At 60.0% G+C, this 52,405-nt stretch carries 46 protein-coding genes and 3 pseudogenes; 31 read left to right on the top strand and 18 right to left on the bottom strand.

Annotated elements, in window-relative coordinates; all coding sequences use genetic code 11:
- Nucleotides 1-160: 160 nt before the first annotated feature.
- The 3 genes and pseudogenes from QQL85_RS23930 (at nucleotide 161) to QQL85_RS23940 (ending at nucleotide 3,887) form a co-directional block, all read left to right on the top strand.
- Nucleotides 161-934: pseudogene (locus tag QQL85_RS23930) on the top strand (alpha/beta hydrolase).
- A 457-nt stretch (nucleotides 935-1,391) separates the two neighbouring features.
- Nucleotides 1,392-2,477, top strand: coding sequence for a lipase family protein (locus QQL85_RS23935; protein WP_284356859.1), 1,086 nt, complete (start codon nucleotides 1,392-1,394; stop codon nucleotides 2,475-2,477).
- A 621-nt stretch (nucleotides 2,478-3,098) separates the two neighbouring features.
- The gene (locus QQL85_RS23940) at nucleotides 3,099-3,887 is read left to right on the top strand and encodes a hypothetical protein (protein WP_284356858.1); all 789 of its coding nucleotides are present in this window, start codon (nucleotides 3,099-3,101) and stop codon (nucleotides 3,885-3,887) included.
- 142 nt (nucleotides 3,888-4,029) lie between these two features.
- Here QQL85_RS23940 and QQL85_RS23945 read toward each other — a convergent pair whose 3' ends face one another.
- The 3 genes from QQL85_RS23945 to QQL85_RS23955 all read right to left on the bottom strand — a co-directional run bounded on the left by QQL85_RS23945 (nucleotide 4,030) and on the right by QQL85_RS23955 (nucleotide 6,518).
- Entirely contained in the window at nucleotides 4,030-4,638 is a 609-nt protein-coding gene (locus tag QQL85_RS23945) for a pentapeptide repeat-containing protein (RefSeq protein ID WP_284356857.1), read from the bottom strand.
- The gene (locus QQL85_RS23950) at nucleotides 4,605-5,075 is read right to left on the bottom strand and encodes a hypothetical protein (RefSeq protein ID WP_284356856.1); all 471 of its coding nucleotides are present in this window, start codon (nucleotides 5,073-5,075) and stop codon (nucleotides 4,605-4,607) included. Before QQL85_RS23950 ends, QQL85_RS23945 begins: the two co-directional genes overlap by 34 nt.
- An 858-nt stretch (nucleotides 5,076-5,933) precedes the next feature.
- The gene (locus QQL85_RS23955) at nucleotides 5,934-6,518 is read right to left on the bottom strand and encodes a class I SAM-dependent methyltransferase (protein WP_284356855.1); all 585 of its coding nucleotides are present in this window, start codon (nucleotides 6,516-6,518) and stop codon (nucleotides 5,934-5,936) included.
- A 210-nt stretch (nucleotides 6,519-6,728) separates the two neighbouring features.
- Here QQL85_RS23955 and QQL85_RS23960 point away from each other — a divergent pair, with 210 nt between their 5' ends.
- Nucleotides 6,729-6,908, top strand: a complete 180-nt coding sequence (locus tag QQL85_RS23960) for a hypothetical protein (protein WP_284356854.1) — start codon at nucleotides 6,729-6,731, stop codon at nucleotides 6,906-6,908.
- Nucleotides 6,909-7,008: 100 nt separating this feature from the next.
- Nucleotides 7,009-7,422, top strand: coding sequence for an alternative ribosome rescue aminoacyl-tRNA hydrolase ArfB (gene arfB, locus QQL85_RS23965; RefSeq protein ID WP_264233343.1), 414 nt, complete (start codon nucleotides 7,009-7,011; stop codon nucleotides 7,420-7,422).
- Here the strand turns inward: arfB and QQL85_RS23970 are convergent.
- Nucleotides 7,391-7,676 (bottom strand): annotated as a pseudogene (locus QQL85_RS23970) (hypothetical protein); the annotation flags it as partial. The gene arfB and the pseudogene QQL85_RS23970 sit on opposite strands and share 32 nt — an antisense overlap.
- A gap of 107 nt (nucleotides 7,677-7,783) precedes the next feature.
- Here QQL85_RS23970 and QQL85_RS23975 point away from each other — a divergent pair.
- The 4 genes from QQL85_RS23975 (at nucleotide 7,784) to QQL85_RS23985 (ending at nucleotide 10,713) form a co-directional block, all read left to right on the top strand.
- Nucleotides 7,784-8,917, top strand: coding sequence for a hypothetical protein (locus QQL85_RS23975; RefSeq protein WP_284356853.1), 1,134 nt, complete (start codon nucleotides 7,784-7,786; stop codon nucleotides 8,915-8,917).
- Nucleotides 8,880-9,128, top strand: coding sequence for a DUF4113 domain-containing protein (locus QQL85_RS26670; protein WP_349816511.1), 249 nt, complete (start codon nucleotides 8,880-8,882; stop codon nucleotides 9,126-9,128). Before QQL85_RS23975 ends, QQL85_RS26670 begins: the two co-directional genes overlap by 38 nt.
- A gap of 31 nt (nucleotides 9,129-9,159) precedes the next feature.
- Nucleotides 9,160-10,086 carry a hypothetical protein gene (locus tag QQL85_RS23980; protein WP_284356852.1) on the top strand — a complete coding sequence of 309 codons (927 nt, stop codon included), beginning with the start codon at nucleotides 9,160-9,162 and terminating at the stop codon, nucleotides 10,084-10,086.
- Nucleotides 10,087-10,278: 192 nt separating this feature from the next.
- The gene (locus tag QQL85_RS23985) at nucleotides 10,279-10,713 is read left to right on the top strand and encodes a hypothetical protein (RefSeq protein WP_284356851.1); all 435 of its coding nucleotides are present in this window, start codon (nucleotides 10,279-10,281) and stop codon (nucleotides 10,711-10,713) included.
- Nucleotides 10,714-10,847: 134 nt separating this feature from the next.
- On the opposite strand, the pseudogene QQL85_RS23990 reads toward QQL85_RS23985, so the two are convergent.
- From QQL85_RS23990 to QQL85_RS24000, 3 genes and pseudogenes are all read right to left on the bottom strand, one after another.
- Nucleotides 10,848-11,065: pseudogene (locus QQL85_RS23990) on the bottom strand (hypothetical protein); the annotation flags it as partial.
- Nucleotides 11,066-11,556: 491 nt separating this feature from the next.
- The gene (locus QQL85_RS23995; protein WP_284356850.1) at nucleotides 11,557-12,198 is read right to left on the bottom strand and encodes a 3-oxoacid CoA-transferase subunit B; all 642 of its coding nucleotides are present in this window, start codon (nucleotides 12,196-12,198) and stop codon (nucleotides 11,557-11,559) included.
- Nucleotides 12,199-12,206: 8 nt separating this feature from the next.
- On the bottom strand, nucleotides 12,207-12,902 hold the full coding sequence (locus QQL85_RS24000; protein ID WP_026020319.1) for a 3-oxoacid CoA-transferase subunit A: 696 nt from the start codon (nucleotides 12,900-12,902) through the stop codon (nucleotides 12,207-12,209).
- Between the two features lie 1,903 nt (nucleotides 12,903-14,805).
- On the opposite strand from QQL85_RS24000, the gene QQL85_RS26875 reads away from it, so the two are divergent.
- The 3 genes from QQL85_RS26875 (at nucleotide 14,806) to QQL85_RS24015 (ending at nucleotide 16,932) form a co-directional block, all read left to right on the top strand.
- Nucleotides 14,806-15,456: a methyl-accepting chemotaxis protein gene (locus QQL85_RS26875; RefSeq protein WP_434489089.1), complete on the top strand. Its 651-nt coding sequence runs from the start codon at nucleotides 14,806-14,808 to the stop codon at nucleotides 15,454-15,456.
- 37 nt (nucleotides 15,457-15,493) lie between these two features.
- The gene (locus QQL85_RS24010) at nucleotides 15,494-15,943 is read left to right on the top strand and encodes a GNAT family N-acetyltransferase (protein WP_284356848.1); all 450 of its coding nucleotides are present in this window, start codon (nucleotides 15,494-15,496) and stop codon (nucleotides 15,941-15,943) included.
- 110 nt (nucleotides 15,944-16,053) lie between these two features.
- Nucleotides 16,054-16,932, top strand: a complete 879-nt coding sequence (locus QQL85_RS24015; protein ID WP_284356847.1) for a LysR substrate-binding domain-containing protein — start codon at nucleotides 16,054-16,056, stop codon at nucleotides 16,930-16,932.
- A gap of 161 nt (nucleotides 16,933-17,093) precedes the next feature.
- Here QQL85_RS24015 and QQL85_RS24020 read toward each other — a convergent pair whose 3' ends face one another.
- A complete protein-coding gene (locus QQL85_RS24020; protein WP_284356846.1) occupies nucleotides 17,094-18,311 on the bottom strand; it encodes an amidohydrolase family protein in 1,218 nt (405 codons plus the stop codon).
- 284 nt (nucleotides 18,312-18,595) lie between these two features.
- Here QQL85_RS24020 and QQL85_RS24025 point away from each other — a divergent pair, with 284 nt between their 5' ends.
- On the top strand, nucleotides 18,596-19,750 hold the full coding sequence (locus QQL85_RS24025; protein ID WP_284356845.1) for an MFS transporter: 1,155 nt from the start codon (nucleotides 18,596-18,598) through the stop codon (nucleotides 19,748-19,750).
- A 35-nt stretch (nucleotides 19,751-19,785) separates the two neighbouring features.
- Here QQL85_RS24025 and QQL85_RS24030 read toward each other — a convergent pair whose 3' ends face one another.
- From QQL85_RS24030 to QQL85_RS24040, 3 genes are all read right to left on the bottom strand, one after another.
- Complete coding sequence (locus tag QQL85_RS24030) at nucleotides 19,786-20,679, bottom strand: SMP-30/gluconolactonase/LRE family protein (protein ID WP_284356844.1); 894 nt, start codon at nucleotides 20,677-20,679, stop codon at nucleotides 19,786-19,788.
- Nucleotides 20,680-20,705: 26 nt separating this feature from the next.
- Complete coding sequence (locus tag QQL85_RS24035) at nucleotides 20,706-21,524, bottom strand: NAD-dependent epimerase/dehydratase family protein (RefSeq protein WP_284356843.1); 819 nt, start codon at nucleotides 21,522-21,524, stop codon at nucleotides 20,706-20,708.
- 75 nt (nucleotides 21,525-21,599) lie between these two features.
- Nucleotides 21,600-22,325, bottom strand: a complete 726-nt coding sequence (locus tag QQL85_RS24040; protein WP_284356842.1) for an oligogalacturonate-specific porin KdgM family protein — start codon at nucleotides 22,323-22,325, stop codon at nucleotides 21,600-21,602.
- Nucleotides 22,326-22,669: 344 nt separating this feature from the next.
- Between QQL85_RS24040 and QQL85_RS24045 the strand changes: the two genes are divergently transcribed.
- The 8 genes from QQL85_RS24045 (at nucleotide 22,670) to QQL85_RS24080 (ending at nucleotide 32,695) form a co-directional block, all read left to right on the top strand.
- A complete protein-coding gene (locus QQL85_RS24045; protein ID WP_284356841.1) occupies nucleotides 22,670-23,824 on the top strand; it encodes a mandelate racemase family protein in 1,155 nt (384 codons plus the stop codon).
- 69 nt (nucleotides 23,825-23,893) lie between these two features.
- A complete protein-coding gene (locus tag QQL85_RS24050) occupies nucleotides 23,894-25,504 on the top strand; it encodes an ABC transporter substrate-binding protein (protein ID WP_284356840.1) in 1,611 nt (536 codons plus the stop codon).
- A gap of 68 nt (nucleotides 25,505-25,572) precedes the next feature.
- Entirely contained in the window at nucleotides 25,573-26,586 is a 1,014-nt protein-coding gene (locus QQL85_RS24055) for an ABC transporter permease (protein ID WP_434482172.1), read from the top strand.
- A 50-nt stretch (nucleotides 26,587-26,636) separates the two neighbouring features.
- Complete coding sequence (locus tag QQL85_RS24060) at nucleotides 26,637-28,247, top strand: ABC transporter substrate-binding protein (RefSeq protein WP_284356838.1); 1,611 nt, start codon at nucleotides 26,637-26,639, stop codon at nucleotides 28,245-28,247.
- Between the two features lie 64 nt (nucleotides 28,248-28,311).
- Nucleotides 28,312-29,226, top strand: coding sequence for an ABC transporter permease (locus QQL85_RS24065; RefSeq protein WP_284356837.1), 915 nt, complete (start codon nucleotides 28,312-28,314; stop codon nucleotides 29,224-29,226).
- An 11-nt stretch (nucleotides 29,227-29,237) separates the two neighbouring features.
- Nucleotides 29,238-30,077 (top strand): ABC transporter ATP-binding protein, encoded by an 840-nt coding sequence (locus tag QQL85_RS24070; RefSeq protein WP_284356836.1) that lies wholly within the window; start codon nucleotides 29,238-29,240, stop codon nucleotides 30,075-30,077.
- An 11-nt stretch (nucleotides 30,078-30,088) separates the two neighbouring features.
- Nucleotides 30,089-30,865, top strand: a complete 777-nt coding sequence (locus QQL85_RS24075) for an ABC transporter ATP-binding protein (protein ID WP_284356835.1) — start codon at nucleotides 30,089-30,091, stop codon at nucleotides 30,863-30,865.
- A 27-nt stretch (nucleotides 30,866-30,892) separates the two neighbouring features.
- Nucleotides 30,893-32,695, top strand: coding sequence for a glycoside hydrolase family 28 protein (locus QQL85_RS24080; RefSeq protein ID WP_284356834.1), 1,803 nt, complete (start codon nucleotides 30,893-30,895; stop codon nucleotides 32,693-32,695).
- Nucleotides 32,696-32,697: 2 nt separating this feature from the next.
- Here the strand turns inward: QQL85_RS24080 and QQL85_RS24085 are convergent, their stop codons facing one another.
- On the bottom strand, nucleotides 32,698-33,444 hold the full coding sequence (locus QQL85_RS24085) for a FadR/GntR family transcriptional regulator (RefSeq protein WP_284356833.1): 747 nt from the start codon (nucleotides 33,442-33,444) through the stop codon (nucleotides 32,698-32,700).
- Between the two features lie 96 nt (nucleotides 33,445-33,540).
- Here QQL85_RS24085 and QQL85_RS24090 point away from each other — a divergent pair, with 96 nt between their 5' ends.
- A complete protein-coding gene (locus QQL85_RS24090) occupies nucleotides 33,541-34,269 on the top strand; it encodes a FadR/GntR family transcriptional regulator (RefSeq protein WP_284356832.1) in 729 nt (242 codons plus the stop codon).
- On the opposite strand, the gene QQL85_RS24095 is transcribed toward QQL85_RS24090, so the two are convergent.
- A complete protein-coding gene (locus tag QQL85_RS24095) occupies nucleotides 34,229-35,137 on the bottom strand; it encodes a LysR family transcriptional regulator (protein ID WP_284356831.1) in 909 nt (302 codons plus the stop codon). The two genes, QQL85_RS24090 and QQL85_RS24095, sit on opposite strands and share 41 nt — an antisense overlap.
- 237 nt (nucleotides 35,138-35,374) lie before the next feature.
- Between QQL85_RS24095 and QQL85_RS24100 the strand changes: the two genes are divergently transcribed.
- A complete protein-coding gene (locus QQL85_RS24100; RefSeq protein ID WP_284356830.1) occupies nucleotides 35,375-36,712 on the top strand; it encodes an MFS transporter in 1,338 nt (445 codons plus the stop codon).
- Nucleotides 36,713-36,823: 111 nt separating this feature from the next.
- Complete coding sequence (gene salA / locus QQL85_RS24105; RefSeq protein WP_284356829.1) at nucleotides 36,824-38,107, top strand: salicylate 1-monooxygenase; 1,284 nt, start codon at nucleotides 36,824-36,826, stop codon at nucleotides 38,105-38,107.
- A gap of 26 nt (nucleotides 38,108-38,133) precedes the next feature.
- Here salA and QQL85_RS24110 read toward each other — a convergent pair whose 3' ends face one another.
- Nucleotides 38,134-39,096 (bottom strand): XdhC family protein, encoded by a 963-nt coding sequence (locus QQL85_RS24110; RefSeq protein ID WP_284356828.1) that lies wholly within the window; start codon nucleotides 39,094-39,096, stop codon nucleotides 38,134-38,136.
- Nucleotides 39,097-39,201: 105 nt separating this feature from the next.
- On the opposite strand from QQL85_RS24110, the gene QQL85_RS24115 reads away from it, so the two are divergent.
- On the top strand, nucleotides 39,202-39,840 hold the full coding sequence (locus tag QQL85_RS24115; RefSeq protein WP_284356827.1) for a TetR/AcrR family transcriptional regulator: 639 nt from the start codon (nucleotides 39,202-39,204) through the stop codon (nucleotides 39,838-39,840).
- Nucleotides 39,841-39,843: 3 nt separating this feature from the next.
- On the opposite strand, the gene QQL85_RS24120 is transcribed toward QQL85_RS24115, so the two are convergent.
- The 4 genes from QQL85_RS24120 to QQL85_RS24135 form a co-directional block, all read right to left on the bottom strand.
- Complete coding sequence (locus QQL85_RS24120; RefSeq protein ID WP_284356826.1) at nucleotides 39,844-43,407, bottom strand: molybdopterin cofactor-binding domain-containing protein; 3,564 nt, start codon at nucleotides 43,405-43,407, stop codon at nucleotides 39,844-39,846.
- A complete protein-coding gene (locus tag QQL85_RS24125) occupies nucleotides 43,404-43,877 on the bottom strand; it encodes a (2Fe-2S)-binding protein (RefSeq protein ID WP_284356825.1) in 474 nt (157 codons plus the stop codon). Before QQL85_RS24125 ends, QQL85_RS24120 begins: the two co-directional genes overlap by 4 nt.
- A 167-nt stretch (nucleotides 43,878-44,044) precedes the next feature.
- Nucleotides 44,045-44,521 (bottom strand): MarR family winged helix-turn-helix transcriptional regulator, encoded by a 477-nt coding sequence (locus QQL85_RS24130; RefSeq protein WP_284356824.1) that lies wholly within the window; start codon nucleotides 44,519-44,521, stop codon nucleotides 44,045-44,047.
- A 69-nt stretch (nucleotides 44,522-44,590) separates the two neighbouring features.
- Nucleotides 44,591-45,643, bottom strand: coding sequence for a 2,5-dihydroxypyridine 5,6-dioxygenase (locus QQL85_RS24135; protein WP_284356823.1), 1,053 nt, complete (start codon nucleotides 45,641-45,643; stop codon nucleotides 44,591-44,593).
- A 330-nt stretch (nucleotides 45,644-45,973) separates the two neighbouring features.
- On the opposite strand from QQL85_RS24135, the gene nicC reads away from it, so the two are divergent.
- From nicC to QQL85_RS24165, 6 genes are all read left to right on the top strand, one after another.
- The gene (nicC, locus tag QQL85_RS24140; RefSeq protein ID WP_284356822.1) at nucleotides 45,974-47,122 is read left to right on the top strand and encodes a 6-hydroxynicotinate 3-monooxygenase; all 1,149 of its coding nucleotides are present in this window, start codon (nucleotides 45,974-45,976) and stop codon (nucleotides 47,120-47,122) included.
- Complete coding sequence (gene nicD / locus QQL85_RS24145) at nucleotides 47,119-47,925, top strand: N-formylmaleamate deformylase (protein WP_284356821.1); 807 nt, start codon at nucleotides 47,119-47,121, stop codon at nucleotides 47,923-47,925. The genes nicC and nicD overlap by 4 nt, the downstream gene beginning before the upstream one ends.
- A 13-nt stretch (nucleotides 47,926-47,938) precedes the next feature.
- The gene (locus tag QQL85_RS24150) at nucleotides 47,939-48,691 is read left to right on the top strand and encodes a maleate cis-trans isomerase family protein (protein WP_086977785.1); all 753 of its coding nucleotides are present in this window, start codon (nucleotides 47,939-47,941) and stop codon (nucleotides 48,689-48,691) included.
- Between the two features lie 15 nt (nucleotides 48,692-48,706).
- Nucleotides 48,707-49,348, top strand: a complete 642-nt coding sequence (locus QQL85_RS24155; RefSeq protein WP_284356820.1) for an N-carbamoylsarcosine amidohydrolase — start codon at nucleotides 48,707-48,709, stop codon at nucleotides 49,346-49,348.
- A 208-nt stretch (nucleotides 49,349-49,556) separates the two neighbouring features.
- Entirely contained in the window at nucleotides 49,557-50,870 is a 1,314-nt protein-coding gene (locus QQL85_RS24160; RefSeq protein ID WP_284356819.1) for an MFS transporter, read from the top strand.
- 139 nt (nucleotides 50,871-51,009) lie between these two features.
- Nucleotides 51,010-52,302: an OprD family porin gene (locus QQL85_RS24165; RefSeq protein ID WP_284356818.1), complete on the top strand. Its 1,293-nt coding sequence runs from the start codon at nucleotides 51,010-51,012 to the stop codon at nucleotides 52,300-52,302.
- The last annotated feature ends 103 nt before the right edge of the window (nucleotides 52,303-52,405 follow it).

Consider the following 52,405-nt stretch of genomic DNA (forward strand, 5'->3'; position numbering starts at 1 on the left):
AGAAATCGCTACCCGGCTGGAATATACAGCAGAGCCTGGCGATTTATCACATGGCTATTGCTATGTCAGCATTCCCAAGGATCATCGCATAGGGGAAATGGAGGCACCCTCAAAGTGGCGATTTGAATTTACTCCAAATCCTGAAAAGCACATAGTTCTGATGTCAGCGCAGAAAACAACAAGGGAGGATTTTTTCAATAACGTGAACGACTTGCTTGGCGATTCCGCTAACTCAAATACATTTGTCTTTGTCCATGGCTTTAATGTCAGTTTTGAAGACGCTGCTCGGCGAACCGCGCAAATGGCTTATGATCTTCAATTCAACGGGGTTCCTGTATTTTTCAGCTGGCCGTAGCAGGGTAATATCCCTTCATATACCGTCGATGAACAGAATGTTGAATGGGCAGAAGCTGATCTGAAGAGCTTCTTACTGGACTTCTTGCGGAGCTCGCAAGCGGATAATGTCTACGTGATAGGACACAGTATGGGTACGAGAGCATTGTCGCGATCAATAGTGAGCATTGGATCTGATGACCCTGAGCTGGCAAAAAAAGTCAAAGGAGTGATCCTTGCGGCACCCGATATTGACGCGAGGGTGTTCAAGCGAGATATAGCGCCGAAGCTGGTTAGTGCAGGGAGAAACGTAACTCTATATGCATCTTCGAATGATAAAGCCCTGGGGCTATCTAAAAAGATTCATGGATATCAACGCGCCGGCGAAACAATTGGAGAGTTGGTGGTCGTCAGCGGGATGGACACCATTGATGCATCAAAAGTTGATACTAGTTTGGTAGGTCATAATTACTACGGTGATAACAGATCTATAATCTCTGACATGCACTATCTGCTGAAAACTCAAATGCCAGTCAAAGATCGAGCAGGTCTGTCATCTGTAGGCAAAGAACCCGCTCTTTACTGGATGTTCAGACCCTGAGCAACCTGTTGTGAGTTCCGTTTTGGTTCGATCGCATCCATGGACATCCAGCAGCTATCGGTATGACCGCGATGACCCAAGGAATTGCGTTCGACACCATGCTGTAATCACTCAGGACTAGTTCGCGAAATTGGATTAGGAGGGGCGTTTGGTGCGCTTAAAAAAAAACAGCGGTCAGAATTCAACGATACTCCCCCACGCGACACAGATGACAAGAGGTTCAATTCGCCACGAGCCGGCGTTTTAACCTTTTCGGCTTTGGCGAGCGGCTACCGTGTGTAAGGGCTGAGTCAGCCCTTTGGGTAGAGACCAAACCTAAATTACGATGAATGGTTTAAAAGTGTTTTCGAACTCGCCAAACTTTACCTCTTGTCCTGTAAAGTAGGAGAGGGCATAACGGTAATGGGTTTTGCTATAAGTCAATAGCCGCATTCTATCATGTCTTGAGGCCTGAGAAATGAATCTCAAAAAAACAGGATTTTGTTTGCTGGTGGCGGTGCAAACGGGTTGCAGTGTTTGGGTTCAAGAGGAGGGCTCAGTCTTGGTTCGCGAGCCTGCCAACTCCAGTTACGACATTCATGATAAACCGACGGAGCTCGCTCAATACGCCCAAACCTACTGGCCATATGTTGCTCTCGCTGCAAACGCCTACAATCTCTCCTGGCCCGATTACCAGCAAAAACTTGCGGGTAGCAACCAGAAGGCCGATCAGGGCCCCGTGGATGAGCCTTTTGCTCAAGCGTGTAAACCGCACAGCAAGCAGTTGATACCAACACCTGGGTGGTATGGTTGGCCAGCATTCCCCTCACAACCGCTAGCTGAACGAGCTGAAAAGGCGAAGCTGTTCTTCAGTGTCTGGGAGTACCGAGGCGGCCAAGGTACTGACAAAGCCACTGAAGTTGCCATAGTCTTCCGGGGTACAGAAGCGGATCAGAGGCAGGACTGGTTCTCTAACGCTAGGTGGTTCATTCCAACATGGCTTAGAGGCGAAGACCAATATGATGTGACTAAAAATGAGTTAGCTAAGGAGTTCGAGGCCGAGATACAACAGCGCATTGCAGAGCATAAACTACCAGCCAATGTAAAAATCACATCCGTTGGTCATTCTCTTGGCGGCGGTTTGGCACAGCAGTTGGCTTATGCATTACCCAGATCAGCACCATATCCTGTCAAAGTGTCCAAGGTCATTGCCTTCAACTCGTCTCCAGTGACTGGCTGGTTCAGTACGGCCAATCCACCGCGAGACGAAAACACTAAAGGGTTGGAGATCGATAGAGTCTTTGAGCACGGCGAGGCTCTCGCCTATGTACGCTTGCCCATCAACATAATTGCACCCCCTAATAAACGAGATTCTTACGTTAAGGACTTGCGTTTCAATTTGAAAGTGACGCCTGGTGGGGTGTCCAACCATGGCAGTCAGTTCTTCGCCTGTCGGCTTGCAGAGGTGGCGGGCGCGACTAAAGGCACAATCCATACCGAGAGTTTTGCAAACGAGGAAGAAGTGAAGCCTGAGGTATCAGTTTTTGGCGCAGTATCGAAATAGTCGAACTAGCGAACTAGACTTATCTATGATTCTGTTGATCACTCAAATCGTAAATTGGTAACGGTTAGAGGACTGGCTCATCAGGCAGTGAGTGCCTGCGCATCGGGCGACTTGGGGATATGCGAATTGCCGAAGCTCGAAAAGACGAAACCCTGTAAATGCAGGGCTTAGCTTCAACCGAGAATCTCTTCAATAGCCCACGCTCCGGTGAAGGCACTTGGCAAGGGCGAGTGGGTGCTTTCACAGGGGCGCTACCTGTTCTTCACATAAGGCGGTGACGCGGGCCAGGAAATCCAGACGTTGTGATGAAGTCTGGAGGGCTGTCGCGTTCCCCCGAAGGCGCTGTGGTCTTCAGCCCGCCCAAGCAAGGGCGAAGTACATATGTACTCTTAGCGCTGAAGGAGATGCAGGAGGCGTCGCCGCTTCGGCTCGAAGAGGCCGGCTGGCTTTAGCCAGAAATAATGGAACATCTTGCGTTTGTGCAGGAAGTCTTCCATCTGAATAGCGGCTCGGCGTAGACTTGCATGGATGTATCAAATGGCCATCATTCGACGATTTCGGATTAGCCTTGTGGAATTTGGAACTCGTTGACAAAGCGCGAAAATCTAAGGAAGGAAAATTATGAAAAAAGCCCTGACTGCCGTAATGCTTGCCACCGGATATATGTCTGCTGCTCAGGCAAACACAAATATTGATCTTCAATGTACGCTTGATGGCGGAGACGTGATGACTCTCAGTCACGTGAGTGATACGGCATACATTGAATTTTTAGCGCCTGGCGACGATCCCGATGAAGGGGGTAGCGTAATTAAGCTCAACGCGCCTACCGGCGGGGTTGAGACGTATCTCAATCGCAGTGCTGACGGTTTGGAATCTTTCGTTCTTCGCGGAACCGACGAAGACATCGAGGGAGCTATAGCGGTTGGCTATGAAAAGAACGGAGACAAGCAGAGAGCATACTTCAGCCAGATGAACTCGCTGGGTAAGGAAACTGGGCACTATGAGTGCACACCTGGAACCATCAAGGCATCAAGCGTCCTCCTGTCAGCCGGGCTAGTGGGCCTTAACGTCCCACCGGCAGCATCGCAAGGCACTACTACTGTTGCCGCTACTCAGCCAAAATCGCCACCGGTGAAAATTGAAATTGGCCAAAGAATGTCCCAGTATGGCTCAGTCCGCGCACCATACCGTACAGTGAATATTGTTGGCGTTACAGAAGGGCTGGTGATTAACAAAGTCACAGTAAATCGGAACCAGTGCTCTGAGTCCGTGGGCAATCCGAAGAAACCTATAAGCTTACCTTTCGGTAAGACAGTCACATACAACTACAGCATTGAATACAGACGTTGTGATGTCGTAGAAGTAGTAGTTAGCACTAGCCAAGGGGAGTGGGTGTTCAATCCCCAATAGTAAACCTATTCGGGAGGGATGCTCGACTGTCATCCAGATTCGGATTTTCTAGCAGTGGTAATGGAGAAAAAAGTAGACTCCATTCACCACTGTGATCCTGCGCCCGAGGTTGGGCTGAAGGTTTACGCTTACCCGCTATCCTTTAACTCATGTCAAAGCCTTTGCCTTTGTACAGTTCCAGCCTGAACCCTTCGGGCATTTGGGTGAACAGCAGCTCGGCATCCGCTAGGTCTGCCCCTGTTAGGAAGCATCCGCTCAAGTTACTCTTATCTAGTACCACGCCATGCATCACAGCTTTTCTGAATGTGCTTTCGGAGAAATCTGATCCCATCATCATGGCCTTGGTGAGAGTGCAAAATGTGAAATTTGCCCTGTATGCCTTCACCTCGAAAAGATCAGCTGCTCGCATGTTACTGCCTGTGAAGTCGCAATGGCTTATGTCGGCGCTCTGAAAAATTGTTTTGTTTAGATTACAGCCTCTAAATGAAGCGTATCGAAGATCTGCGAAGCAAAAATCTAACTTGGATAAGTCCATGTTGTCCAAGTTGATTCCCCGCAAGTCCGCGACATACGCTTCAGTTATTGGTAATTCGCTATCGGGCCACAGATTTCTGATCAGGGCTGGCCACGTCTCACCATTGTTTCTCAGATCTTCAATGATTTGCTGAATGATTTGTTGAGCCCTGTCAGTTGACCAGCGCTCACGTAGCCGGTCAATCAAGGCTTGCGGAAACTTTTGTTGAAATGCCATTCGCTCGCCCTCAATCTGCCGTGTTTTCCAATAACTTTACTAGCCATTCTGATCTGGTGTGGCCTTACTTCCCCCGGAATGGCAGCTTCAAGCTCACCTTTATGCGGGCTGTTGCCATATCCGGACGGGGTAGGAACTCGCCCCTCAAGCTCCTTTTCGACGTTCCAGCAGGCTGATACGATTTCGTAAACCCAACCATCGATCTCCGCCCAGTACACTGCGCCTTGAGCGTTTTCGCTGCACACGTTTGCCGAAGCGGTTGTGCCTCTGAAAGCGCTCTGAGAATTGTTGAGTACATGTTCAAGCAATCTCCGGTCTGATCCCCGGGCAGTAAAGCCATGCTTAAAAACGTACTCTGGATCTAGCGAAGTTCCATGATAGCCCGCCCCGTGGTATGTCGGATCAATCTCTTCACCATTTGGAAGTATTGCCTTCATCCTTTACATTGCTCCTTGCGCTCAGCTTGTGTAAACCCTTGAAGCAAGCAGTCGACCGTAGTGCCTGCATGTCAAACCGATATCATCCTACCTTAGTGAGCACACAAGCCGCCATATACGCTAAGGCGTCGCCCAGCTAGCTCGGGCCGCTCATAAACCCCTACCTCTGCTGCAGGAACTGAAGGTTCCTGAGGGGGAGATCGGTCGTGCCCATTGCCCTCACGTCTTGAAAGATCTCTACCGTTGCAATGATCACATCCATTCGTAATCCAGCAGCCCGATTCTTACGGTGGCTCATCGCTCTTGGGACGAAATTTCGGCGTCATGGATCGCCCTGAGGGTAGGCCCAACCATTCTACGGAGTGGGGAAAGTGACCACCTCGGTAGGCGCTGTTAGGTATGAGCGCTGGCTACCTCGATCAAAAAAACCACCGTAGGGAGTGGCATTATTTGTCCTTTGTCTACCTGCCTAGATGTTGCGCTCCACATTGAGTCGGACTCGCATCACTGGGGGCTATCGAGCTTGGAGAGGGTACGTCTAGCTGGAGTCGATAGGGCAAGCATGCATCTGACTGCACGCTTGCCACGCCACTGAGCAATTGCGGAAAAGGCCCGGATTTGTTAGGCTTAACGGGCATTAGCGGTAAGGGATTAAGAACGCCAAAATCCCTGGAAAGGGGGAGGGCCTTGGATAACGGTTCGAATCTCTACGCTTCCGCCATATTCAAAGCCCTGATTATTCAGGGCTTTTTGCGTTTTTGGGCCGTAAAATGAGTCTCTGAAGACAGAGGGCCCGAGTCCAACAAGGCCAACGACTGTTAAGACCAGAAAAGCCCAGATCTTCTCAGGGCTTCGGCATCATGCCTTGCGCAGAATCACATCAATCCGATGCCAGTTCACCGTTCCGGAATCGATGACCATGGCTGATTCGGTTTCGCGCAGCAGGACGGTTTCCAACCGCGTAGCAAGCGCCTGAACATTTTCAACGCTATGAAACGACATATGCCCCTGTCTAGCCCAGCCGTGCCTTAGCCCGAAGAAATGACCTGCAAAGACACCTCCGGGAACCAGCGCTTTGCACATCAGATTCCACAGGTGATCGAATCGCCCAGGGTGGCAAAAGGGAAGGGCAAGCCCTGCATGGATCAGGCTCGACGGCGGTAGTTCGGCAAGGTACTCAAAGTCTGCCACCTTGGCGTCCAGCATTCGTGCCTCAACCGTTGAGCATTTGTTGGCGGTTCGAGCGATGGCCTCAGGTTCTTTATCGATGGCCAGCACCTGCCAGCCCGCCTGGATCATCTGCAGCGTTTCATTACCGGCACCGCACCCTAGGTCTACCGCATGCAGGGGGCGTAGGTGCTTGGCATGATCAATGGCGCAACTGAGCAGCAGAGAGGGAGCGCGCCTGTTTGTGCGTTCGTAGAAAGCGTTCCAGCTCGTCATGGATAAAGCATCCTTACCTTTCCATCTTGTGCAGGGCGGTGACCGCAATGCCTGAATGGCAGATGGTATCCCATTGGCGGTTGCCGCTAGGCGGCTTGAGTATTTCCACAGATTACCGGCCTGGTTACGAAATCCTGACCAGCTCTGGGACAGTCTCTGTGTAGACTGTGCCTCTTCACACATTCTGTCGCTCGCATTCGGATTACCAAAATGAACAAACTGATCCTGCCCGCCGCCATCTTCGTAAGCGTGATGATCGTAGGAACGATCGCCGATAACTTTGGCGTGGAAGGGGGCTGGAAAATAGGTGTGCTGTGCCTTGTGGCCGGTGCTGTTCAAATTGTGGTTACACGCTTTCAGCGTGCACGCAGCAACAACGTCCAATCTTAAGCACTGCATCTAAAGCGCGGGCGACCACGCTTTACATGCTGTTGTTCTATGGGAGAGCGGCAGAGGCGGTGATAATGGGTGCAATTACAAGGGCCATGTCATGCTGACCATCTCCAACAACGTGCATCTGCCGGATGCCGAAATCGAACTGACCTACATCCGTGCGCAAGGTGCGGGTGGGCAGAATGTCAACAAGGTGTCCAGCGCCGTGCACCTGCGCTTCGACATCCCGGCTTCATCGTTGCCCGAGTTCTACAAAGAGCGGCTGCTGGCGCTGCGCGACAGTCGCATCACCGGCGACGGCGTGTTGATCATCAAGGCCCAGCAGTACCGAACCCAAGAGCAGAACCGTGCTGACGCCCTGGCGCGTCTTGCCGAGTTGATCATCGCTGCCGGCAAGACCGAGAAGAAACGCCGGCCCACCAAACCGACCCTAGGTTCGAAAACCCGTCGCCTTGAAGGTAAAGCCAGGCGGAGCACTGTCAAGGCGGGTCGGGGTAAGGTCGAGTTCTAGTGTGGTGTTTCAGAAATACCGCAGAAAATAATTTGCCCAGCGCTCGCGCCGCGCGAGCGACTGAGGCGAGGATGTCCTCGGCCTTCTTGTGCCACCGAAAATGGCTTCGGGTTTTGGTTGTAGGTTTCCAGATAGTGCTCAATCGACGCCTCTAGATCCTTAACGCTGACATGTGCCTGCCGCTTGATCCACTTCTCGCTCAGCGTTGAGAAAAACCTCTCAACCAGATTCAGCCAGGATGTCGAGGTGGGCGTGGAGAGCTCCAAAGCCCTGAAAGGGCTTTTTTCTTACCGGATATTTGGCGTAGCGATGGTCAATCTGTCAGCATCCGGTCATCGAACGTAGCTGAGAGGGATTTGGTGTGGCTTCTGGTAAAAAGGATGACTGGTTCAGCTCCGCGTTGCCATGGATTATCGTCGCTGCGTTAGGCCCAGCAGTCATCATTTTGGTTGCCTATTGGTATAACTTAGGGCCGGTGTCGCATGACCATGGACCATGGTCGAGCTTTGGTTCCCTGTTGAGCGGGGTGTTCATGGTGGCTTCAACGTGCGCTACCTTGGCAACGCTGATGTTTCTGGCCCATCAAAACAAGCAAATTCAGGACTCAAACAGGAAGCAGCAAGAGGTTACTGATAAGCAGTTAGCTGCCGTAAACTTTGAGCAATATGTGAATCATCGCCGCTACTTCATGGAGCGGTTGGGTGAGCTTCAATCTGCTTTTGGTAATAGATTTGTTTTCGAGGATGCTGATGAGCTTTACAGCAAAGTTTTTCCCAGAAACAGTCCTATCAATTTAGAGTTCACTGCTGAAGTTAATGGCTCTCTGAATGCGCAGAATTACCTCGGCAAACTCTGCTATCAATTAGGTAAGTTGGATGATTTTTCGAAAGCGCCTGACTGGAATCGAAGTGGCGGTCGCAGGCTGATTGGGCTGTTGATTGATCTCAGTGTTGCTCTCAACCTTCGTATGGTTGACGAGCCGTATGATGGTGATGTTGTCTTTAATGGGAAAAGAACATTCATCAATATTTACTCAAGTAATGAGTTTATCGAGCTTGCGAAAGCTATATTCAACTCATTTCTCTTCTACACAGGTAATGAGAAATTTAGTGGTTTCGATATTCCCATGGGCCGTTCTGCGAGCGATTCCCTCATGGCATATGTTTTAAGTGCAAAAGAAGACCCAGCAGTGTTTGATGTGGTCAAGGCTGTGCCCGGCCTAGAAATCATGGAGCAGATTTATTTCAACCTTTTCCGAATGAGACATGAAGATTTTTGGTTTCTGCAACCCTCATACGCTACGTTGATGGACGCCTTCAGCAGCCGAATTGGCGTGATGCAGCTAAAAAATAAAGAATTCGTTGATCAGATAGTTGACGTAGGGTGCTGTGCCGCATCCACGGCTCTGAAGCACTCTTCGGAAGAGGGCGAAGGGTATGAATTGCTGAGGCAGACACATGAGCTTTTCAACCTGTTGCTCGCTAGAAATCTCTGAGCGTGAGAGTGCCCTGTTTATTACTCAGCCATGCACAAGCACCTCGGAGCTAATAGAGGTGCGGGACACTATGAATCTCCGATGGGCAAGAGGATCGGTTCGTTCGGCAAGCGTGACTAAGGCGGCTGGCTGGTCTATGAAAATGGGCTACCGAAGCCCAAACTACCTCACGAATTGGAACGAGCTTCGACTGATCGGTTGTCGGAGCTGAGGCTGTCACAGCAGCATTTAAGGAAGCTCAATTGCAAGAGATCAACCCTACAGAGGTTCGGTTCATCAAGCTCGGTGAGGGCGGTGAGTGGGAGGCTTCTTGCATCGCGGAAGGAGTCATCAGGCTTGGGTATCACAGCCCGCATCACCAGGATTCACTGGATGGTAACTGGTATGCGGTCAGGCAGTTTTGGTTGAAAGCTCGAGGGGGTAAGGAAGGCCCAACGACAAGCTCAGTGAATCAGATCCGTGCTTTTTACGAGCTTGATGATAGCTGCCTGTGGATCACCTTTTACAAAAAACGGCTCTACTGGTGCTTCGCTGAAACGAAAGTCATTGAGATATCTGACCAGAGCCGTATTCGTGAAGTGATTGGGCAGTGGTCCTCGTGTGACATTTACGGCAAGCCCCTGCGAGTTGAGAATATTGATGGCCGAGTCACAAAGGTGCAGGGCTTCCGTGGAACTATCTGCACGGTCGATATGCAAGATTACCTAATCAAAAAAATCAACGGCCACACGATTGATGAGGTTCAGACTGCCAAGGACTCCTTGCAGCGGCTCAGGGATGAGGTCGAAGAGTTGATCAAAGGATTGTGGTGGCACGATTTCGAGCTGTTGATTGACCTGATTTTTTCCAAATCCGGATGGCAGCGTTTTTCTGTGCTTGGCAAGACGGAGAAAGACATTGACCTTGACGTGTATTCCCCCGCCACCCAAAAGCGGGCGTTCGTGCAGATAAAGTCCTCCACGTCAAAATCCGATTTTGAGCTTTATCTAAAATCATACGATGAATATGAGCAGTTCGATGAGATGTATTTTGTCTATCACACATGCAGAGAAGATTTGCCCTCGGTCCTTGATGAGCGAAAAGATATTCACTTATGGGATTTGAGCCGAGTTGCTTGTCTTGTCGTAAATTCTGGCCTGGTGGAGTGGTTGATTAACAAGCGTTCGTGAGTGATCGAATTTTGAGGCGCTCTGTGTTGAGTGTTACGGCAGAAAGTTCAGGGCGATACTTCTATTCAATACGGGCGCTTTGCAATAAAAAGTTGGGGTGCAATAGCCTTAATTTGCCAATACGGCACCACGCAGGATATGGTTCGCTTTGTATTATTCTATATTTTTGATCTTATTTAGGGGTGGCGGATTGTGTCTGAGCAGATTGAAGCAATTTTGAGTAAAGCATTTGGCATTCCAATGGTCCAGTTTACACATGGAGTGGTGAACAATGATCTTCTGGAGTATTTTTGCTTTAGATGGATTAGCTGGGCGCGTGAGTGTGCAGGTCCGAAATATTATGAACATGTCAAAAGTGAGTCTGCAGGCTATTCCGACGAGTTTGTAGCTCATAAGCTAAGCTTGTGTCCAGACCTCAAAGCCTTAGATGATGCGACTATGAGTGTAAATCTTATGGTCTCCGGTTATGGGGACGATAAGAGGGAGATTATGATCGGTAACGTTTTCTATGTTGCACATAGACAACTAATGATTCGTGATTTTGGGGCTTTATTTGAATCCTTTGACTCTGAGTGTTATGGAATTACTCGTGAGGCTGAAGAGTTTCAAACAGAGCAAGAAAACTGAGTTTCTCCAACGCTCAATCCGCCATCTGGCGGGTTCAAGGTTCGTCAGCTGGGATATTCTTCTAGAGATTTATCTGTAAGTGCTAAGAGTTGATTGACCTCTGATCGTCTAGTAGCAGATGAGCTCTGCTTTGTCGATGGAGTGCTTACAATCAATGCGGACTCAAGCAACAAACACAGGGACTCAAGCTCATGGGGTGTCCCATCATCAGGACCGCTGAAGGTGACTTGGGCTGCATCAGCATCGCTTGTTGCGAAATGGCGAGCGCGCAGACGGCATGTTCCGCGGCTTGGATGATGGTGTCTTCGAGGGAGTGGAGGATGTGGGGTGGATCGGGGACCATTTTCAACATTGTTCAATTCCCTGTTGGCGCTGCCACCTGTCAGCCGTCAAGCAGAAGGGTGGCAGCTGTACATAGGTTGACGGACCGGCGGAATTGAGAAGCTCCGGCGCACGCAAGCGTGCCTGTATGTACAGCCGCCATAACGAGGTGCCACAACTCAAACCATCACGGCCCGTCAAAGCCGTGTCGCTGATGAGCAGCGACAGGCTCAGACTAGAGGCCCAAGCAGGGCACCCTCAACGGAAAATAGGCGGCAACAGTATCTTTGGGAAATGCCCTACAAGATAGCGAACGATTCTGATTTTTCGACGCAAATCGACATCATTTGGGATGGGGTAGCCTGCTGTGGTCGCGGGCTGAAATGATGGGGGCTTGAGATTGTGGTTGCTGGTTGGGGCCATGGGGGCTGCTGCGCAGCCCATCGCAGGCAAGCCAGCTCCCTCAGGTATTGCACCGCTTTCAAGGCTGGTGCATCACCTGTAGGGGCGATGGGCAAAATATCACTTGATCAGCGGCACACCACTCAGCTTCTGCAGCTCGTCAAAGTCGATATCCGCACAGATCTCGACCACTTTCAGCCCTTCAGGCGTCACTTCCAGCACGGCCAGGTCGGTGTAGATACGGCTCACGCAACCAATACCGGTCAGCGGATAGGTGCACTCAGGCACCAGCTTGCTTTCGCCGCTCTTGGTCAGGTGGTCCATCATCACGAACACTTGGCGGGCGCCGGTGGCCAGGTCCATTGCGCCGCCTACGGCCGGGATCGAGCCTTCGGCGCCTGTGTGCCAGTTGGCCAGATCGCCCTTCACCGACACCTGGAAGGCGCCGAGTACAGCGATGTCCAGGTGGCCGCCGCGCATCATCGAGAACGAGTCGGCATGGTGGAAGAACGCACCACCCGTCAGCAGGGTCACATGCTGCTTGCCGGCGTTGATCAGGTCATCGTCTTCTTCGCCCGGCGCAGGGCTTGGGCCCATGCCCAGCAGGCCGTTTTCGCTGTGCAGGAACACTTCCTTGTCGCCCAGGTAGTTGGCCACCAGGGTGGGTGCGCCAATGCCCAGGTTTACATAGGCACCTTCCTGGATGTCTGCGGCCACGCGTTGGGCCATCTCGGTGCGGGAGAGCTTTTTGGTGATGGTCATGGCAGGCCTCAGACAGCGTTGGCGATCGAAGAAGCGGCAGCACCGGTAACGGCGACCACGCGCTGGACGAAGATACCCGGGGTGATGATGTGTTCCGGGTCCAGTTCACCAAGTTCGACAACCTGGTCGACCTGGGCGATGGCGGTCTTGGCGGCCATGGCCATGATCGGGCCGAAGTTGCGGGCGGCCTTGCGGTAGGTCAGGTTGCCCCAACGGTCACCCTTGTGCGCCTTGATCAGTGCGAAGTCGGCGTGCAGCGGCATTTCCAGAACGTACATGCGGCCGTCGATCTCGCGGGTTTCCTTGCCTTCAGCCAGCAGGGTGCCATAACCGGTAGGCGAGAAGAACGCACCGATGCCCGAACCCGCTGCGCGGATGCGCTCGGCCAGGTTGCCTTGTGGTACCACTTCCAGCTCGATCTTGCCGGCGCGGTACAGTTCGTCGAACACGTAAGAGTCGGACTGGCGCGGGAACGAGCAGACCACCTTGCGCACGCTGCCTGCCATGAGCAGGGCGGCCAGGCCGATCTCGCCGTTGCCGGCGTTGTTGCTGATGATGGTCAGGTCGCGGGCACCGGTGGCGATCAGGCCATCGATCAGCTCGGACGGCATGCCGGCCGTGCCAAAGCCACCGACCATGATGGTCGAACCGTCGGTGATCCCTTCCACCGCGCTGGCGATGGACTCGTACGTTTTATTGATCAAGGCGAGCTCCTGGTTGTTCCTGGAGTTGTGGTTGTCGGGTTGGCCGGAGCGCGTGAAGCGATGGGCCTGTCAGCGCTTGAAAATGTTTGCTGACTTTCGCTATAGCGTGCCGCAAGATAGGGCAACAGTAGAGAGGGTTTGGCTGAATTCGTGCGATTATCGAACTGTTGTGCGATCTGCGAGCAGTTCCGCAGTCTATTTGCCACCTTCCTGTTGAACGCGTGATCCCTTCATTGTTGCCCCTCGCTGGTGCGCCCTGCGCTTCCTTCTCTCGCTCCTGCACTGATCGAGTGCATAAAACTCGCGAAATCGCCGATTAATCACCCTTGCCGCGTTGGCGTGCGACTTGCTATCAGATTGCCATCCGATGTCGCGTATGGTGAAGATAATGTCGCTTTCCAGTGGTTCCATGCAGTTGTCATCGCGCGAGAAGGGCTGGCTGCCCTGGTTCGGCAAAACCGGCAAGTTCAGCATGGGCTGGGCGTGCCGCCTGAACCGGGCGAGCTATCCGCAGATTGAAAAAACCTTCGAAGCCATCGCCCAGACCCGCGTGCAGTTGCTGCATGAGTGGACGCGCGAACAGTGGGAGCATCTGGCCGAGTTGGCGGAGCAGCTAGCGCCAGTGTTCGGTCAACCCTGCAGCACGCTGCTGCGGGACAAGCTGGCGCAGGCCGACGACTTTTCCGAATTGTTTGTGGTCGATGCTGCTGGTAGCGTCATCGCTTCGACCTGGCCACAACGCGGCACGCCGCGAAGCGAACACACCGCAGCGCTGGCCCAAGGGCTGAAAGCGCCGTTCTTGCACGGCCCCTACAGCGACCCGCTGACCCTGCGCATCGGCCCGTCGTCTTCGCGCTTCCACGATGAAGTGACACTGATGTTCTACCAACCCGTGAAGGTGGGGGGCAAAGTCCTCGGCTGCCTGTGCGGTCGAGTACCCAACGATGTGTTGGGCGACCTGATCCAGCGCGAGGCGGGGCATATCTTCGCCGACTCGGGCGACAACTACCTGTTCATGGCGCAGTCGCGCTTCGACCCGGCGATCCAGCCCGGTACGGCCTTGTCGCGCTCGCGCTTCGAGGACGGCACCTTCACCCACGGCGAAAACCTCAAGAGCGGTGTGCACACGCCCTGGACCACCGTGCAGGTGCAGCGCCATACCGAACTGGAACTGCGCTTCACCGACCCTTCTACGCGCGCACTTCACCCCGGCGTGCGGGAAACAATCAGGCGCGGTGCCAACCTGTTCGTGACCTACCCCGGTTATTCGGACTATCGCCATGTGCCCGTGGTCGGCAAAGGCGTAACGTTCCAGTTGCCGGGCTCGCCCGACCGCTGGGGCATGATGTGCGAGGCCGATCTGGAGGAGGTCTACCGACGCCGCTCGCTGAGCTACGGGTTGATGAAACCCTATGGGGCGATCATGGCGGGGTTATTCGGCTGCAACTACCTGGTGCAGCACTATGCCGGCCTGCCACAAGGGCTGAATGATGCCATTGTGGCCTTGAGCATGCTCGGCGCTACGCTGTTGTTCGGCGTGCTTGGGCCCAAGCGTCTGGCGGCCAGACTGGATGGCATGAGCGGCGTGCTGCGCACTATCGCCGAGGGGGAAGGCAACCTGCGTCAGCGCCTGGACATCAGTACGCTGGGCAACGATGAGAGCGCCGATATGGCGCGCTGGATCAACAGCTTCATCGACCGGCTGGACGCGGTGGTGGGGCAGGTGGTCAAGGCCAGTCGCACGGTCGGCAGCACCAACCAGATGATGCTCGGGCGCAGCCAGGAAGCCAGCGTAAGCTCCGCCGACGTGGCCGACGCCGTGCACCAGATGATGATCATCATGGAGGAGCAGCTCGGCGAGTTGCAGCAGGCCTCGGTCAGTGCCGAGCAGATGAAGCAGGCCATGGACGAGGTTGTCAGCCGGGCGCGGGAGCAGTTCTTGGCGGTGCAGGCGGGCACGCAGTCTATTCGCGATGTGGTGGCGCGCTCGTCGTCCAGCGTGCAGCGGCTCGACAGCCGCATGGTCGAAATCGACAACATCACCGGTTTGATCAGTGAAATCACCAACCAGACCAACCTGCTGGCGCTCAATGCCGCCATCGAGGCGGCGCGTGCCGGGGAGCATGGCCGTGGCTTTGCAGTGGTGGCCGACGAGGTGCGCAGCCTTGCCGCGCGCACCTCGCGGGCTGCCGACGACATTCGCCACATGGTCGAAAGCCTGCAGGGCGAAACCCGGCAGGCCGTAAGCTTCATGGAGCAAGGTGTGCGGGACGTTGACAACAGCCTGCGCCTGGCCGAGGACGCGTCGTCCGAAAACGTGCAACTGCACCAGGCGGTGGAGGGCATGTTCGCCATCATCCAGCAGCTCAACCGGCGCAGTGTGGAATATGGCAAGACCATCGACCAGGTCAACCAGTCCTCCAGCGAGATGCGCCAGACTGCTGTGGTGCTGCAGACCAGTGCGCAGAAAGTGAAGGTGGATGCCGGTAAACTGCAGAAGCTGGTGGGGCAGTTCGAAGTCAGCGATGATGGCGAGCGGGATGCTGCGGCTTAAGCTGCAGCACCCCCGTCCATTGAGCAAGGAGATCGCGATGATCCGGCTGGCCGTAGCAGCTGATGAGCCTGAAGTCAGGTGTTGCGCCGAACAGGCCTACGCCCGTTATGTGCCACTGATCGGGCGCAAGCCCGCGCCGATGATCGCCGACTTCGCCAGGCAGATAGCGCAAGGTGTGGTCTACGTTGCGACGGATGATCAAGCGGTCTTTCAGGGCTTCATTGTGTTCTATGCCGAGCACGGCCACATGCTGCTGGAAAACGTCGCGGTCCTGCCCAGCGCGGCCGGGCAGGGTGTAGGAAAGGCGCTGATCCGCTTTTGTGAAGACGCTGCCCGGCAGCGCGGGATAAACGAGGTCCATCTTTACACCAACGAGATGATGACCGAGAACCTCTCGATTTATCCCAGGCTCGGCTATGTAAACGTGGGTCATCGGACGGAAGACGGTTTCAAGCGCGTTTACTTCGAGAAAACCCTCGTGCCCTGATACCACACTCGTGCACGCGTACAAAGCACGTCGCGCACCAAGGCAATGCGTCATGCACCCCAGCTTCAGGCATCATGTACCCAGCCCCACCCGAAAGCTGAAGCCGCCAAATGCCAGAATCCCCAAACCCTAATCGGGCCATCTACGACCTGGACATGCTCCGCACCGTGGTCATGGTGGCCGACTGCGGCAGCTTCACCACCGCCGCCGCACGCCTGCATTCCACCCAGTCCACGGTCAGCCAGAAGGTGCGCCGGCTGGAGGAAATGGTCGGCCACCAGTTGCTCGATCGTAGCAACCGCGAGGTGCACCCGACCGATGCCGGTGAAACCTTGCTGCGTTACGCCCGGCACCTGCTGGCGGTGAGCAGCCAGTTGACCGAGGCCATGTCGGGCGGGGTGACGGTGACCGTGCGCATCGGCCTGCCGGACGATTTTGTCGCGGGCAAGACGATGCAAGCGTTGGCGGCGTTCAATCGGCGCAACCCGTCGGTGAAGCTGGAGATTACTGGTGGCCTTAGCCGCGACCTGATGAGCACCTATGACCGTGGCGAGCTGGACCTGGTGTTGATCAAGCAGCGACGTCACAGCCGCGAGGCGAATGCCTGCCAGCCGGAGCGCATAGAGTGGATCGACAGTGCGCAGTACCCGTGCTTTGCCCAGGACCCGATTCCGCTGGTGACCTTTCCGCCGCGCGGGTTGTACCGGGATGACATGATCAGTGCGGTCGAGGCCATGGGGCGGCGTTGGCGGATTGCATTCACCAGTTCGAGCCTGGCAGGGATTCAGGAGGCGGTGGCCAACGGGCTGGGGGTGAGCCTGTTGCCATCGCGGGTGGTGACGGCGGGGCATCGGGTGCTGGGGGGGGAAGAAGGGTTCAAGCCGATCAAAGTGTTTGAGGCGGCGATTTTTCATCGGCCTACGGCGGATCCGATGGTTATGGAGTTGGCCGAAATTCTGATTGGTATTTTGCGGGCAGAGGCAGAGTGAACCACCTCCGTGACTGTAACGAAGCGCGGACCCTGTGGGAGCGGGTTTACCCGCGAAGAAGGCAACGCGATTGATGCCACCGGCTTTGCCGGTGTTCGCGGGTAAACCCGCTCCCACAGGGGCGGAGTAGGGCTCAAGATGTGTGCTTCGCCTGTGGTTGGTTAACGGCGTACTTCTGCAGCAAATTGAGTAGCCTTCAACTGCAACTGCGCAGGCCCGCCCCAGAACGCCGCGTGGCGCACGATCACCCGCTCATGAATGGCAGCCGCCACTGCCGCAGCGGCATTCGGCGCCTTGAACAGGATGAAGCTGGCTTCATTGCCCACCTTCAAGCCGTAATCCTGTTTACCCATCACGCCGGCACCCGCCTCGGTCGCCATGTGCAACGCCACTCGCAGTTCCTCATCGGTGTTGAAGCCTGACCGGTAGCTGACCAGCATGGCCCGTTGCAGCATGTCGCCGTTGCCGTAGGGCCACCAGGCATCCTGGATGTTGTCGTTACCGGTGAATACCCGCACCCCGCCCGCTCGCAGGCGCAGCACGGGTGGGAACGCATGCTCGCCGGGGGCGTTGGTCATGATGGAAATGCCAGCGCCAGCCAGCACTTCGGCGATGCGGTCGACCACAGCATCGGAGACGTCGCCCAGCCCATAGGCGTGGCTGACCGCCACCAGGCCTTGCATGCTCAGCGCCTGGGTGCGGGCGGCGATGCGTTCGAGTTGGGCGATGCAGATGTCGCCGGGCTCATGCAGGTGGATATCAACCTTCACGCCATTGCGGTCGGCAATGCCGAACACGATGTCCAGCTGGGCATCGGCGTCGCCATCCAGTGTGGTCGGGTCGATGCCGCCGACCACCTGTACACCTTCGCGGATGGCCGCTTCCATCACTTCGGCGGTGCCGGGGCAGGTCACCACCCCGGCCTGGGGGAAGGCCACCAGTTCGATGTCGATCAGGTCTTTCCACTTGTCCCGGGCTTCGAGCATGGCGTGCAGGTTGGTCAGGCCGGTAGTGGCGTCCACGTCCACATGGCAGCGCATGGCCAGGGTGCCGAACGAGGCGGCCTGGCGAATCAGTGCGTCGGCGCGCTCGATGATGGGCGGGGCGCTGGCCAGTTCGCGTTTTTCCACGGCCAGGCGCTCGCGCAGGCTGGCCACGGGTTGGTGCGGGCGCCAGCGGTCGCCGACGAAGCTTTTGTCCAGGTGGATGTGGCCGTCGACAAAGCCCGGCAGCACCAGCAGGCCTTCGAGGTCGATGGTTTCGCGGGCCGTTGTGTTGGCGCGTTGCGGGCCGATGTGGCTGATGCGGCCGTTGCTTACGGCAATGTTCAGAGGCAGGCCATCGGCGTCGATGGCGTTGATGAACTCACGGTCGTTCATGGTTGGGCCTTTTTTACTAACGGCTTGGGTGACATACCACGGTAGGGCGGATGCGGGCATGTCTCCAATTAATTATCAGGATCGACAGCAGTGCGTTTCTGGATACAGGCAGTGGAGGTTGGCCTGCATTAAAAAGCCCACTGAAGTGGATTCCGATAATTAACTGTCAAAGCCTTCGATCTCGGCCCAGGATTGACCGCCTGATCCGTCCGACCGCTTGCTGCGGCGTGTTCCGGGCAGGTCATCACACACAATAAAAACAAATGCCGTGTCGGAGTCCTTCCATGATCAATGATTCCAAGCTGCTGCGTGCCGCCTTGATTTTCATTGCCTGTACTTCATTCATCGTCTGTGGCGTGCAACCCATTTTCATGGGTTTGGTCACGGAACAACTGAGCCTGTCACTCGATCAGCAGGGCTGGGTGGTGTCGGTCGAGATGATCGGCATGACCCTGGGCACCTTGCTATGCCCGATGCTGATGAAGCGCCATGGTGGGCGTAGCCTTTGCCTGTTCGTGGGGGCGCTGTGCGTGGTGTTGAGCATTGCGACGGCCTTTGCCACCACCAATAACGTGTTGCTGATTGTGCGCCTGGCGGCCGGCACATGTGCGGGGCTGGTGTACGCCTATGCCGTTTCCACGCTGGGTCGGTTGCCCAACCAGGACCGGTCGTTCGGGTTGATGCTGTTGCTGCAAACGCCCGAGTACTCGCTGTTCTCCGCAGCGTTGCCGTTGCTGGCCGCGCAGAGTGGCACCGTGACTGCCTTGTGCGCGTTTGGCCTGTGGTACTTGCTGATCTGCGGCGCCAGCCTGGTGTTGCCGCGCCGTCCGGCGGCGTTGCTGGCCAATGGCGAAGGCTCACCTACCCAGGGCGGTTCAGCGCGTACCGGGCGTACGGCGTTGGTGGGCATGCTGTTCATGCAGATCGCCATCTACTGCGTGTGGGGCTTCATCGACCAGCTGGCCCGAGACCAGGGCATCAGCGGTGTCGATATCGGTTGGGCGTTCGGCCTGTCGGCCATTGGCGGCCTGCCTGGGGCGGGGCTGCCAAGCCTGTTGGGGGCGCGGGTCAATCGCCAGCTGATGATTGCCGTGGGGCTGGTGGCGGTGTTCATTTCCATCGCCATGCTCACGGGCCATACCCGCACGCCGATGCAGTTGTTCGTCGCGTTGTTGCTGATCAACTTTGGCTGGGTGCTGTCACTGTCGTATTACATGGCGCTGATCACCACCAACGACCCGACCGGCAAGCTTACGCCGCTGGTCAGCATCACATTGATGGGGGCAGCAGCGGTAACGCCGGCACTCATTGCCATGCTGGTGGAGGGCTCCAGCCAGCAGTTGATATTCCTGCTTGGAACGGGGGCGTTGGTGGTTGCCTTTGCGGTTACCTGCCTTGGGGTGGGTAACAAGGGGATGCGCAGCAAAGCTGCTTGCTGAGCAGTGCCCCTGGTATAGCCATTGCCGGCTCACCTTCAGCCCTTGGCAATGGGCTCCGGCAAGCCTTTCACGCCGGGGTTCAACGCGAACACGCCGCCGGCCAGTGGCTGGTCGCTCAGGTCGATGCCTTGCGGGCGAATCGATGTCACGAACAGCGTATCCAGCTGCGGGCCGCCGAATGCGCACATGGTGGGTTTCTTCACGGGGAGCGGCAGGGCGCGGTCCAGCTTGCCGTCGGGGGTAAAGCGCAGTACCTGGCCGGCATCGATCGCGCAGATCCAGTAGCAGCCTTCGGCATCCACTGCGGCCCCGTCCGGCCGACCGGGGTGCTGGTTCATGTCGACGAATATTCGGCGGTTGTGCGGTGTGCCGCTGTCGATGTCGTAGTCGAAGGCCCAGATCAGCTGGACGCTGGGGTGCGAGTCGGAGACATACAGGGTTTTGCCGTCCGGGCTGAACGCCATGCCGTTGGGCACGATCAGTGGGTCCAGACGCGCTTGCAATGGCGTTATCGGTCCGTCTGCCATTGCGTCATATCGGTACAGTGCACCCACCGGCTCGGCGCCCATGTTGGTTTGCATCGTGCCGGCCCAGAAGCGCCCTTGGCGGTCACAGCGCCCGTCATTGAAGCGCATGCCGGGTCTGGCGTGTTCGACACTGGCACGTTTGTCGGCCAGCAGGCGGCCGTCTGCCTGAGGGGTGAGATGGAAGATTCCGCTTTCCTGGGCCCCCAGCCAATGGCCTTGTTGGCTGCGGACAATGCAGCCGAGCATTTCGTCTGCCGTCCAGTGATGGGTCTGGCCGTCCGGTTGCCAGCGGTGCAGGCGACCTGCCGGTATATCCACCCAGTACAAGGCATTTTCCTGCGGGTGCCAGACCGGGCTTTCGCCCGTGGCATTGCGTGCGTCGGTAATCAGTTCGGCTGTCATGGAAGCATTCTGCGCTCTATCGGGGGTCAGTCGCCAAATGGGCCGGCAGCGGTGAAAGCGCCGCCTTGCAGGTGGGCTGTTGGATCATTTGCTGCGGGCTTTGGCTGTTGCTCCAATGCCGGACGGAAGCGCTCGGAGCTGTCTTTGGGGGTGAAGCCCAGGTGTGCGGCGTGGCGGTTGCTCCACCACAGGTCGCGGTTATCGGACACGCCATACACCACGGTATGCCCGACGTTTTCGGCCAGCAATGCACGCTCCACCAGGTGTGCCAGGTCGCCGTAGCTCAGCCAGGTGGACAACATGCGCACATTGCGGGGTTCGGGGAATGAAGAGCCGATGCGCAGGCTGACGGTTTCGATGCCGTAGCGATGGAAGTAGAACGTCGCCAGGTCTTCGCCGTAGGCCTTCGACAGCCCGTAATAGCAGTCTGGCCGGCGCGGCGAATGCGCATCCACTTGTTCGCCCTGGGGGTAAAAGCCGGTCACATGGTTGGAACTGGCGAACACCACGCGTTTGATGCCGTGCTTACGGGCGGCCTCATAAATGTGGAAGGTGCCGACGATGTTGGCTTGCAGAATCTCTTCGAAGGCGCGTTCGGTGGAAATCCCGCCCAGGTGCACGATGGCGTCCACATCCTTGGCCAGCGCCAGTACGCCGGCCTTGTCAGCCAGGTCGCAGTTGATGACTTCTTCATGCTCGCCCGTAGCTGTTGCCATTGGGCTGATGTCCGATGCGCGCACGATGTTGGCGTGCGCTTGCAGTGCTTCGCGCAGCACTTGCCCGAGCCCGCCGGCGGCACCGGTGAGCAGCAGGCGGTTGAAGGGTTTGCGGTTGGTCTTGGTCATTGTCTTGGGGCCTTTTACTGAAACGGCATGAAGGTGCCGTGCTGGTGCGACACCGGCATGGGCGGGCGGTTGCCCTTACAGGAAGTTGTACTGGATACCCAGGCGCCAACGGGCCTGGCGATCGTCCGTGTAGCTGTTGACCTTGATGTCACCCACTTCCATGAACGGCGCCCACTGTTTGTTGAGCTTGTACTTGATGATCAGGTTCTGCTCGTAGTCGCGCTTCTTGTTGTCGTAGCGGATGTAGTCGGTGGTGAAGTGGATGTACTGGTACTCGAATGCCCATGGGCCGCTGGGGGTGTAGCCGAGCCACCCTTCAAGGCGGGTGGTGTTCTGGTCGTCCTTGGCGCGGTCAGCCTTGCTGTGGTCGACCTGATCCCGGTCGAGACTGCGCGCGTCGTGGCGCACGCGAGTGGCGACGTACCAGGTATCGCTGAGCTTGTAGTTGTACTTCAAGCCGAACTTGTAGGTGGTTGAATCCTTGGAGCTGTCCATCTGGAAGGCAGGGGTCCAGGTCGACTTGGGGCTCGTCTTGTAGTTGTAGTCCACGGTGAACTCATGGCCGTTGTTGACCATGTTGTCGTAGGCGACGTCTTCGCGGTCGCCGGCCGTCTTGTATTTGATTTCTGCGGCAAACCCCAGGCCGCTGTCCTTGCGGTAACTCAGCTTTATCCGGTCGGAGTGAATGCTGTCGTCTTCTGTGAAGCCGTGTCGGTAGTTGATGCTGGCGGAGTCCGCGCAGGCGTAGAACGACAAGCCGAGGGTGCTGGCGGCGATGAGGCGGCGAAGTGTGTTGTTCATGCGATCTCTTTTTTTGTTTTTGTTGAGGACGTGATGAGGCGTGCGAGCAAGGGTGGGGTGAGGTGGTGAGCGCTCCGTGATTTTTCAAATAAGTTATCGTACGACCGTGGGGCTGTCTACGAATTATTGAAATGTTGTCTGATCACTTCTTGTGATGGCTCTATTTGGCATGTTGTAGCTTGTGTCGTGCTTTGTGATGGGGTTCACAGGGTGTGATTCGGCATGTGCTATCTGACGATTTCGTGGGTTTAAAGAGGTGCTTTTCAAATGTTGTATGATGACGTAGGATTGCCTCCAGAGCGTGACTCACCCGCCACAAATCCAATAAGAAGGCTCAGACGTCCATGATCATTACTGCTGTAAACGTCCAGGTGTTTTCCTACCCCACGCGCCGCGCCGTAGACAGTGCCGGCCATGCCCACCCAGGTGATGTGACCCAGGCCAGAATGGCCCTGCTGCGCATCAGGACTGAATGCGGCAGCGAAGGCTATGCATTGGGTGCACCCGAACTCATTCGCCCCTATGTGCTGGATAATTTCGTACGCAAGGTGCTGGTTGGCGCCAATGCCTTCGACCGCGAAAAAATCTGGCACGACCTGGCCCATTGGCAGCGCGGCAGTGCCAGCCAGCTGACTGACCGGGCCTTGGCCCTGGTCGAGCAGGCGCTGTGGGACTGGGCGGGGCGCAAGTTGAACCTGCCGGTGCACAAGCTGATTGGCGGCTACCGCGACAAGGTGCCCGCGTATGGTTCGACCATGTGCGGTGATGAGTTGCCGGGTGGTCTGTCGACGCCGGAGGAGTACGGCCGCTTCGCCGAAACCCTGGTCAAGCGCGGCTACAAGGCCATCAAGTTGCACACCTGGATGCCGCCAGTGTCGTTTGCGCCCAGCGTGAACATGGACATCAAGGCGTGTGCCGCCGTGCGTGAGGCCGTCGGCCCGGATATCGCGCTGATGATCGACGGCTATCACTGGTACAGCCGTACCGAGGCCCTCACCATCGGCCGGGCGCTGGAGAAACTCGATTTCGCCTGGTTCGAAGAGCCGATGATGGAAGATTCCGCCGAGTCCTACGCCTGGCTGGCGGGGCAGCTGGATATCCCGGTGCTCGGCCCGGAAAGCCTCGGTGGCAAGCACCTGAGCCGGGCCAGCTGGGTGAAGAACGATGTGTGCGACATCCTGCGCGCGGGGGTTGCCGGTGTGGGTGGCATTGCACCGTGCCTGAAGGTCGCGCACATGGCCGAGTCGTTCGGCATGGATTGCGAGATCCATGGCAACGGTGCTGCCAACCTGGCGGTAGTAGGGGCAATCAAGAATTGCACCTGGTACGAGCGTGGCCTGCTGCACCCGTTCCTTGATTACGACGAGGTGCCGGCTTACCTCAAGCGCCTGGTCGACCCGATGGACGAAGATGGCTTCGTGCACCTGTCGAACTTGCCGGGCCTGGGGGAGGATATCGACTTCGACTACGTCGAAACCAATACGCTGCAGCGCTTCTGATTCGTGCATGGCGGCACGCGTCGCTGCGTGCCGCCCGAGCGTCCAATAACTATAAGAAGGCGATCTCACATGAGCGTTATCCCCACACTCTGGGCGGGGGTCTTTGCTGCGTCTCTGGCGTTGACCTCGGTACCTGCTGCTTTCGCGAAAACCCCAGCCGACCAGTTGATCGTCGGCATGAGCATGATCAACTTGCTGTCCCTTGACCCGGCCGCGGCCACCGGGTTGGATGTGTCCGAGGTCAATGCCAACCTCTACGACATGCTGCTGGTGCAGGACGTGCGCCAGCCGGACCGGCTGCTGCCGGCGCTGGCAGAAAGCTGGCAGGTCAGCGATGACCGCAAGACCCTCACGTTCAACCTGCGCAAGGGCGTGACGTTCCAGTCCGGCAACCCGCTAAGTGCCGAGGATGTCGCCTGGTCGCTGCAGCGCGTACTCAAACTCAACCTGGCCTTGGCATCGACCTGGAAGGCCTACGGTTTTTCTGCGGGCAACGTCGACCAGCACATGCGCGCTGTCGATGACGTTACCTTCGTCATCGAGCTACCACGGCCGACTGACCCGCTGCTGGTGCTGAACACCCTCGCGACCTCGCCCAGCGCATTCATCCTCGACCGCAAGGTGGTGCAGCAGCACCAGAAGGGCGATGACATGGGCGGTGCCTGGCTGACCACGCACGCGGCTGGCAGTGGGCCGTTCGTGCTCAAGGAGTGGCGCGCCAACGACGTCATCCTGATGAACCGTTTCGAGGGCTATTGGGGTGGCCCGGCCAAGCTCAAACGCATTGTCATGCGCAACATGACCGAGTCGCAGTCACTGCGGTTGATGGTGGAGCGGGGCGACCTGGACCTGGCCAAAGGCATGTCCGCGCCAGACATCGAGGCGCTGGAGAAGTCTGACAACGTTCGCACTCAGACGGTACAGCGCGGGACCTTGTACTATGTGGCCCTGAGCGTGAAGAACAAGCCCTACGACGATGTGCGTGTGCGGCGGGCTGTTCGTTCGCTGATCGACTATCAAGGCATCAACCAGACGGTGATGCCGCACTATGGCCAGCTCAATCAGCGCCCGCTGCCGCTCGGGCTGCCGGCACGGCTGGATGACCCGGGCTATGCCCTGAACGTGGCCGAAGCGAAAAAACTGCTGGCCGAAGCCGGCTACCCTGAGGGCTTCAAGACCACCATCCGCGTGCTCACCGAGCCGCCCTTCATCAACATCGCGTCCAGCCTGCAATCGACCCTGGCCCAGGCCGGCATCAAGGCCACCATCGTCACCGGTACTGGTAACCAGATTTACGGCGCCATGCGCGAACGCAGCTTCGATATCCTGGTCGGGCGCGGCGGCGGTGGCGCTGAACGGCATCCGCATTCAAGCCTGCGCACCCTGGTGTACAACCCGGACAACCGCGACGAAGCCAAGCTGAGCAACTTCCAGGGCTGGCGTACCTCGTTCTACAGCCCTGAACTGAACCGCCTGATCGAGCAGGCGGAAGTCGAGCCCGACAAGGCGCAGCAACTGGCCCAGTACCAGCAAATCCAGAAAACCCTGGACGAGCAGGTGGGTGCCATCCTGCCCGTGTCGCAGATGACCGACACCGTGGTGCTCTATCGCGATGTGCAGGACTACCAGGGCCATACCGCGGCCACCACCCGTTACAAAGACGTCTACAAGTCGCGTTGAGGCCGAGCCTGCGTGATTGGTGAATGCTTTTTCAGGAGCCTGTTATGTTTGCTTCGACTGCCTCTGTAATGGGCGCCCGTGTATCGGGCACTGCCCGCCGGGCCAGCACGGTGCTGGTGACCTTGCTTGGCCTGCTGGCGCTGACGTTCTTCATTGGCCGGGTCATGCCGCTGGACCCGGTGCTGGCGGTGGTCGGCCCGGATGCCGACAGTTCCACCTACGACCAGGTATACCAGGCGATGGGCCTGGACAAACCGATCTGGGCCCAGTTCGGGCTGTACCTGAACGACTTGCTGCATGGGGATTTCGGCAATGCGCTGCTGACCGGTCACCCGGTGCTCGATGACATCAAGCGAGTGTTCCCGGCCACCATCGAGCTGGCGACGCTGGCGATTCTCTTCGGTGTACTGATCGGCCTGCCGTTGGGTGTGGTAGCTGCCAGCAATCAGGGGCGAGTCGGCGACCATGTGGCGCGGGTGATCACGTTGTTCGGCTATTCCACGCCTATTTTCTGGGTCGGCATGATGGGCCTGCTGGTGTTCTACGCCTGGCTAGGCTGGGCGGGAGGGGCAGGGCGCATCGACCTGGCCTATGACGGTATAGTCGATGAGGTTACCGGCCTGCTGCTGATCGACACGGCGCTGGCGTGTGACTGGGAGGCCTTCACCAGCGCCTTGCGCCATATCGTCCTGCCGGCGTTGATCCTGGGTCTGAACTCGGTGGCCTACATCAGCCGCATGACGCGTAGCTTCATGCTTGAGCAGCTGTCGCAGGAATACATCATCACCGCCAGGGTCAAGGGGCTGTCGCGGCGCCAGGTGGTCTGGAACCACGCGTTCCGCAATATCCTCGTGCAGTTGCTCACGGTGGTCGCCCTGGCCTATGGCTCGTTGCTGGAGGGGGCGGTGCTGATTGAAACCGTGTTCGCCTGGCCCGGTTTCGGCCAGTACCTCACCAGCAGTTTGATGCTCGGTGACATGAACGCGGTGATGGGCTGCGTGCTGATCATCGGCCTGATCTTCGTCGCACTCAACCTGATCAGCGACGCCCTGTACAAGGTGTTCGACCCAAGGACCCGCTAACCCTCGCTCAGCGTGAACACATTGAATAACTATAAAAAGAAGGACGCCCCATGAAGACTGTATTTCCGCCGCTGCGCATGGCTGTGCTGGGCGCGGCGCTGCTGCTCGGCCCGCTCGCTGCGGTGCAGGCGAAAACCCCTGCCGACCAGTTGATCGTCGGCATGAGCATGGTCAACCTGTTCTCCATCGACCCGGCTAACGCGCCAGGCCTGGATGCCTCTGGCATCAACGCCAACCTCTACGACACGCTCATCAAACGCGACCAGGGCAACCCGGACAAGCACCTGCCGCAACTGGCCGAACGCTGGGATATCCGCGAAGACGGCAAGCAGATCACCTTCCACCTGCGCAGTGACGTCACGTTCCATTCCGGCAACCCACTCACTGCCGAGGACGTGGCCTGGTCGCTGTACCGGGTGATGAAGCTCAACTATGGCCTGGCCACCACCTGGAAGGCGTACGGCTACAGTGTCGAGAACATCCAGGGGCTGATCCGCGCAACGGACAGCCATACCCTGGTGATCGACCTGCCACAGCCGACCGACCCGCTGCTGCTGATCGACTCGTTGGCGGTGTCCCCCAGCGCCGTCGTGGTCGACCGCCAGCAAGTGCTCAAGCATGAGAAGAACGGCGACCTGGGCGCTGCCTGGCTGGTCACCAACGAAGCCGGCAGCGGTCCGTTCACCCTGACCAAATGGAGCGCCAACGATGCGTTGGTGATGACCCGCTTCGACGGTTACTGGGCTGGCCCGGCCAAGATGAAGCGGGTGCTGGTACGCCACATGACCGAGTCGCAATCGCTGCGCCTGATGCTCGAACGTGGTGACCTGGACCTGGCCTACGGCATGGCGGCGCCGGATATCAAGGCCATCGAGCGTTCCGACAAACTCCAGGTGCAAGCGTTGCAGCGCGGCACTATGTACTACGTGGCGATGAGCATGAAGCAGCCGGAATTCGCCAACCGCAAAGTCCGCGAAGCGGTGCGCAACCTGATCGACTACCAGGGCCTTGACCAGCAGGTGATGCCGCATTATGGCAAGCTCAACCAGCAGCCGATGCAGCTTGGGCTTGAGGCGCGCCTGCCAGACCCTGGCTACAAGCTGGATGTAGCCAAAGCCAAGGCGCTGCTGGCCGAAGCAGGTTACCCGCAAGGCTTCAGTACAACTATCCGCACGCTGTCCGAGCCCCCCTTCATCGATATCGCCGCACGCATGCAGTCGACCTTGGCCGAAGGCGGCATCAAGGCCAGCATCGTCACCGGTACCGGCAACCAGGTGTATGGCGCCATGCGCGCGCGCAATTTCGAGATGATCGTGGCGCGGGGCGCCGAGCGTTACCCGCACCCGTATTTCAGCCTGCGCACCTTCGTCTACAACCCCGACAACAGTGACAGCGCTGGCCTGCCCAACTTCCAGGGCTGGCGGGCGTCGTTCTTCAGCCCCCCGCTGAATGACCTGATCGACCGGGTGGGCGTCGAGCGCGATGCGGCCAAACGCCTGGGCATGTACCAGCAGGCGCAGAAGCTGTACGACGATGAAGTGGGGCCGATCATGATGATTTCGCAGATGACCGACACCGCCGTGAGCGCCGCTGACGTCAAGGGCTTCACTGGCGACGACGCCGAAGCCACCCGCTATCTGGGCGTCTACAAGCAACGTTGAGTACCCCCTGGGTGCACTTGCGTGTGCACCCAGGTGGCCATGACTCCCCATTGAGAACATGCCGATGATTGCCAACCTATCTTCCACCGAAACCACCGCCAAGCGGCAGGCCGACGCGCCTGCGTCCAGCCTTGAGGCCCTTGGCAAAAGCAGCCTGCGGGTGCTGCGCTTGCTGGTTCGTAACCCGATGACCCTGGCGGGCCTGCTGGTGGCCTTGCTGCTGGTCGTGGTAGCGGCGTTCGCGCCGTGGATCGCCACCCACGACCCGGTCATCCAGAACCTTGGCAACGCCTTGCAGGCACCCAGTGCCGCGCACTGGTTCGGCACCGACGAATACGGCCGGGACATCTTCAGCCGGTTGGTCTATGGCGCACGCATCACCCTCTACATCATCGCCCTGGTGACGGTCATCGTCGGCCCCATCGGGCTCTTCATCGGCACGGTCTCGGGCTACTTCGGCGGCATTGTCGATACCGTGTTCATGCGGGTCACCGACATTTTCATTTCGTTCCCCAGCCTGGTGTTGGCGTTGGCCTTCATCGCCGCATTGGGCCCTGGCCTTGAGCATGCCGTGGTGGCCATCGCGTTAACCTCTTGGCCACCGATCGCACGGCTGGCCCGGGCCGAAACCCTGTCGCTGCGCAAGGCCGACTTCGTGGTGGCGGTCGAACTGCAGGGCGCGTCGTCGACACGCATCATCCTGCGCCACATCGTGCCGATGTGCCTGTCGTCGGTGATCATTCGCCTGACCATGAACATGGCCGGCATCATCCTCACGGCGGCGGCGCTGGGCTTCCTCGGCCTGGGGGCGCAGGCACCCTTGCCAGAGTGGGGGGCGATGATCTCCACGGGGCGGCGCTACATGCTGGAGTGCTGGTGGCTGGTAGCCGTACCGGGCGCGGCAATCATGGTGGTGAGCCTGGCGTTCAACCTGCTGGGCGATGGCCTGCGGGACATTCTCGACCCGCGTAGCGAGTAACCGGAGGCTTTATGACAGCGCTCAAACTCAATGTCGAATCGCTCAATGTGCGCTTCGTCAACGGCAAGAAAGTGATGCACGCGGTGCGCGATGTGTCGTTCACCCTGGGCCGGGAAAAGCTCGCCATCGTGGGTGAGTCCGGTTCGGGAAAATCCACCGTTGGCCGCAGCTTGCTCAAGCTGCACCCTGGCAGTGCGCAGATCACCGCCAAGGCCATGCAGTTCGGCGATGTCGACCTGCTCAGTGCCAGCGAAAAGGCCATGCAGAAGATTCGCGGCCAGCGTATCTCGATGATCATGCAAGACCCCAAGTATTCGCTCAACCCGGTGGTGCGCGTTGGCGACCAGATTGCCGAGGCGTACCTGGCGCACCACAAGGCCAGCCGCAGCGAGGCGCGTGAACGGGTGTTGCAGATGCTCGACAAGGTGCATATCCGCGACCCGAAGCGCGTCTACGACCTTTATCCGCATGAGGTGAGCGGCGGCATGGGCCAGCGCATCATGATCGCGATGATGGTCATCACCAACCCGGAAGTGATCATCGCCGACGAGCCGACCTCGGCGCTGGATGTCTCGGTGCGCCAGCAGGTGCTCAACGTGCTCGAAGAGTTGGTCGTGGAGCAGCAGATGGGGCTGATTTTCGTCAGCCACGACCTGAACCTGGTGCGCAACTACTGTGACCGTGTGCTGGTGATGTATGCCGGGCGCGTGGTGGAGTCGCTGGCTGCCAGTGACCTGCACCGTGCCGAACACCCCTACACCCGAGGCCTGTTGGCCGCCTTGCCGAGCATGGACAACCGCCGCCCGCGTTTGCCCGTGTTGCAACGCGACCCGCTGTGGCTCACCTGCTGAGGTAACTGACCATGTCCATGATCCAAGCACACGCGTTGAACCTGAGCTTTGGCGCTGGCGCCACGCTCAACCAGGTGCTGCACAATGTCGACCTGAGTGTCGAGGATGGCGAGTCATTTGGCCTGGTAGGGGAGTCCGGCTCTGGCAAGACCACGGTACTGCGCTGCCTGGCGGGCCAGTACCGGCACTGGAGCGGGGCCTTGAGCATCGACGGTGTACCGTTGCAGCACAAGCTCCCCAAGGAGCACTTTCGCAAGGTGCAGATGGTGTTCCAGGACCCCTATGGTTCGCTGCACCCGCGCCATACCATCGACACTGCCCTGCGCGAGCCGTTGGTGATCCACGGCATGGATGAGCGCAACGATCGCATCAACGACATCCTGATCAAGGTCGGCCTCAACGACAGCTACCGCTATCGCTACCCGCACCAGTTGTCCGGCGGCCAGCGCCAGCGCGTGGCCATCGCCCGGGCGTTGATTCTTGAGCCGAGGGTGCTGCTGCTGGACGAGCCGACTTCGGCCCTCGATGTGTCGGTGCAGGCCGAGATTCTCAACCTGCTGTCGGACCTGCGTCAGCGCGAAAAGCTCACCTACCTGATGGTGACCCACGACCTGGGTGTGGTCAGCCATCTGTGCGACAAAGTCGCGGTGATGCAGCAGGGACGTATCGTCGAGCAACTGGACTGTCGGGCACTGAGCCAGGACCTGGCCAGCCACGATTACACCCGAATGCTGGTACAAGCCAGCCGCGACTTCAGTGCCGACTCCGCCCCGGCCCTGTCGGCCTGAACCCGGCAATTACAAGGAAGACAAGACATGCCGAATGCCAACCCTGCGCCCGCTTCGCGGGTGCGTGCTGCCGTGGCTGCCCTGGTCATGGGCAGCAGCTTGCCGCTGTGGGCCGTGGAGGCCCCTGCAAAGGTCCAGGTGCCGACGCTGGCCTACGACGACCGGCAGATCATCCTGGTGTGGGAAAAGCCCGCCAGCCATGCCGAGATCGTCGACTACCATGTGTACGCCAATGGCAGATTGCTGGGTGCCAGCAACGCCAACAACGATCAGGTGTCACCGGCCAAACCCTACATCGACCGGTTCTACGAGCAGGACCTGCACAACTTCCACCACCGCATCGCCATTCACAGCTTCACCGCCCAAGGGCTTGCACCCGATACCGAGTACCGCTTCACCGTGCGCTCGGTCGATCGCAATGGCAAGGAGTCTGCTGACAGCCGCGTGGTTGTACAGCGAACCACGGCCGTACCGGCCCTGTTCAATGTGCAGCGCTACGGTGCCAAGGGCGATGGCAAGGCTCTGGACACCGCTGCCATCCAGCGTGCTATCGATGCCTGCAGCAAGGGCTGCAAGGTAGTGTTGCCAGCCGGCACATACAAAAGCGGGGCGCTCTACCTCAAAAGCAACATGACCCTGGAAATCGCCGAGGGCGCTACCTTGTTGGGTTCCGAGCGTGCCGAGGACTATCCGCGTGAGGGTTATATCCAGTACCCGTATTCCACCACCGTGCGCCCGGCCTCGCTGATCAATGCCTTGCCGCGGGACCCGCATGCGCATCAGGCCTTCGAGAACATCCGCATCGTCGGCAAGGGCACCATCGACGGCAATGGCTGGAAGCGTAACCCGGACGTGGTCGACGAGCGCGGGCACGCCTTGCCCTTCTACCTGCCCAGCGACAACACCCGCTACATGCACGATGGCGTGCTGGCCAAGGCCCAGGTGGCGCGGGCGGTGGCCGAGGGCATGAACGTCAAGGACGCCTACGGCCAGATGCGCTCCTCGCTGATTACCCTGCGCAATGTGACAAACGTGTTCTATGGCGGCTTCACGGTGGTGAACCCGGCCTACCACGGCATCATGAACCTGGAAACGCAGAATGTGGTGCTGGCCAATACCACGCACCGTACATACGACGCCAACAACGGTGACGGTATCGAGTTTGCCAACAGCCGCGGCGCTCTGGTGTTCAACAACTTCTTCGACACCGGTGACGACTGCGTCAACTTTGCCGCCGGCACCGGTGCGGATGCGGTCCACCAAAAGGCCCAGGAGGATGCCTGGATCTTCAACAACTACTTCCGCAAAGGCCATGGGATGGTCGTGGCGGGTAGCCACACCGGGGCGTGGATCCAGAACATCCTGGCCGAGGACAATGTCTCGGACGGCACCGATGCCGGGCTACGCATGAAAAGCACCAACTTCATGGGCGGTGGCGCACGCCACGTCACCTTCCGTGATTCGGCCATCCGCAATACCGCGAAACAGGCCTTCATCTTCACCCTGGATTACAACGACCCGAATGCCAAGCTCGACTACAAACGCTCGACGGTGGCGGGGCAGTTCCGGGATATCACGGTCAGCGACGTGAGCGTGGAGAATGCCCGCACCGCCGCCATCGAGGTGAAGGGTGATAACCGCCATGGCGCCTGGCATCAGGGCCTGGTGTTCGAGCGGGTGCGCTTCAGTGGGCCGGCCCCGGTGAAGATCGATGGCCTTAAGGATTCGCGCTTCGACGGGCTTCGCTTCAGCGATACCGGGGGCGCCAACCCTTGGCAGGTTCAGGGCAGCCAAGGGCTGGCCTTCACGGATGTGGAGCCTGCGCCGTAGCCTCAGGCCTCGCTGTAGAAAGCCTGTAGCCGTTGTGCCTCTCGCAGGCGCATACGGCTGTTGCTCAGGTGCAGGTACATGGCGGCGCGTGCCGCATCGACCTGGCGGCTGGCAATGGCGTCGTAAATCTGTTGATGCTCCGTGTTGATGCCGGCCAGGTAGGTGCTGCGGTTACTCTGTCCGGTGTAGGCAGAGTTCATGCGGGTGCGGGGGATCATCTTGGTGCCCAGGTGCTTCATGATATCGATCAGGTACTGATTGCCTGCGGCCTTGGCAATTTTCAGGTGGAACTGAAAATCGGCGTTGGTCGTGCTGCCGGATTTTTCCGGGCCCTGCATCAAGGCTTCCAGCGCCTGGTGCAGCTCCTCGAGCGCCTGCGGCGTGGCCCGTTCGGCGGCCATGCCGGCGGCTTGCACTTCAAGGCTCAGGCGGTATTCCAAAAGGTCGAGCACATCGGACAACAGGCTGATGGTTGCTGGCCCTACGTTGAAGCTCTCGGGTGCCGGCATGTCCAGCACGAAGGTCCCGACACCGTGCCGGGTCTCGACCAGCCCTGCTGCCTGCATGCGCGATAGCGCCTCGCGTACCACAGAGCGGCTGACACCCTCGGTTTCGATCAGTGTGGCTTCGGTGGGCAGCTTGTCACCACGCTTGAGCGTGCCCTCACGCATGCGTTGGGCGAAGCGCTCGACCAATGCTTCGGCCAGGCGGCGGGGCTGTTGAGAGGGGCTGGCGGTAGGGTCCGACATTGCTGGGCTCGTGTGTGAACAGCAGCCAGTATAGTGCGTTTTAGCCCCGGGCTGCGGGTATACTCCGGGGTCTTCCGCCAAGCAAGGGCTCACCCAATGGCATCTGCCACCCCGGAAAAACGCCTGAATCTCGCCCAGCAACTGGTGCATGACCTGTCGCAGCAGATTCTCTCGGGTGAATTGCCAGCGGGTAGCAAATTGCCCACCGAAGAAGCCGTGACCAAAGCGCGTGGTGTCAGCCGTACCGTGGTGCGCGAGGCCATGTCTCGGTTGCAGGCCGAAGGCCTGGTAGAAACCCGCCGTGGAATCGGCACCTTCGTTGTAGACGCCATTCCGGCAGGTGACTTCCAGAGTACCAGCCCTGGAATGGGCGGCGCCTACAACGAGGTGGCGATCATCGAGCTGCGCCTTTGCCTGGAGGTCGAGGCGGCTGCCATTGCTGCCCAGCGCGCTATGCCAGAACAACTGGTTGCCATGCGGGCGGCACTGGATGAGGCCGTTGATACGCAGTCAGCGCCTTGCATGCGTGCCGACTTCGAGTTTCACCTGCAGATCGCCCAATGCACGGGCAACAGTTTTTTCATCGACACCATGACCCATCTTGGGCATACCTTGTTGGCTGCTGCACAGCAGGCAATGCCGGGGCGTGATACCGGGCAGCGGGCACTGGAGGCGCGGGAGCGCGAGCAAGTGCATGCCGCCATCACCCGCAAGGATGCCGGTGCCGCCCGCGCTGCCATGCGGTTGCACTTGATCAATTGCCTGACGCGCGCCCGGCAAGCGGTCAGTGAGTGTCCGAGAACAGATCGCACATCAACTGCCTGAGCCACTTGTTCGCCGGGTCTTTGTTGAACCGCCCATGCCAGAACAGGTTGATCTCGATATTCGGCAGCTCCACCGGGGGCGGCAAAACGGTTAGCCCAAACGGCACTTCGCAACTCGCAGCAAACCGCTCCGGCACGGTCGCAAGCAGATCGGTGCGCTGCAAGATGTGCCCCACGGCTACAAAGTGCGGCACTTCCAGGCGAATGTTGCGCACCACCCCCGCCCGCGCATAAAACGTATCCACCTCGCCATGCCCTGTATTGGCCGCGACCACGTTCACATGATCGAAGCCCACGAACCGTTCCACGGTCAGCGGCTGCCGCGTAGCAGGGTGCCCTTTGCGGCACAGGCACACATAGTGATGGTGAAACAGTCGGCGCTGGAAGAACCCCGCCTGCAAATGCGGCAGCAGGCCGACCGCCAGGTCGATGGCGCCGTTCTGCAACCCTTCGGCGAGGGTGTCCGTCGAGTTGCGGAGTGTGCTGATGGTGCACCCGGGGGCCAGGCTGGCAAAGGCGTCCATCAGCTTCGGCATGAAGTAGATCTCGCCAATGTCGGTCATGGCCATGGTGAAGCGGCGGTTGCTGGTGCGCGGGTCGAAGGTGTCTTGCCTGGCAAATGCATCGCGCAGCGTGTGAATGGCTGTGGTCACCGGCTCTGCCAGTTGCAGGGCGTAAGGGGTGGGTTCCATGCCCTGGTAGGTGCGCACGAACAACTCGTCGTGCAGCACGGTGCGCAAGCGCTTCAGTGCATTGCTCATCGCCGGTTGGGTCAGGCCCAGGTTTTCGGCAGCGGTCGAAACTTTGCGGTCGATCAGTAACTGGTTGAAAACCAGAAGCAGGTTAAGGTCCAGGTCGCGTAATTCCATGATACCTCTCAGGTATTGATAGAGACGCGATGGGTATTGTTTTCTTATTCAATCAGCGTCCCGGTACAACGCTACCCGAAGCAAGACTCGCTGGGTATGTATAAGCAGTATTCACCCCCTAAATAGCCACTATTCGGTTGGCTGCATATGAGCCGTGTCACGCCTTGGTCATGATGGTTCTCGCGAGTCAATCTGGGGCATGCCCCACCCATAACAACTACAAGAACGAGCGATGCCATGCGAAACATCAATGCAGCGGCCCTGCTGGACGGGGCCCGGTTCAATGCCTTTCACGCGCGTTTACTGTTCTGGTGTGCGCTTATCATCATCTTCGACGGCTATGACTTGGTCATCTACGGCGTGGTGTTGCCCTCGCTGATGGCCGAATGGAACTTGAGCGCCGTGCAGGCAGGCGCCTTGGGCAGTTGTGCGCTGGTCGGGATGATGGTGGGAGCGCTGTTCTTCGGTTCGCTCTCGGACCGCATCGGGCGGCGCAAGACCATCATGGCCTGCGTGTTGCTGTTCAGCGGGGTCACCGCGCTGAATGGGCTGGCCGCGTCCCCCGAAACCTTTGCCCTGTGCCGTTTTGTTGCCGGGCTTGGCATCGGTGGCGTCATGCCCAACGTGGTCGCGTTGATGAACGAATACGCACCCGGCAAGTTGCGCAGCACCTTGGTGGCAATCATGTTCAGCGGGTATTCGCTGGGCGGCATGTTGTCGGCCGGGCTGGGCATGCTGTTCATCCCGCAGTGGGGATGGCAGGCGGTGTTCTATGTGGCGGTGATCCCGCTGTTGCTGTTGCCTTTGCTGATTTACCAACTGCCAGAATCGATGGACTTTTTACTGCGCAGCGGGCAAACCGAACGGGCCCAAGCCTTGCTGGCGCGGGCGGTGCCTACCTATGTACCGGAAAACGAAGACTCCCTCAGCCCGGGTTCTGCGCGTGGGGCAAATGTTTCGATCCGCGAAATCTTCAATGACGGCCGGGCGATCAACACGCTGACATTGTGGGCCGCATTCTTCTGTTGCCTGCTGATGGTTTATGCCTTGAGCTCATGGCTGCCCAAGTTGATGAACAGTGCCGGCTACGGGCTCAATTCAAGTCTGGCGTTTTTACTGGTGCTCAACTCGGGCGCCATCATCGGTGCGATAGCGGGTGGCTGGTTGGGCGACCGTATCGGTATCGCCAACGTATTGTTGTGTTTCTTCGCCTGCGGGGCGTTATCCCTCAGCCTGCTTGCGCTCAAGGCGCCGGTGGCGGTGCTGTATCTGCTGATCGCAGTGGCGGGCGCTTCGACCATCGGCACGCAGATTCTGGCCAATGCCTGCGCGGTGCAGTACTACCCGCCGCACATACGCTCCACCGGCCTTGGCTGGGCGATGGGGATAGGGCGGCTTGGCGCGATTGTAGGGCCGGTGTTGGGCGGGATATTGCATGGCGCGAACTTGCCCTACCAGAGCAGCTTCCTGGCGTTTGCCGTACCCGGTGCCATCGGCGCAGTTGCAGTTCTGCTGTTCATCCGGCGTCAGACTGGCACACCTGGTATTCGCAGCGCTCGGCAAATACCCGGCTGAGGGATATTCAGGCGGGTGATGCCGCTTATGGGTTTTGCAGTATTTATCAATGGTGGGCCAGCCGTAATCATCGGCGTACTCCAATAACAATCAGCCCCGAGGTATCTTGCAATGCACAATGCTACTGCGCTTGAAGTGTCCATTATTGGTGGGGGTATCGCAGGTGTTGCACTTGCGCTCGATCTTTGCCGCCATGCGCACTTGAAGGTTCAACTGTTCGAGTCGGCCGCCGCCTTTGGTGAAGTGGGCGCGGGCGTGTCGTTTGGTGCCAATGCCGTGCGTGCCATCGCAGGTCTGGGCATTGCCGAGCCCTACGCCAAAATTGCCGACAGCACGCCGGCGCCTTGGCAGGACGTGTGGTTCGAGTGGCGGGACGGGCGCGACGCGCAGTACCTGGGCAGCAGCGTGGCGCAGGGCGTCGGGCAGTCGTCGGTGCACCGGGCCGATTTTCTCGATGCGTTGGCCAGCCAGTTGCCGGCAGGCATCGCTCAGTTCGGCAAGCGTGCTCAGCGGGTCGAGCAAGTGGGGGAGCGGGTGCGTGTGTGCTTTACCGATGGCACGGAGCATCACTGCGATTTGCTGCTGGGTGCAGATGGCATCAAGTCGTCCATTCGGGACCATGTGCTCGACGGCCTGGGCGTGTCGCGGGTTTCGCCTCGGTTCAGTGGCACATGCGCCTACCGTGGGCTGATCGACAGTGAGCGGCTGCGCGAGGTTTATTGGGCGCGTGGTATTGGCGAGCACCTGATCGATGTGCCGCAAATGTACCTGGGCCTCGACCGCCATATCCTGACCTTCCCGGTCAAACAGGGTCGATTGATCAATGTGGTGGCGTTTGTGTCGGACCGTAGCCAGCCGAACCCGGCATGGCCGAACGATGCGCCTTGGGTGCGCCAGGCAACGCAGGCGCAAATGCTGAAGGCGTTCGAGGGCTGGGGGGATGCGGCGCAGGTGCTGCTGGAATGCATTGAAACGCCATCGTTGTGGGCGCTGCATGATCTTGTCGAGTTGCCGGGGTATGCCCATGGCCGGGTTGGGCTGATCGGTGATGCGGCCCACGCCATGCTGCCGCACCAAGGGGCGGGAGCAGGGCAGGGGCTGGAGGATGCCTGGTTGCTGGCGCGGCTGTTGGCTGACCCGGCGGTTTTACAAGGTAGCCCGCAAGCAGTGCTGCAGGCGTATGACGCAGTGCGACGGCCGCGTGCATGCCGGGTGCAGCGCACCTCGTGGGAGGCGGGTGAGCTTTATGAGTTTCGTGACCCTGCTGTTCTGGACGATCCGCAGGTGTTGGGCAAGGTGCTGGGCGAGCGTTTTGACTGGCTGTGGAACCATGATTTGCAGGATGACCTGAAGCAAGCGCGGCAGTTGCTGGGGTTGCAGGTGCAGGCTGCTTGATGGCTTGAGAGGGCGGTGCCAGGCGCTCACAGCGCATCCCGCGCCTTGCCCCGGTACACCCGCAGCACATCCGCCATCACCGCCAGCGCGATTTCCGCTGGCGACCTGCTGCCCAGGTCCAGCCCGATTGGCATGTGCAGGCGCTCGACCTGTTGTGGCGTCAAACCGCCAATTCGCTGCAAGCGCTCGGCACGCCGGGCCGAGGTGACTGCCGAGCCCATGGCGCCGATGTAGAACGCCGGCGTATTCACCGCCTCCATCAATGCCAGGTCATCGATTTTCGGATCATGGGTCAATGCGACCACTGCGGTAGCCGCATGGCAACCACCCGCGGCGATGAATAACGAGGGCAGCACCCGATGCATCTGGGCGCCCTCAATCTCGATATGTGCCATTTCCTCACGCGGGTCACAGGCGATGACTTCGCAGCCTAGGGTGCGGGCAATGTCGGCGCAGGCTTCGGCGACTGGCGACAGCCCGGCCAGCACCAGCCGTAGTGCGGGGCCGACGCCAATATGCACGGCGCTGTCGTCCATGCGCACGGCAACGCTATTGTCGCCATGCAGGCTGAAATCACCTGCCGGCAAACTGACCTTGCGGGTAACCCGCTGTTGGCCCAGCAGCGCCTCGCGCAAGGCTTGCAGATGCTCCAGCCACGCGCCATCCGCCTGTCGCCGCTCCACCAGTACCACCAGCACGCCTGCGCACGGCAGGCGCAAGCGCCGGCTCTGTTCCTGGCCATCGCCATAGCGCACCACCTGAGCCCGCTGTTTGAATGCGCCTTGCGCCAGGCTTGCCAGAAACTCCTCTTCCACACAGCCGCCAGACAATGAGCCAACCCAGCCCTGCGCGCTGCGGCAAGCCAGCATCGCCCCGGGCGAGCGGGGTGCCGAGCCGTAGGTGGATAGCACCGTGCACAACCACACCGTGTCCCCGGCCCTGGCCCATTGCAGGGCCTTGTCGATCACCTGCAGGTCGAGATGCTGCATGTTTCGCTGCCTCGCTCATAACGTGTACGCCCAGCCGAAAAAGCCGCGCAATGGCCCAACGTCTGTGGCAGTGTTGGGTATCTGGCCAGCCCCACAGGGACCGACATGCAAACTCGCAAAACCGGTGTACGCGCCCAGCAAGCCGACCGCACCCGGGACAACATTCTCAAGGCCGCAGTAAAGGTCTTCAGCAAGGAAGGCTTCACCGGCGGGCGCATCGAGCAGATCTCCACGTTGGCCGAGTCCAACGACCGGATGATCTATTACTACTTCGGCAGCAAGGAAAAGCTGTTCATCAGTGTGCTGGAGCACATCTACGCCAGCTTCAACCAGGCTGAAGCCAAGCTGCGCATCGACCTCGACGACCCGGAAAAAGCCCTGCGTGAGCTGGTGGCGTTCATCTGGGACTACTATGTGCGTCACCCCGAATTCGTCACTATTCTTGCCACTGAAAACCTTCACCAGGGCCAGCACGCGCGCAAGTCGCAAAACCTCAAGGCGCTGTCCGGTGAGGCGGTCGGCGTGCTGCGGCCGATCATCGAGGCGGGGCAGGCCAAAGGCCTGTTTCGCGCCGACATCGACATTACCCACGCCTACCTGATGATTGCCTCGCTCTGCTACTTCTATAACTCCAACCGCCATACCCTCAGCTCGTTCCTGGCCGTGGACCTGGCCGACAAGCAGGCCAAGGCCGACTGGCTGGCCTTCATCAGCGACCTGGCCCTGCGCGGCCTGCGCCGCTGAGCGTCAGTGGCTGCCGGGGTTGGCGCGTACCTGTGCGGCCTTGGCTGCCAGCCCTTGCCAGGCCGGTTTGTCGCCAGCAAAGCGCTGGCGCAGGTAGGCCGCCAGGTCAGCGACCTGTCGGTCCGACAGGCTGTCCTTGAAGCCGGGCATGTAGCCAAGGTCGCGGGTTGCCGGGGTCGGAATGCCGTGCAGCACCACACGCAGCAGGTTGTCCGGCAGGTCGCTGTGGACGTTGCTGTTCACCGCCATGGACGGGCTCACACCAAACAGCTTCGGCCCCAGGCCATCGCTGTGGCAGGCCAGGCACGCGCCTTTGAATACCCGCTCGCCGTTGCTCAGCGACACCTGGGTATCTGCTTGTGGTGCGGCCCTGGCGGCAGGCGCCGCAGGTTCGCCGTCGAGCGAGCTGAGGTAATGAGCAATAGCGCGTACATCGCTTTTGGGCAATGTGGCTAGCTCGCTGACCACGGGTCCCATCGGACCTGCCGCTACACCGTGCTTGTCGGAAAAACCGGTGCTCAGGTAGCTGAACAGTTCGTCCTCGCTCCACGGTGTGGCCGACTTGCCCAGGGCATTCAGTGCCGGCGCTTCCCAGCCGTCGACCCTGCCACCGGCAAGGTAGCTGCTGCCGGCTTTTTCCGCGCCCATCAGGTTGCGCGGTGAGTGGCAAGCCGTGCAGTGGCCCAGGCCGTCGACCAGGTAGGCGCCACGGTTCCACTGTGCACTGCGTTGTGGGTCGGGCTGGTATTCGCCGCGTTGCAGAAACAGCGCATTCCAGCCGGCCATCAGCGGGCGCTGGTTGAACGGGAAGCGCATGTCGTTGGCGGGCGCCGCCTGGCGTACCGGGGTTTGCGACATCAGGTAGGCATACAGCGCCTGCATGTCGGCATCGTTGATGTTGCGAAAGGAGGTGTAGGGGAAGGCCGGGTAAAGGTGCCGGCCATCGCGGCTGATGCCTTCCCGCATGGCGCGCTCGAAGGCGGCGAACGACCAGCGGCCAATGCCGGTTTCCGGGTCGGGGGTGATGTTGGTGCTGTACAGCGTGCCGAACGGCGTATCCATCGCCAACCCACCCGCATTCACCTTGCCGCCGCTGACCGTGTGGCACACGGCGCAGTCGCCGGCCGCCGCCACCTGACGCCCGCGTTCGAGCATCGAAGCCGACCAACTGCCAGCACCCGGCGGCGTTACCGGGGCGATGTCGGCGCGCCAGGGCAGGGCGGTGGCGAGCATGCCCAGGGCTGCGCCAAACACCCCGGCCAGCGAACCGAAGAACCACTTGGAACGCTTCTTCGTGGGCTGCTCCTGTGTGGCGGCATCAGGCCCCAGGCCTTCGCCACCGAGCGCGGCGCGCACCCGTTCGGCGGTGATCGGCAGCTCGCGGAAGCGGATGCCGGTGGCGTCGAAAATGGCGTTGGCGATGGCGGCTGCGCTGGGTACCGAGGCGGATTCGCCACTGCCCATCGGCGGCTCGTGCTGGCGCGGCAGCATCATTACATCGATGGCCGGCAACTCGGGGAAGGTCAATATCGGGTAGCCGCCCCATTCCTTGCTCGCCACCGTCGATTCTTCGAAGCTGACCTGTTCCTTGAGCACGCGGCTGGTGGACTGGATGACATTGCCATGGATCTGGTGGCGCACGCCCTCCGGGTTGACCATCATCCCGGCATCGTGGCCAATCACCACGCGGGTGACGGCGACCTCGCCGGTGCGCCGGTCTACCGCGACATCGGCCACCCACGCCGCCCAGGCTGCACCGAAGCCGGGGAACTTGCTGTGGATGTAGCGTGCATAGGCAAAGCCACGGCCGCGCAGTACGTCACCTTCGGCCTGCGTCTGCATGGGCTGGGTATGCGGCTGCCACGCGGCGCGTTCGGCGGTGGCCTTGACCAGGTCGATGGCACGCGGGTCGGACAGGTGCTTGAGGCGATACTCGACCGGATCGACGCCAGCCGCAAAAGCCAGTTCGTCAATGTACGACTCGTGGGCGAAGCTGTTGGGCATGGCCGACACACCCCGCATCCACGAGGCGCGCACCAGCGGCGTCATGTCGTTGATGGTGACGCGCATGTGCTCGTAGTCATAAGGTGGGATCGAGGTCCGGTCGCCCATCTCGAACAGCGCCGGTACAGGCTCCACCGCGCCGGTCAGCAGCAGGGCCAGGGTGGGGGCACCGTTGGACGGGTAGCTGGTCTGGAAGTCGTAGGCGGCCACGCTGCCGTCGGCATTCAGGCCGCCGTCGATTTCCATCAGTTGCGCGGTGCCCTTGGGTTCCCACACATGCTCCTGCTCGCGGGTCAGTTGTACCCGCACCGGGCGCTGCACGGCACGCGACAGCAGCACTGCATCGGCGCAGACGTCGTCGGCGCAGTTGCGGCCATAGCAACCGGCGGCCTCCATGCGAATGATTTCGATGCGGTCTTCGGCGCATTCCAGCAGCCAGGCAAGGTCGGCGCGCAGCAGGTGCGGGTTTTGCGTGCCGGACCACACGCGGATTGGCCCTTCGGTGAAATCGGCCAGCGCGCACGACGGGCCGATCGATGCATGAAGCTGGTAAGGCCACAGGTAGCTGCGGCTTAGCCGCTGGCTGGCATTGGCGATACCGCCGTCGACATCACCCTTGTCCAGCACGGTGCGCTGTACGCGTGGGTTGTCGCGGATGGCCTGGGCGACATCGCTGAGATCGGGCAGCTTGCCGGTAAAGGGCTTCCAGCTGACCTTCAGCTCATGGGCGGCGCGAATGGCCTGTTCTTCGCGCTCGGCCACCACACCGACGAAATCGCGGATGACCACCACAGCCACCACGCCGGGTACATGGGCGATGGAGGTTTCATCGACCGCCAGCAGGCTGTTGCCAACGAAGTCGCCGCTGTCATGGCCGGCGTAGGGGGGGCGGATGACACGGCCGTGCAACATGTCGGGCAGGCGCATGTCGTGCACATAGGTCAGCTCGCCGGTGGCCTTGCCGGGGATGTCCACCCGTGCGGCGCTGCGCCCGACCAAGCGATAGTCCTCGATGGCTTTGAGCGGGGCGTCGTCGGCGATGTACAGCTGGTGGCTTTTACCTTGCACCAGTTCGGCAAAGCTCAGCGTGCTGCCATCGCTGGCGATCGCTGCGCCTTCTTCAATGCGCAGGGCTTCGGGGGCGCAGGCAAACCGCTGCGCGGCTTGTTGCAGCAGAAAGCGCCGGGCTGTGGCGGCGGCCTTGCGCAGGGGCACGGCGGAAATCTGCAGGGTGGCGCTGGCAATGGTTGCGCCCTGGTTGGGGGCCCGCTCGGTGTCGCCCAGCACCATGTGCACCTGGTCCATGCGCAGGTCCAACTCTTCGGCGACAATCTGCGCCAGCGAGGTGCGAATGCCGGTGCCCAGGTCGACGTGGCCGTTGAAGGCGTAAACCATTCCGTCGTCGCTGACGGCAATGAACAATGCCAGCTCGCGCTCCTTGATCACGGGCGTCACGCCCTTGGCCACGGGGCCGGACGGCGGGGTGATCTGGTCGACGATCAGCAGTACGCCAGCCTTGGCCAGCAACTGGTCGCGGCTGGGCACCTGTTGCGAGTGGTTCATGCTTTGCTCCGGGTCTGTGCCGCGCGGCGCACGGCGCGCAGGATTTCGACGTGGGTGCCGCAGCGGCACAGGTTGCCGCGCAGTTCGTTGCGGATCTGTTCGTCGCTGGGGTCGGGGATGCGGTCGAGCAGGGCCTTGGCGGTCATGATCATGCCGTTCATGCAGTAGCCGCACTGGGCTGCCTGTTCGTCGATGAACGCCTGTTGCACCGGGTGTGGCGCGGCCTTGCTGCCCAGCCCTTCGAGGGTGGTGACGTCACGGCCTTCGGCGCCGGCCAAGGGGATGACGCACGAGCGTGCGGCCACGCCGTCGATGATTACCGTGCACGCCCCGCATTCGCCCAGGCCGCAGCCGTACTTGGGGCCGTTCAGGCACAGGTCGTTGCGCAGGATCAGCAACAGCGGCGTGTCGGGCATGGCGCTGACTTCGACGGGCTGGCCGTTGATCCGCAGGGAGATGGTTGTTTGCATTGTTGGCTCATCTCTGGAGGTTGCTTGCGCTACCGAAGGACTCAAATGGGGCGAGAAATTCGGTAAGTACTCACTACATGAAATGAGTGAGCAAGAAGCAGGCCAGGGATGATTTTTTGGGGGGTACAGTTGTGACTGGGGCTGCGTAGCAGCCCCCAGGCTTCAGGTCAGCTGGCGCTTTCGTCGCTGTCGATCATCTTGCGCAGCAGGTACAGGATGGCCACGCGTTCACCGGCATTCAGGCTGCCCATGCTCAGTTCGCTGATCTGCCGGGCGCAGGGGATCATTTCGTCCAGTAAGGCAGCGCCGCTGTCGGTGAGCTCGACGATGACCTTGCGCCGGTCGCCCGGGTCTGGCGACAGTTGCACCAGTTCCCGCGCCTTCAGGCGCTCGACGATACCGCGGATGGTCGCCTGGTCCACCGCGGTGGCCTTGATCAGTTCGGCCTGGGAGCTGGGGCCGTGGTCGCGCAGGGCGCACAGGGTGACGAACTGGATCGAGGTGAGCTGCGGGTCGCAGGCCTGCTGCTGGAAGATCGCCGTGTGCCGCTGGTAGGCCTTGCGCAGCAAATGGCCGACCTGTTCGGTAACGTCGTAGGGGGTGTTGTCGAGCGGGGCGCTGCTGGGGGTGGTTTTGTTCGGCATAGGATGGCTTGGGCTGGTGGGAAGAGGCTGGCCGGCCGCCAATAGCGGAGCGCCCGGCCAGTATAACCCCTATCGCGCCCGCGACTCCTCTGGTGCGACCACGTCGCCGGCCAGCACCACTGCCTGGTCATCCAGGTAGATGTCGCAGTTGCGCAGCGGGATGTCCAGGTGGCATGGGGTTTTGCGCTTGCCGCCGACCTCGGTGTTGGGCCCGGTGGAGAACAGGAAGTTGCCGTAGAAGGCGCGGGCGTCCATGCACATGCCGTCGTTGCGGTCGTGCAGGCCCATGGCCGTCCACTGCGCGCGCGGCTGCAGGCCCCAGCCGATGTGCGAGATGCCGTACACCTCGGGGTCGTTGAAGTATTTCATGTAGTCACGCAGGTACTCGGCCTCGAAGCCCCCATGGATGCCGGTGATGAAGCCTTTTTCGATCTCCAGGGTAATGCGTTCGCGGCAGTAGTTCTTGAACGGCAGGATGATATCGCCCACGTCCAGCACCAGCGTGCCCTCGGCGCTGTCTTCGTTCGGCCAGGTGAACAGGAAGCCGCTGGGCCAGTGGTCCCAGCGCCCCGGCTCGTCGGCAAAGCCGTATTCGGTCACGGCCGGGTACTGGCCGAGCGGGGCGTGGAAGTCGCTGCCAGCCTTGGACCGCACATGCATGCTGCGCGCCTGTTTCAGCAGGGTTTCGGCGGCCAGCACGCGGCGTTTGTCGTCTTCGGTCGGCAGCATGCGCGCCAGCACCTCCGGCGGCTCCACGGCCAGCAGGATGCGCGTGCCGGTCTTGAGGATCTGCTCCTGCTCGGGCGAATGCAGCAGCATCATGGTGTCGACGATCAGGTCGGCTGCTTCCAGCGCCCGCTGCGCCGCCAGGTTGCCGGTAAGTGCGGTGTCGCCGCAGTAGGCGGTCATGTCGTTGCCCATCGCCGTGGGGTGGTTGAACGCGGGCAGCTCCACCGCATACACCTTGGCCTTCAGGCGCTGCGCGGCCTCCATTGCAGCGTTGACCGTGCGCGGGTCGGAGTAGTGGCTCTTGAGCACGGCGACGCTCTGCGTCTCGTCCACGCGGGACAGCTTCAGTACCTGCTCGAACATCTGGGTCAGTTGCGCGTTGCTCACCGGCATTGGGGTTCTCCTGGGCGGCGTTGGCGGGGGAGAGGTGCTGCACCATGGCAGTGCCTGGCGCTTCATCTCGGTGCAAATTAATAGTGTGTACGCCCTACTTTTGCAGATGAAAGCGCATCCCGCCGACAAGCGCAAGTTATCTCTCAAACGTTACCGATTCACACAATTAGCCAATGTTTGCGGTAACAATTCTGCTGCAATGCTTTTCGATCAGGTGTTTGAAAAATATTTGTTCGCCCCTCTTTCCAAAAATCAATTACAGCGTATACGCTCTAAATCGTCAGGCGGTCGAGCCGCTGGCCACACATCAGAACAAGAGGAGAGATACCCATGCGGGGTAGGCAGAAAATTGCAATCGTCGGTGCAGGTCTGGGTGGGGCAGCCGCCGCCACGTTGCTGCAACAGGCCGGGTTCGATGTCGAGGTGTTCGAGCAGGCGCCGGCGTTCACCCGCCTTGGTGCGGGCATTCATATCGGCCCTAACGTGATGAAAATCTTCCGTCGCATGGGGCTGGAGCAGAAGCTGGAGCTGATGGGCTCGCACCCGGACTTCTGGTTCAGCCGCGACGGCAATACGGGTGATTACCTGTCGCGTATTCCGCTGGGTGAATTTGCCCGCCGCGAGTACGGCGCCGCCTACATCACCATCCACCGTGGCGACCTTCACGCGCTGCAAATCGACGCGATCAAGCCGGGCACCGTGCATTTTGGCAAGCGCCTGGAAAAGATCGTCGACGAAGGCGACCAGGTGCGCCTGGACTTCGCCGACGGCACGCACACCGTGGCCGATATCGTCATCGGTGCCGATGGCATCCATTCGAAGATCCGCGAAGAGCTGCTAGGCGCCGAAGCGCCGCACTACAGCGGCTGGGTCGCGCACCGGGCACTGATCCGTGGGGTGAACCTGGCGCAGCACGCCGACGTGTTCGAGCCCTGCGTGAAGTGGTGGTCCGAAGACCGCCACATGATGGTCTACTACACCACCGGCAAGCGCGACGAGTACTACTTCGTCACCGGCGTACCGCATGAGGCCTGGGACTTCCAGGGCGCGTACGTCGACAGCAGCCAGGAAGAAATGCGCGCCGCCTTCGAGGGTTACCACCCCACCGTGCAGAAGCTGATCGACGCCACCGAATCGATCACCAAGTGGCCGCTGCGCAACCGTAACCCCTTGCCGCTGTGGAGCCGTGGCCGCCTGGTCATGCTGGGTGACGCCTGCCATCCGATGAAGCCGCACATGGCCCAGGGTGCCTGCATGGCCATCGAGGACGCGGCCATGCTGACCCGCTGCCTGCAAGAGACCGGGCTGTCCGACCACCGCACTGCATTCGCCCTGTACGAGGCCAACCGCAAAGAGCGCGCATCGCAGGTGCAGTCGGTATCGAACGCCAACACCTGGCTCTACACCCAGGAAGACCCGGCCTGGGTCTACGGCTATGACCTCTACGCGCAGCAGCTCAAAAGCGGGGAGGCCGCATGAGTACCTTCGTCGCCGGCGGCAACGTCAGTGCCAATGGCATCCGCCAGCATTACCTGCGCTACGGCGGCAAAGGTCATGCGCTGATCCTGGTGCCGGGCATCACCAGCCCGGCGATTACCTGGGGCTTCGTGGCCGAGCGCCTTGGCCAGTGCTTCGATACCTATGTGCTGGATGTGCGCGGTCGCGGCCTGTCTTCAAGTGGCCCGGATCTGGATTACGGCACTGACGCCTGTGCTGCGGATATCCCGGCATTCGCCGCAGCGCTGGGCCTGAACAGCTATCACCTGGTCGGGCACTCGATGGGGGCGCGGTTTGCTGTCCGAGCCGCAGCCCAAGGTGCGCCGGGGTTGCAGCGACTGGTGCTGATCGACCCTCCGGTGTCCGGGCCGGGGCGCCGCGCCTACCCGAGCAAGCTGCCGTGGTATGTCGACTCGATCCGCCAGGCCACGGTTGGCATGAGCGGCGACGATATGCGCGCCTTCTGTGCCACCTGGAGCGACGAGCAGTTGGCCCTGCGTGCCGAGTGGCTGCACACCTGCTACGAGCCGGCAATCGTGCGTGCCTTCGAGGACTTCCACGAGGTGGACATTCACCAAGACCTGCCCGCCGTGCGCCAGCCGGCACTGCTGATGGTGGCCGGGCGCGGCGGGGTGATCGAGCCCCGCGACATCGCCGAAATCCGCGAGCTGAAGCCGGATATCCAGGTCGTACAGGTAGACGACGCCGGCCACATGATCCCTTGGGATGACCTTGAAGGTTTCTTCGCCGCCTTTGGCGACTTCCTCGACCAACCCCTCGTCTGACGGAGCACGAGACATGACCCAGCTATACCGCATCGGCCAGATCGTGCCGAGCTCGAACACCACCATGGAAACCGAGATCCCGGCGATGCTCAACGCACGCCAGGCGATCCGCCCCGAGCGCTTCACCTTCCACTCCAGTCGCATGCGCATGAAGCAGGTGAAGAAGGAAGAACTGGCGGCCATGGACGCCGAGTCTGACCGCTGTGCCGTGGAGCTGTCCGACGCCAAGGTCGATGTGCTCGGCTATGCCTGCCTGGTGGCGATCATGGCCATGGGCCTGGGGTATCACCGTCAATCGGAAAAGCGTTTGCAGCAGGCCACGGCCGACAACGACGCGCTGGCGCCAGTCATCACCAGCGCCGGTGCGCTGGTCGAGGCCTTGCATGTGATGAAGGCCAAGCGCATCGCCATCGTCGCCCCGTACATGAAGCCGCTGACCGAACTGGTGGTGAACTACATCCGCGAGGAAGGCTTCGAGGTGCAGGACTGGCGTGCGCTGGAAATCCCCGACAACCTCGCCGTGGCCCGCCACGACCCGGCCAACCTGCCAGGCATTGTCGCTGGCATGAACCTGGAAGGCGTGGATGTGGTCGTGCTCTCGGCCTGCGTGCAGATGCAGTCGCTGCCTGCAGTGGCCAAGGTCGAGGCGCAAACCGGCAAGCCGGTGGTCACCGCAGCCATCGCCACCACCTACGCCATGCTCAAGGCGCTGGACCTCGAACCGATCGTGCCGGGCGCCGGTGCCCTGCTGTCGGGCGCTTACTGAAATCGGGAGGCGGACATGAGCGATACACTGAGCGCCCGTGACAACTACCAGGGCGTGTGGGGCCAGCGCATCGGCTTCGGCCGTAAGCCGGCCCTGTTGATGATCGACTTCATGCAGGGCTATACCACCCCTGGCGCACCGCTGTATGCCCCAGGCGTGGTCACGGCGGTCGAACAGGCCGCCGGCCTGCTGGCGCTGGCCCGTGATTGTGGCACCCTGGTGGTGCACACCAACATTCGCTACCAGCCGCCGCATTTCGCCGACGGCGGTGTGTGGGTGCGCAAGGCGCCGGTGATGAAGGACATGGTCGAAGGCAACCCGCTGGCCGCCTTCTGCGAGGCCGTCGCACCGCAGGCGGGGGAGGTGGTGTTGAGCAAGCAGTACGCCAGTGCCTTCTTCGCCACCAGCCTGGCCCCGCTGCTGCATGCACAAGGTGTGGATACCGTGGTGCTGGCCGGTTGCTCTACCAGCGGCTGTATCCGCGCCAGTGCGGTGGACGCCATGCAGCACGGCTTTCGAACCATCGTGGTGCGCGAGTGCGTGGGCGACCGCCACAACGACCCGCATGAAGCCAATCTGTTCGATATCGACAGCAAGTACGGCGATGTCGTCACCCGGCAGGACGCCATGCAGCAACTGCGGCACCTGGCCGGCTGAGTGCCGGGCAGCCTTTATCCAATAACAATCAAGGAACGGTGCCGGAAGCCCGTTCATGACCGCCTGCTGTCCGGGCGGTCGCCCCGCAGGAGCACTCGGGGTCTTCAGGCGCTGCCAAGGCTCGCCGCGTATAGTGCGCGGGGTGCCCGGCGCGTCGAAAACTGCTGGCCTTAAAACAACCACAAAGTCGCCCGCCAGGAGACAGGAAATGCCAATTGCGAATGCAACCACGGTCCACAGTGACATCGACCATGGCACCAAAGCGCTGTACAGCAAGATCACCTGGAGGCTCATCCCCTTCCTGTGTTTCTGCTACCTTGCCGCGTACCTCGACCGTATCAACGTCGGCTTTGCCAAGCTGCAAATGCTCGAAGACCTGCAGTTCAGCACCGCAGCCTATGGCCTGGGGGCCGGGCTGTTCTTTGTCGGCTATATCATTTTCGAAGTGCCGAGCAACCTGATTCTGCAGCGCGTTGGCGCCAAGCTGTGGATCGCCCGCATCATGATCACCTGGGGTCTGCTGTCGGCCTGCACCATGTTCGTCAGCACCACCACCCAGTTCTATATCCTGCGTTTTCTCCTGGGGGCGGCCGAGGCCGGCTTCCTGCCGGGCGTGCTGTACTACCTGACCATGTGGTATCCCACCTATAAGCGCGGACGCATCATCGCCCTGTTCATGATCGGCTTGCCATTGTCCAGTGTGATTGGCGGGCCGATTTCTGGCTGGATCATGGGGCATTTCGACCAGGTACATGGCCTGCATGGCTGGCAGTGGCTGTTCCTGCTGGAGGCGATCCCCAGTGTGCTGTTGGGCATCCTCACGTTCTGGGCATTGCCCAACCACTTCCAGCAGGCCAAGTGGCTGTCGGCTGAAGACAAGGCGCAACTGGCGGCAGACCTGGCCGCCGATGATGCCGAGGGCAAGGACAGCAAGCACAGCTTCCGCGACGGCTTCTTCAACCTGAAGGTGTGGATGCTGGGCGGCATCGACTTCTCGATCCTGCTCAGCGCCTATGCCATGGGCTTCTGGATGCCGACCTTCATCCGTGATGCGGGCGTCAGCGACACCTTCCACATCGGCTTGCTCACGGCTATCCCGAGCCTGGCCGCGCTGGCCGGCATGCTGATGATCGGGGCCAGCTCCGACCGCCACCGTGAGCGCCGTTGGCACATCATCGTGCCGTTCATCATCGGTGCGATCGCCATGGCCAGCAGTACCTTGTTCAGCCAGAACCTGGTGATGACCGTGGTGCTGTTCGCCATCGCTTCGGCGGCGATCATCGGTGCCGTGCCGGTGTTCTTCAGCCTGCCGGCTACCTTCCTCAAGGGCACGGCGGCGGCTACCGGCTTCGCCCTGGCCTGCTCGGTGGCCAACATCGCCGGCCTGGTCAGCAACTCGCTGATGGGCCTGGTCACCGACCTGACTGGCACCTCCCACGCGGCATTGTGGGTATTTGCCGGTTGCCTGATTCTCAGCTGCTTCCTGGTCATTGCCTTGCCGGCAAAGCTGGTCAACCGCTAGCGGCCCAGCGCTTCACGCAACGGCAGGGCAGGCGGGCCGGGGGCCCGCCTGCCAACCCTCTCTCACCGCAACCCGCACGTCGGTGGCCGTTCAAGGCCACCGCGCCGGGTGGCTGTTGCCCGATTCCAGGAGTAGCTCCATGCAAGGTTCCACTGCACCGCGTTTTTCCTCGTCTGCGCGCCTGGCCGGTGGCTGTATTGCCGCCGCGTTGTGTGCCGAGGCCTCGGCCGAAGAGGCCGGTTTCATCGAAGGGGCCCGCGCCACGCTGCAGGCGCGCAATTACTTTTTCAGTCGTGACTACGCCGATATCAAGGGCGCGAGCACCCAGTCGCGTACCCAGGAATGGGCGCAGGGTTTCATCCTCAATGCCAGCTCCGGCTATACCCAGGGTGCGCTGGGCGTTGGCGTTGATGTCACTGGCCTGCTTGGCTTCAAGCTCGACAGCAGCCCGGAACATGCCAAGTCTGGGTTGTTGCCCAGCCTGGACAGCGGCAAGTCGGCGGACGAGTACAGCCGCCTGGGTGCGGCGATCAAGTTCAAGGTGTCGCAGACTGAGCTGAAGGTGGGCGAGTTGATGCCCAACCTGCCTGTGCTGCTGTTCAGCGACCTGCGCTTGCTGCCGCCGACCTACCAGGGGGCGATGGTGGAGTCCCGCGAGTTTGCCGGGCTGACCCTGAATGCCGGGCAGTTCCGCTCCACCAGCCTGCGTGACTCGTCCAACAGCCAGAGGATGTATGCGCTGGTCAACGACCCGATCAACCCGGCGCGGCTGGCGCGTTTTACCAGCGACCGCTTCAACTATGTGGGCGCCGACTATGCATTCAACGACAACCGTACCAGCGTTGGCGTGTGGCAGGCGCAGCTGGAGGATATCTATCAGCAGCGCTTCTACAGCTTCAAGCACGCCGAGCCGTTGGGTGACTGGACGCTGGGGGTGAATGCCGGCTATTTCGATGCCCGTGAGGACGGGCGCAAGATTGCCGGCGATTACGACAACCACGCACTGTTCAGCCTGTTCTCGGCCAAGACCGGCGGCCATACCTTCTATGTGGGGTACCAGCAGATCGGCGGTGATGACGGCTTTATCCAGGTGGGTGCCAACACCAACCCGATGGGCAACACGCTGCCGACCTATGAGTTCTCGGCGCCGGGCGAGCGGTCGTGGCAGGTACGGCATGACTATAACTTCGTCGCCTTGGGCATTCCGGGCCTGACGTCGACCTTGCGCTATGTGAAGGGGCGGGATGTGGACACCGGGCTGGGCTTCGAAGGGCGTGACCGCGAGCGTGATCTGGACTTGGCTTATGTGGTGCAGAGCGGGCCGTTTGCCGGGCTGGGGGTGCGGGTGCGCAACGTGATGGCGCGTTCCAATTACCGGACGGATATTGATGAGAACCGGTTGATCCTGAGTTACACGGTCAAGCTGTTCTGAAGGTGTAGATGTTCAAAAGCCTGTGATGTCCCTGTGGGAGATTCTATGGTTTTCAGCAAGCTGTTTTGACACCTTTGGTGATGTATTCGTCCTGATTTTTCAT

The organism is Pseudomonas putida (genome assembly GCF_030159595.1).
Classification (GTDB): Bacteria; Pseudomonadota; Gammaproteobacteria; order Pseudomonadales; family Pseudomonadaceae; genus Aquipseudomonas; species Aquipseudomonas putida_AC.

Excerpts from the sequence above, each read along its gene's own strand:
- QQL85_RS23935 (WP_284356859.1), top strand. The coding sequence starts at position 1,392 with ATGAATCTCAAAAAAACAGGATTTTGTTTGCTGGTGGCGGTGCAAACG.
- QQL85_RS23940 (WP_284356858.1), top strand. The coding sequence starts at position 3,099 with ATGAAAAAAGCCCTGACTGCCGTAATGCTTGCCACCGGATATATGTCT.
- QQL85_RS23945 (WP_284356857.1), bottom strand. The coding sequence starts at position 4,638 with ATGGCATTTCAACAAAAGTTTCCGCAAGCCTTGATTGACCGGCTACGT.
- QQL85_RS23950 (WP_284356856.1), bottom strand. The coding sequence starts at position 5,075 with ATGAAGGCAATACTTCCAAATGGTGAAGAGATTGATCCGACATACCAC.
- QQL85_RS23955 (WP_284356855.1), bottom strand. The coding sequence starts at position 6,518 with ATGACGAGCTGGAACGCTTTCTACGAACGCACAAACAGGCGCGCTCCC.
- QQL85_RS23960 (WP_284356854.1), top strand. The coding sequence starts at position 6,729 with ATGAACAAACTGATCCTGCCCGCCGCCATCTTCGTAAGCGTGATGATC.
- arfB (WP_264233343.1), top strand. The coding sequence starts at position 7,009 with ATGCTGACCATCTCCAACAACGTGCATCTGCCGGATGCCGAAATCGAA.
- QQL85_RS26670 (WP_349816511.1), top strand. The coding sequence starts at position 8,880 with ATGAGCTTTTCAACCTGTTGCTCGCTAGAAATCTCTGAGCGTGAGAGT.
- QQL85_RS23995 (WP_284356850.1), bottom strand. The coding sequence starts at position 12,198 with ATGACCATCACCAAAAAGCTCTCCCGCACCGAGATGGCCCAACGCGTG.
- QQL85_RS26875 (WP_434489089.1), top strand. The coding sequence starts at position 14,806 with ATGGACGAGGTTGTCAGCCGGGCGCGGGAGCAGTTCTTGGCGGTGCAG.
- QQL85_RS24010 (WP_284356848.1), top strand. The coding sequence starts at position 15,494 with ATGATCCGGCTGGCCGTAGCAGCTGATGAGCCTGAAGTCAGGTGTTGC.
- QQL85_RS24015 (WP_284356847.1), top strand. The coding sequence starts at position 16,054 with ATGCCAGAATCCCCAAACCCTAATCGGGCCATCTACGACCTGGACATG.
- QQL85_RS24020 (WP_284356846.1), bottom strand. The coding sequence starts at position 18,311 with ATGAACGACCGTGAGTTCATCAACGCCATCGACGCCGATGGCCTGCCT.
- QQL85_RS24025 (WP_284356845.1), top strand. The coding sequence starts at position 18,596 with ATGATCAATGATTCCAAGCTGCTGCGTGCCGCCTTGATTTTCATTGCC.
- QQL85_RS24030 (WP_284356844.1), bottom strand. The coding sequence starts at position 20,679 with ATGACAGCCGAACTGATTACCGACGCACGCAATGCCACGGGCGAAAGC.
- QQL85_RS24035 (WP_284356843.1), bottom strand. The coding sequence starts at position 21,524 with ATGACCAAGACCAACCGCAAACCCTTCAACCGCCTGCTGCTCACCGGT.
- QQL85_RS24040 (WP_284356842.1), bottom strand. The coding sequence starts at position 22,325 with ATGAACAACACACTTCGCCGCCTCATCGCCGCCAGCACCCTCGGCTTG.
- QQL85_RS24045 (WP_284356841.1), top strand. The coding sequence starts at position 22,670 with ATGATCATTACTGCTGTAAACGTCCAGGTGTTTTCCTACCCCACGCGC.
- QQL85_RS24050 (WP_284356840.1), top strand. The coding sequence starts at position 23,894 with ATGAGCGTTATCCCCACACTCTGGGCGGGGGTCTTTGCTGCGTCTCTG.
- QQL85_RS24055 (WP_434482172.1), top strand. The coding sequence starts at position 25,573 with ATGGGCGCCCGTGTATCGGGCACTGCCCGCCGGGCCAGCACGGTGCTG.
- QQL85_RS24060 (WP_284356838.1), top strand. The coding sequence starts at position 26,637 with ATGAAGACTGTATTTCCGCCGCTGCGCATGGCTGTGCTGGGCGCGGCG.
- QQL85_RS24065 (WP_284356837.1), top strand. The coding sequence starts at position 28,312 with ATGATTGCCAACCTATCTTCCACCGAAACCACCGCCAAGCGGCAGGCC.
- QQL85_RS24070 (WP_284356836.1), top strand. The coding sequence starts at position 29,238 with ATGACAGCGCTCAAACTCAATGTCGAATCGCTCAATGTGCGCTTCGTC.
- QQL85_RS24075 (WP_284356835.1), top strand. The coding sequence starts at position 30,089 with ATGTCCATGATCCAAGCACACGCGTTGAACCTGAGCTTTGGCGCTGGC.
- QQL85_RS24080 (WP_284356834.1), top strand. The coding sequence starts at position 30,893 with ATGCCGAATGCCAACCCTGCGCCCGCTTCGCGGGTGCGTGCTGCCGTG.
- QQL85_RS24085 (WP_284356833.1), bottom strand. The coding sequence starts at position 33,444 with ATGTCGGACCCTACCGCCAGCCCCTCTCAACAGCCCCGCCGCCTGGCC.
- QQL85_RS24090 (WP_284356832.1), top strand. The coding sequence starts at position 33,541 with ATGGCATCTGCCACCCCGGAAAAACGCCTGAATCTCGCCCAGCAACTG.
- QQL85_RS24095 (WP_284356831.1), bottom strand. The coding sequence starts at position 35,137 with ATGGAATTACGCGACCTGGACCTTAACCTGCTTCTGGTTTTCAACCAG.
- QQL85_RS24100 (WP_284356830.1), top strand. The coding sequence starts at position 35,375 with ATGCGAAACATCAATGCAGCGGCCCTGCTGGACGGGGCCCGGTTCAAT.
- salA (WP_284356829.1), top strand. The coding sequence starts at position 36,824 with ATGCACAATGCTACTGCGCTTGAAGTGTCCATTATTGGTGGGGGTATC.
- QQL85_RS24110 (WP_284356828.1), bottom strand. The coding sequence starts at position 39,096 with ATGCAGCATCTCGACCTGCAGGTGATCGACAAGGCCCTGCAATGGGCC.
- QQL85_RS24115 (WP_284356827.1), top strand. The coding sequence starts at position 39,202 with ATGCAAACTCGCAAAACCGGTGTACGCGCCCAGCAAGCCGACCGCACC.
- QQL85_RS24120 (WP_284356826.1), bottom strand. The coding sequence starts at position 43,407 with ATGAACCACTCGCAACAGGTGCCCAGCCGCGACCAGTTGCTGGCCAAG.
- QQL85_RS24125 (WP_284356825.1), bottom strand. The coding sequence starts at position 43,877 with ATGCAAACAACCATCTCCCTGCGGATCAACGGCCAGCCCGTCGAAGTC.
- QQL85_RS24130 (WP_284356824.1), bottom strand. The coding sequence starts at position 44,521 with ATGCCGAACAAAACCACCCCCAGCAGCGCCCCGCTCGACAACACCCCC.
- QQL85_RS24135 (WP_284356823.1), bottom strand. The coding sequence starts at position 45,643 with ATGCCGGTGAGCAACGCGCAACTGACCCAGATGTTCGAGCAGGTACTG.
- nicC (WP_284356822.1), top strand. The coding sequence starts at position 45,974 with ATGCGGGGTAGGCAGAAAATTGCAATCGTCGGTGCAGGTCTGGGTGGG.
- nicD (WP_284356821.1), top strand. The coding sequence starts at position 47,119 with ATGAGTACCTTCGTCGCCGGCGGCAACGTCAGTGCCAATGGCATCCGC.
- QQL85_RS24150 (WP_086977785.1), top strand. The coding sequence starts at position 47,939 with ATGACCCAGCTATACCGCATCGGCCAGATCGTGCCGAGCTCGAACACC.
- QQL85_RS24155 (WP_284356820.1), top strand. The coding sequence starts at position 48,707 with ATGAGCGATACACTGAGCGCCCGTGACAACTACCAGGGCGTGTGGGGC.
- QQL85_RS24160 (WP_284356819.1), top strand. The coding sequence starts at position 49,557 with ATGCCAATTGCGAATGCAACCACGGTCCACAGTGACATCGACCATGGC.
- QQL85_RS24165 (WP_284356818.1), top strand. The coding sequence starts at position 51,010 with ATGCAAGGTTCCACTGCACCGCGTTTTTCCTCGTCTGCGCGCCTGGCC.